The sequence below is a fragment of the Cryptosporangium sp. NPDC051539 genome, assembly GCF_044454545.1.
Classification (GTDB): domain Bacteria; phylum Actinomycetota; class Actinomycetes; order Mycobacteriales; family Cryptosporangiaceae; genus Cryptosporangium.
Window position 1 is genome coordinate 653,690 of sequence record NZ_JBITDV010000001.1, and the last position, 55,831, is coordinate 709,520.

Below are 55,831 nucleotides of genomic sequence, written 5' to 3' on the forward strand. Positions count from 1 at the left end.
CCGCTGGTCCTGGGCATCCTCGCCGACGGTGACAGCTACGGGTACGCGATCCTGAAGCAGGTCAACGAGCTGTCCGGCGGCGAGATCGAATGGACCGACGGGCTGCTCTACCCGTTGCTGCACCGGCTCGAGCGCGTGGGCCACGTGGAGTCGGCCTGGGAGACACCGCCGGGCGGACGCCGCCGGAAGTACTACCGGATCACCGGACAGGGCCGGGCCGAATTCGCCGAACAGCGTCGGCAGTGGGCCACGGTCGTCGAAACGCTCCGCGGGGTGTGGGAGATCAATCCGCTCCCCCGGCCCGCCTGGGGGGCAGGACTGTGACCGTGAGCAACGACAGCGAACTCGAGGAGCAGATCGCCGGGTGGCGTGCGTACGTCGAGCGCCGTCCGTCGATCCACGGCGGCGACGCCGACGAGCTCGAAGACCACCTCCGCAGCCGGATCAGCGAGCTCACCGACGCCGGCCTGACCGACGACGAGGCGTTCCTGATCGCGGTGAAGCGGATGGGCACGCTCGACGACGTGTCCCTGGAGTTCGCCCGTGAGCACTCCGAGCGGCTCTGGAAACAGCTCGTGCTGCCGTCCGAGCCGGACGCACCGACCGCTGCGCGGACCCGGCGCGAGCTCCCGGTCGCCGTGCTGTGCGCGGTGATCGCCGCACTGGCGGTGAAACTACCGGCGCTGTTCGGGCTCGGCCTCGACGGCGACGAGGGCTTCTACGCCCGCAACCTGAGCCTGTTCGTGCTCGTGCCGCTGGCCGGGTACTTCGCCTGGCAGCGCCGGGTCGGCCCCCGGGTGATCGCGGTGCTGGCCGGGCTGTTCGTGCTGGCGGCGGTCTTCGCGAACGCCTATCCGCTGGACAACGACTCGCAGAGTGTCGTGCTGACCGGAATCCACCTGCCGCTCGCGCTCTGGCTCGTCGTCGGCGTGGCGTACGTCGGCGGCGACTGGCTGTCGGGGCAGCGGCGGATGGACTTCATCCGGTTCACCGGCGAGTGGGCGATCTACTACGTGCTGCTGGCCCTCGGCGGCGGCGTGCTCACCGCGATCACCGTCAACGTGTTCTCGGCGATCGGCGTCGACGCGGACGAGTTCGTCGGGTCCTGGCTGGTGCCCTGCGGTGCGGCCGGGGCGGTCCTGGTGGCGGCCTGGCTGGTCGAGTCCAAGCAGAGCGTCATCGAGAACATGGCGCCGGTGCTGACCCGGGTGTTCACGCCACTGTTCGCGATCGCGCTGCTGGTGTTCCTGGTGGCGTTCGTGGTGTCCGGGCACGGCCTCGACGTCGACCGGGACGTCCTGATCCTGTTCAACGTGCTGCTCGTCCTGGTGCTGGGCCTGCTGCTCTACGCGATCTCGGCCCGCGACCCGCTGGCCAAGGCCGGTCTGTTCGACCGGGTCCAGCTGGGCCTGGTGATCAGTGCGCTGCTGATCGACGCGCTGGTGCTGGTCGCGATCACCGGCCGGATCACCGAGTTCGGCTTCACCCCGAACAAGACCGCGGCGCTGGGTGAGAACCTCATCCTGCTGGCCAACCTAGCCTGGTCGGCCTGGCTGTTCGTCGGTTTCGTCGGGCGCCGGGCGCCGTTCGCGCGGCTGGAACGGTGGCAGACGTCGTACCTGGCCGTCTTCGCGGTCTGGGCGTGGATCGTCGTGGTGGCGTTCCCGCCGATCTTCGGCTTCCGCTAGCGGGGCCGTCGGTCCGATTCGCGGGTGCCCGAGGGGTCAGCGGTCGTAGACCGAGCGGATGACCCTCGCCGGGTTGCCGACGGCCACGGCGCCGGCCGGGACGTCACGCGTGACGACCGCGCCGGCGCCGATGACCGCGTCGTCGCCGATCGAGACCCCGGGGCAGACGACCACGCCGCCACCGAGCCACACCGTGTTGCCGAGGGTGATCGCCTCGCCGGACTGCCAGCCCTCCCGCCGGACCGCCGGGTCCATCGGGTGAGTGGCGGTCAGCAACTGGACGCCGGGACCGATCTGACAGTCGTCGCCGATCGTGATCGGCGCGTTGTCGAGCGCGGTGAGCCCGAAGTTGGCGAACGTCCGTGAACCGATGTGAACGTTCCAGCCGTAATCGCAGTAGAACGGCGGACGGACGTAGACGTCGTCGCCCAGGCTGCCGAGGAGGTCACGGAGCACGAGCGTCGCACCCGCGAGGTCTTGCGGATCGAAGTCGTTGTACTTCTTCATCAGACCCATTGCCCGCAGCAGGTCGCCCCGTACGTCACCGTCGGTTCGGAAGAGGTCACCCGCAAGCATCCGCTCGCGCTGCGAGGGCTCCGAATCGATCGTCATGCGCAAGAACCTAGCGCACACAGTGGACGCTAGTGTTTCGCGAGTGTGGCGACCGACATCACAGGTAGCGATCACGGGGACGGTTTACCGATGTCACTCGATCAACCCGGCACACTGGCGCGGTCGGCCTCCTCCGGCGACTCGACGGAGCCACCCGAAAGGCCAGGTGACGGCGCCGGCGAGCCGCAACGACCCCGGCGTCGGCGGGGGCTGATCGGGCTGGCGATCGTCGTCGTGGCGGGTTTGGTGGCGGGTCTCGGCGGCAGCTGGGCGGCCTACGCCCGGACGGATCTGCCCCGGATCCCGGAGCCGGGTCAGACCACCCGGGTCCAGTACTCGGACGGATCGACGTTCGCCACGTTCGCCGTCGAGAACCGGACGCCGGTGCCCCTGCGTTCGGTGCCGCAGGCGGTGCGCAACGCGGTCCTCGCCGCGCAGGATCCGGACTTCTACGACGACGGCACCGCACTGGGCGCACTCGTCCGCGCGGCCGGCGAACTGGCGTCCGGCCCGGGTGATCACGCGTCGATCACCGAGCAGTACGTGCGCGAGGCGCCGCCCTACGGCGACGGCCGCACCGGCCGGGCCCGCTCGGTGATCGCCGCGCACAAGCTCCGTCACGCCTGGGGTGCGGACCGCGTCCTGAAGGCCTACCTGAACACGACGTACTTCGGCCGCGGCGCGTGGGGCGTGCAGGCCGCCTCACAGGCGTACTTCCACGTCGACGTGACGAAGCTGGGCGTCGCCCAGGGTGCGGTGCTGGCGGCGCTGATCAGCGACCCGACGCACGCCGATCCGGCGAAGGACGAGGCGGGCGCGAAGCGCGCGTGGAACTCCGTCCTCGACGCGATGCGGAAACACGGCTACCTCAGCGGAGCCGACCGGAGCGGGATGGCGTACCCCGTCACGAAGGAGCGGGCCACGCCGGCCGGCGCCTGGCGGACCGGCTCGACCGGCGTGCTCGGCAGCCGCATCGAGCAGGAGCTGACGAAGATCGGGCTCAGCGAGCAGGACATCAACACCGGCGGGTACGTCGTGCACACGACGATCAACCCGGCACTGCAGACCGCGCTGAGGACCGCCACCCGCCAGGCACTGACGGGCGCCCCCGAGCTGGAGTCGTCGGCCGTCGCGATCGACCCGTCGACCGGCGCGGTGCGGGCCTACTACGGCGGGGATCGCGGTTACGGCAACGCCGACCTCGCGTCGTCCGGGGCTCCGCATCCGGCCGGCCCGTCGTTCGAGCCGTTCGTGGTGGCGGCGGCGGTCACCGACGGTTACCGCACCGATTCGATGGACGCCGCGGTACGGCAGTCGTCCGCGACGGTCTTCTCCCGCCTGGCGGCGGCCGTCGGGCCGCAGCGCGTGGCGGTGACCGCGCAGAAGGCCGGGTTCCGGACCCTGGACGGCCGGCCGCTCACCCCGGCCGCCACGAACGGGTTCGACGCGACGATCGGACTCGGCCGGTTTTCGGTGACGACGGTCGACCAGGCGTCGGCGTACGCGACGATCGCGGCGTACGGCGTCCACCGTGAGCCCTACTTCGTCGACACGGTGACGGCCCCGGACGGCAGCGTGGTCTGGGATCACCGGTCGCACCCGGACGCGGGAGACACCCCCTGGACGAAGGACGTCGGCCGGGACGTCTCGTCGGTCCTGCAGAAGGCCTACCAGGCCGACCCGGCGGTGCGGATCGACCGCCCGGCCGCGGTCAAGGCCGGGGGCCGGCGTGACGGAGGGACGTCCGACGCGTGGCTCGGCGGATACACGCCGCAGCTGGCGACCGCGATCTGGGTCGGTTCCGCGGACCGCACCGGGGTTCCGCCGGCCGAGCGTGCCGCGGGAGGGATCGACGTACGCGGGGCCGGGGTGCCGGGCACGATCTGGCGCCGGTTCATGCCGGCCGCGCTGCGAGGCACGCCGGTGCAGCAGTTCCTGCCCCCGACGCACGCGGGCACCAAGGACGCCCCGGGGTAGCCAGTCAGCGGCGGGGGCGGCGGTCGACGATGCGGCGCATCTTGCCGACCGAGCGCTCGACGCCCCCGGGCTCGAGCACCTCCACGTCCACCGAGACGCCGATCCGGTTCTTGATCAGCCGTTCGAGCTCGAGGCCGGCGTCGCCTGCCGGCGCGGAGTCGCGGCGCTCGACGCGCACGGTCATCGCGTCCAGCTGGTCGTGGCGGTCGAGAACGCACTGGAAGTGCGGGCTGAGCGGGGCGATTCCCAGGATCAGTTCCTCGACCTGGGTCGGGAACAGGTTCACCCCGCGCAGGATGATCATGTCGTCGGTGCGGCCGGTGATCTTCTCGATGCGCCGCATCGAGCGCGCGGTGCCGGGCAGCAGACGGGTCAGGTCGCGCGTGCGGTAGCGGACGATCGGCATCGCCTGCTTCGTCAGCGAAGTGAGGACGAGCTCGCCCTCCTCGCCGTCCGGGAGCACCATGCCGGAGATCGGGTCGATGACCTCGGGATAGAAGTGGTCCTCCCAGAGGTGCAGCCCGTCCTTCGTCTCGACGCACTCGCCCGCGACGCCGGGACCGATGATCTCCGACAGCCCGTAGATGTCGACCGCGTGCATGTCGAGGCGCTGCTCCATCTCGCGGCGCATGTCGTTGGTCCACGGCTCGGCGCCGAAGATGCCGGCCTTGAGGCCGGTGGTGCGGGGATCGAGGCCCTGGCGCTCCATCTCGTCGACGAGCGCGAGCATGTACGAGGGCGTGACCGTGATGAGGTCGGGCCGGAAGTCGCGGATCAGCTGGACCTGGCGCTCGGTCATGCCGCCGGAGACCGGGACGACCGTGCAGCCGAGTCTCTCGGCGCCCGCGTGGACGCCCAGGCCGCCGGTGAACAGTCCGTAGCCGTACGCGTTGTGCAGGATCATGCCGGTGCGTCCACCGGCGGCGCGGATGCTGCGCGCGACGACCGTCGCCCAGACGTCCAGATCGTCACGGGTGTAGCCGACGACGGTCGGCCGGCCGGTCGTGCCGGACGAGGCGTGGACGCGGACGACCTCCTCGCGGGGGACCGCGAACATGCCGAACGGGTAGTTCTGCCGGAGGTCTTCCTTGGTGGTGAACGGGAGGAGGGCGAGGTCGTCGAGCGTTTTGATGTCGTCCGGGTGGATGCCCTGGAACTTCTCCCGGTAGTGGGGGACGTTCTCGTACGCGTGCCGGAGGCTCCAGCGGAGGCGCTGGGTCTGCAGGGCGCGGAGCTCGTCGAGCGACGCGGTCTCGATCGGCTCCAGATCGCCGGGGCGCGGGCTCAGGTCCTCCACGGTTCCTCCTTGCACTCGGGTGCTTTCGAGGCTTCCACCTGCGGCGACTCCCGACTTGACCGTTCGCGCAGACCTCTTGACCGGACGTCCACACCTGGCATCGTGTGACGTGAGGCACAGGACGAAGGAGTCCGGATGGGCATCGCGCTGCGGCAAGAACCGGCTGTCGGCTTCGACGAGTGGCAGCACGCGATCAGCGACACGTTCGTGCCGTTACGAGCGTGTCGTCCGGCCGACGGTTTCCGCGGTGGCGTGACGGCGGCCTCGCTCGGATCGGTGGTGCTCGCCGAGGTGCGCGCGTCCGGGACGACGGTGGAGCGCACGCCCCGGCTGATCCGGGAGTCCGATCCCGAGCTCTACAAGTTCGGTCTGCAGCTGTCCGGGAGCTGCGTGCTGGAGCAGGATTCCCGCTCGGCGCACCTCGACCCCGGCGACCTGGCGGTGTACGACACGTCGAGGCCGTACCGGATCGCGTGCGGGCCCGGCTTCGCGATGGTCGTCGCGATGTTTCCGCGGTACCTGGTGCAACTGCCGGAGAGGCGGATGGCCGAGCTGACCGCGGTGCGGATGAGCGGCCGCTCCGGGCTCGGTGCGCTGGTCGGGCCGTTGCTCCGCGGGGTCTCGTCCGATCTCGGCGGCGTGGCGTCGACGCATCTGGGTGACGCGATCATCGACCTGGCGACGGCGGCACTGGCCGAGCAGATGGCGCTGCCGTCGCCGGCCGGATCGCCGGATCCGCACCGGGCGCTGATCACCCAGGTGCGGGCGTACATCGACCAGAACCTGCAGGACGGGTCGTTGTGCACGCAGCGGATCGCGGAGGTCCATTTCGTGTCGCCACGGCTGCTGCAGAAGGTGTTCGAGGCCGAGGGGACGTCGATTTCGGCGTTGATCCGGGGGCGGCGGCTGGAGCGCTGCCGCCGCGACCTGGTGGATCCGTTCCTGGTGGACGTGCCGCTGGCGGTGATCGGGCACCGGTGGGGGTTCCGGGACGCGGCGCATTTCTCGCGGTTGTTCCGGTCGGCGTTCGGGGCGTCGCCGCGGGCGTACCGGAAGGCGAACGCGGCGTGACCCGGCCTCGCCGCCGGGTCGGGGTCGTGGGCCCGGCCCGGGGGCGTGGGGGCCGCCCGGGAGGGGTCAGCGGCCGACGAAGGGTGGCTCCTGCTTGGCGAGGAACGCGTCTACGGCGGCTCGGTGGTCTGCGGTCAGGCCCAGGGCCGATTGCTCCTTGGCCTCGGCGGTGAGCGCGGCCTCCAGCGGACCGGCGAAAAGGCGCTTGGTGGCGGCGTACGCGGCGGTCGGGCCGGTCGCGAGTTCGGTGACCAGCGCGCGGGCGGTCTCGGCCACGTCGGGGCCGGTGACCACCGTGCCGGAGACTCCCCAGGCCAGTGCGTCGGCGGGCGTGAAGGGGGTGCCTCGAAGGACCAACTCGCGCGCACGGGAGGTGCCGATCGCCGCGGCGAGTGTGGCGCTCAGGCCCGAGTCGCAGGTCAGGCCGATCGCGCTGAACGCCGTGGCGAGCGTGGCGTTCGCGGCGAAGATCCGGAGGTCGCACGCCAGGGCGAGCGCGAGCCCGGCACCGACGCAGGTGCCGTTGACCGCGGCCACGACCGGTTTGTCCATCGTGGCCAGTAGCCGCACGATCGGTGCGTAGTCTCGCTCGACCGTGTCGAACGCGTGTGCCGGATCAGCGCGCAGAGCCCGGGCGTGCTCCGCCAGGTCTTGCCCGACGCAGAACGCGTCTCCGGCGCCGGTCAGCAATACCGCCCGCACTCCGGCGTCGGCCGCCGCGCCGTCCAGGGCAGCCCGCAGCGCCGTCTTGGTGGAGGCATCCAGCGCGTTCCGCCGCCGGGGCCGGTTCAGCGTGACGACGGCCGCCGCCCCGACCCGCTCGACGAGAACCGGCTCACCGCCGGGCTCACCGGACCGAGCCTGCCCGCCACCCGGCAGGCCGGCGCCACCCGACCGGTACACGTCAGGCGCCTTCCGGCCAGGTCTTCGCGACCAGCGTCAGAACGTCGTACGTCGCCACCGGCGCACCGTCTTGATTCGTCACCACGGCGTCCCACCGCACCTCACCGTAGTCGGCGGTGTTCCGCGGAGAGATGTCCTTGACGGTCAGCGTCACCGCGATCGTGTCGCCGGCCCTCACCGGCGTGAGGAACCGCAGACCGTCGACGCCGAAGTTCGCCAGCACCGGCCCGGGCGACGGCTCGACGAACAGCCCGGCGGCCAGCGAGACCACCAGGTAGCCGTGCGCGACGATCCCGCCGAACAACGGGTTCTTCGCTGCTGCCTCGGCGTCCGTGTGCGCATAGAACGTGTCACCGGTGAACTCGGCGAAGTGCTCGATGTCCGGGAGCGAAACCGTCCGCGACGCGGACCGGATCGTGTCGCCGATGCGCAGTTCGGCGAGGCTCTTGCGGAACGGGTGGACGTCGTCGTCGTGTTGTGCGGCGCCCGTGGTCCAGCGGCCGGTGATCGCGGTGAGCAGGTCGGGGGACGCCTGCACCGCCGTGCGCTGCATGTGGTGCACGACCGCCCGGATGCCGCCGAGTTCCTCGCCGCCACCGGCGCGCCCGGGGCCACCGTGCACGAGCGTGGGCAGCGGAGAGCCGTGCCCGGTGGATTCGCCGGCGTCGTCGCGGTCGAGGACCAGCACGCGGCCGTGCCAGGGCGCGAGCCCGAGTACGACGTCGCGGGCGACCTGCGGGTCGTGGGTGATCACCGAGGCGGCGAGGCTGCCCTTGCCCCGGGCCGCCAGCGCGATGGCCTGGTTCGTGCCCGCGTACGTGAGCACGGTGCTGACCGGGCCGAACGGCTCGACGTCGTGGGGCTCGGCGGCACCGGAGCGGGCCCGCAACACCAGCGGGTTCAGGAACGCGCCGCGCTCAGGAGCCGCGTCCGGGTCGCCGACCACGACGTCTGCGGACGCGCGCAGCGCTTCGACCGCCTTGCGGACCTCGTCGCGCTGGCCGAGGCTCGCGAGCGGGCCCATCCGGACGCCGGGGTCGCGCGGATCGCCGACCGTGATGCGGCTCAGCCGGGCGGCCAGCGCCTCGGTGACGGCATCGGCCCGGTTCTCGGGGACGAGTACGCGCCGGATCGCCGTGCATTTCTGACCGGCCTTCACCGTCATCTCGGTGACGACGCCCTTGACGAACAGGTCGAACTCGGGGTCGTCGGGCGTGACGTCGGGGCCGAGGATCGAACAGTTCAGCGAGTCGGCCTCGACGCCGAGCACCACTCCCCCGTCGACCACGTTCGGGTGGCGGCGAAGGATGCCCGCGGTGTGCGCCGAGCCGGTGAACGCCACCGAATCCTGCACGGTGAGTTCGTCGAGCAGGCTGCCCGCGCTGCCCGCGATCAGCTGCAGTGACCCCTCGGGCAGGAGACCGGACTCGAGGACGCGCCGCACGGCCAGCGCGGTGAGGTACGCGGTCTGGCTCGCCGGCTTGACGATCGTCGGCAGCCCGGCCAGGAACGCGGGGGCGAGCTTCTCGAGCATGCCCCAGACCGGGAAGTTGAACGCGTTGATCTGCACCGCGACGCCCGGCCGCGACGTGTAGACGTGCTGGCCCACGAACGTGCCGCGCTTGCCGAGCCGCTCGGCCGCGCCGTCGAGCACGATCGTGTCGTTCGGGAGCTCACGGGTGCCCTTGCTCGCGTAGCTGAACAGCGTCCCGATGCCGCCGTCGACGTCGACCGCGGTATCGCGGGTGGTCGCCCCGGTGTGCAGGGAGAGGGCGTAGAGCTCGTCCTTCTGCGCGGTCAGGTGCTTGGCCACGGCCTTGAGCAGCGCCGCGCGCTGGTGGAACGTCAGCGCGCGGACGGCGGGCCCACCGACCTCGCGGGCGTGACGCACCATCTCGGCGACGTCCAGGCCCCGGCTCGAGATGCGGGCGACCTCTTCGCCGGTGGCCGCGTCGAGCAGCGGCTCTCCCTCGTCGGCGGCCCGGAACCACACTCCGGCGCCGTAGCTCTCGAGCAGCGGGCTCATTCGGTCTCCTCACGAAGCGGCTGCGGACGGGCGGTTGCGCGACGCGACTGGCTCGTGTCACGGTATTACAGACCGATCGTTAAGTAAATGCCGGAGGGGCCATGTCAGACGCCGCGCTCCAGGAGAAGTTCGACGCCGTCCTCGCGCACCACGACCGCATCGAACCGCGTGACTGGATGCCCGAGGGCTACCGCAAGACACTCGTGCGGCAGATCGCGCAGCACGCGCACTCGGAGATCATCGGCATGCAGCCCGAGGGCAACTGGATCGGTCGTGCGCCGTCGCTGCGTCGCAAGGCGATTCTGCTGGCGAAGGTTCAGGACGAAGCCGGCCACGGCCTCTACCTCTACTCCGCGTGCGAGACGCTCGGGGTCTCCCGCGACGAACTCGTGGACATGTTGCTGACCGGCAGGCAGAAGTACTCCTCGATCTTCAACTACCCGACGTTGTCCTATGCCGACGTCGGGACGATCGGCTGGCTGGTCGACGGCGCCGCGATCTGCAACCAGGTGCCGCTGTGCCGCACGTCGTACGGCCCGTACGGGCGGGCGATGATCCGCATCTGCAAGGAAGAGTCGTTCCACCAGCGGCAGGGCTACGAGCTGCTGCGCACGATGATGAGCGGCACCGACGCACAGCGCGAGATGGTGCAGGAATCGGTCGACCGGTTCTGGTGGCCGTCGTTGATGATGTTCGGCCCGCCCGACGTCAGTTCGCCCAACAGTGAGCAGTCGATGGCCTGGGGCATCAAGCGCAACTCGAACGACGAGCTGCGGCAGAAGTTCGTCGACATGACCGTGCCGCAGGCCGACGCACTCGGCGTCACGATGCCCGATCCGCAGTTGCGCTGGAACACCGAACGCGGGCACTACGACTTCGGGCAGCCCGACTGGGACGAGCTCACCGCGGTGATCCGCGGCAACGGGCCCTGCAACACCCAGCGTCTGGCCCACCGCCGGGCCGCGCACGACGACGGGGCCTGGGTCCGGGACGCCGCGAGCGCGTTCGCCGCCCGGGCCGCCGCCTCGTGAGCGCCGATCGGCGGAACTGGCCGCTGTACGAGGTGTTCGTCCGGGGCAAGCGCGGGTTGAACCACGTGCACGTGGGGTCGCTGCACGCGCCCGACGACACGATGGCGCTCCGGCACGCGCGTGACGTGTACACCCGCCGCAACGAGGGGGTCAGCGTCTGGGTCGTCCGCGCCGACGCGATCACCGCGTCCAGCCCGGACGAGAAAGATCCGCTGTTCGCGCCGAGCGGCGACAAGGTCTACCGCCACCCCACGTTCTACGAGATCCCCGCCGACGTTCCCCACATGTGAGGAGGCACCCCGATGAACGACAGCGTCTACGACGGCCTTCTGGACGGTGACTCCTCCCAGTGGGCATTCGGGACCGACTTCGAAGACCCGCTGGCCGGCGTCGACACGACGGTCCCGCCCGGGGTCGACCCCACCGGGCTCGCCGGCTACTGCCTGATGCTTGCCGACGACGCCCTGATCGCGTCCCAGCGGCTGTCGGAGTGGTGCAGCCGCGCGCCGGAGCTCGAGGAAGACATCGCGCTCGCGAACATGGCGCTCGACCTGCTCGGCCAGGCCCGCCTGTTGCTCGCCCGTGCCGCGGCGGCCGACCCGGGTGTGGTGCCCGCACTTCCCGAGGGCTCGCCGGTCCCTCCGGAGGACGCGCTCGCGTTCTTCCGGGACGCCGGGCAGTTCCGCAACGTGCGGCTGGCCGAGGTGCCGAACGGAGACTTCGCGCACGTCGTCGTCCGCATCCTGCTGTTCTCGAGCGCGCGGCTGGCGGTGTTCCAGCGGCTGCGGGGCAGCCGTGACGCGGTGCTGGCGGCGGTGGTGGCCAAGGGCGTCAAGGAGCTGACGTACCACCGCGACTGGGCCGGGCGGTGGTTCCTCACGCTCGCGCGGGGCACCGAGGAGTCGGCGCGGCGGCTGCACGCGGCGCTCGACGAGCTCTGGCCGCTCCAACCCGAGCTGGTGGCGTCGCTGCCTGCGGTCACCGGCGCGCTCGGCGTCGACGGTGACGGGCTCCGGGCCGAGGTCGACGTCGTCCTCGATCAGGTCTTCGCGGTCAGCGGTGTCGAGCGCCCGACGCGTGCGCCGCTCGCCGGCGTCGGTGGCCGCACCGGCCGGGACGGCCTCCACACCGAGGCGCTCAGCCGTTTGCTGGCCGAGATGCAGGTGGTGGCGCGGGCCCATCCGACGGGGCGCTGGTGACCGCCCCGGTGCGGCCCGCCGCACCCCCGGACCCGCCCGCCGCGCCCGCCGCGCCCGACGGCGGCGGCGCGGCTGACCGGGCGCGGGCGATCGCGGCGACCGTGCGGGACCCGGAGATGCCGATGCTCACGCTGGCGGATCTCGGGGTGCTGCGGGCGGTCCGGATCGAGGGTGACGTGGTCGTCGCGTCGATCACTCCGACGTACTCGGGCTGCCCGGCGATGGCGACGATGCGCGACGACCTGGTGCACCGCCTGACCGACGCCGGGTTCGAGCGAGTCGAGGTCGAAGTCGTGCTCGAACCGGCCTGGTCCAGCGACTGGATCTCCGCGCGCGGCCGGTCCGCACTCGCCGCGGCCGGCGTCTCCCCGCCCGGCTCGGCCGGACCGGCGAGCCCCGGCGCGCCGATTCCGCTCTCGCTCGGCCCGATCCGGCGCGCGCTGCACTGCCCCCGCTGCGGCTCGGCCGACACCCGGCTCGTCTCCGAGTTCGGCGCCACCGCCTGCAAGGCGCTCTACCGCTGCACGGCGTGCCTGGAGCCGTTCGAACACGTGAAGGAGATCTGATGGCCGCCACCACCGCCGGCACGGCTGCCTCGTCCGCGCGCGGGGCGGCTCGCCGCTCGGGAGGCTTCCACCGGTTGACGGTCTCGGACGTCGAGCGGCTGTGTGACGACGCCGTGGCGGTCTCGTTCGCGGTCCCGGCCGAGCTCCGGGACGCGTACTCGTTCCGGGCCGGTCAGTCGCTGACGCTCCGGCGGACGATCGAGGGCCGGGAGGAGCGCCGCTCGTACTCGATCTGCGCGGCGGTCGGTGAGGCGCCCCGGATCGGCGTCCGCGAGATTCCCGCCGGTCTGTTCTCGTCCTGGCTGGTCCACGACGTGCGCCCCGGCACGGCGATCGAGGTCCAGACCCCGACCGGCGCCTGGCACGCCGATCCGTCCCTCGGTGAACGCCACCTCTGCATCGCGGCCGGCTCCGGCATCACGCCACTGCTCTCGGTCGCGACGACCGTCCTCACGAACCCCGCGGCGCACGTGTCGCTGCTCTACGGCAACCGCACCAGCCGCACGGTGATGTTCGCCGACGAGCTCGGCGACCTGAAGAACCGCTACGGCCCCCGCTTCCAGGTGGCCCACGTCCTCTCCCGCGAACCCCGCGACGTCGAACTGTTCTCCGGCCGCCTCGACCGCGACCGGCTGCGCCGGATCCTCACCGACGTGGTACCGGTCGAGACCTACGACCACGTCTGGCTCTGCGGCCCGCTCGCCCTGGTCGAGGACGCGCGGGCCGTGCTGGCCGAGTGCGGTGTCCCGCCGCGGAGCGTCCACGTGGAGCTTTTTTATGTGGACGCGCCACCGCCGCGACCCCGGCGGACGACGGACGCGGTGGGCGTGACGACCGCTCTCACGACGGTGCTCGACGGCCTGCGGACGACCGCCGCGGTGCCGCGCGGCACCTCGATCCTGGAGGGGGCGCAAACGACCCGCGGCGATCTGCCGTTCGCCTGCAAGGGCGGGGTGTGCGGGACGTGCCGGGCGCGGGTCCGCGAGGGTGAGACCGACATGCGCCGCAACTACGCGCTCGAACCGGCCGAGGTGGCGGCCGGGTTCGTGCTCACGTGTCAGACGTTTCCGGTCAGCGCGGCGGTCACGGCGGACTTCGATGCCTGACCCCGAGGTGTTGCTGGTCGAGGAGGGCGCCGATCGGGTCGTCTGGCGGCTCAACCGGCCCGAGCGGCGCAACGCGATCGACCAGGAGCTGGCGTCGGCCCTGCACGAGGCCTGCGCGGACGCCGAGCGGGATCCGCGCGTCGTGCTGATCGTCGGCGCCGGGGGCACGTTCGCGGCCGGGGCCGACATCGGCCAGTTGCGGGATCGACGCCGTGACGACGCGCTCCGGGGCATCAACTCGACGCTGTTCGACCGGATCCACCGGCTGCCGATGCCGACGATCGCGCTGATCGACGGCTACGCGCTCGGCGGCGGAGCGGAACTCGCGTACGCGTGCGACTTCCGGATCGGGACGCCGTCGGCACGGATCGGGAACCCGGAGACGGGGCTGGGCATCCTGGCCGCCGCCGGGGCGGCCTGGCGGTTGGCGGCCCTGGTCGGTGAACCACTCGCGAAAGAGATCCTGCTGGCCGGACGGATCCTCACCGCCGACGAGGCTCGAGCCGTGCGGTTGCTGAACGAGCTGGTGGAACCGTCCGACCTGGAGGCGGCCGGAGACCGGCTCGCGGATCGGATCACCGCGAACGCGCCGCTCGCGACGCGGCTGACGAAGGCGGTGTTCGCGGCTCCTCCGGGCGCGCATCCGTTCGTCGACGACCTGGCGCAGGCGGTGCTGTTCGAGACCGACGAGAAGCGGACGCGGATGACCGCGTTCCTCGAACGGAAGGATCGGACGCGATGAGCGTGCCCGCCCCACCCGCCGGTCACCTGGGGCGCACGACCGGGGACAGGATCTCCACGTGGTGAGCGTCGCGGGCGAGCCCCGGGCGGATCGCGCCACCGGGTCACCGGACGAGATCGCGCGGCGGAGTGCGGACGTGATGCTGGCCGCGGACGCCGCGAGCCGGGGCCTCGGGATGGTGCTGGAGCGGGTCGGACCGGGCACCGCGGAGGTGTCGATGCTGGTCCGGCCGGACATGACGAACGGCTGGGAGCTGTGTCACGGCGGTCTGATCGCGACGCTGGCCGACAGCGCGTTCGCGGTGGCGTGCAACTCGTACGGCGAGGTGACGGTGGCGGCCGGGTTCGACGTGACGTTCCTGGAGTCCGGGCGGGCCGGCGACGAGCTGCTGGCGCGGGCGCAGGAGCGGGCCCGCCGCGGCCGCTCGGGAATCTACGACGTCACGGTGTTCCGGCGCGGCCCGGACGGCGAGCCCGGCGACGTGGTCGCCGAGTTCCGCGGCCGCAGCCGCTCGCTCGGCCGCCCGATCCCCGGTCTCGCGTGAAGTCGTGAGGACGGAGACGGCGGTGCGCGCGAGGCCGTCTCCGCGGCGCGGTGCCGGGTCGGGCTGCTGAGCAGCGGGGTGCTCCGCAGCCCGGGGTCCGCCGCACGTTCGCGGGCCGGTGCTAGAGGCGGGCCACGGCTGCGGCCGGGTTCTCGATCGCGTCGGCGACGCGGCGGAGGAACCCGGCCGCGGTCGCGCCGTCGCAGACGCGGTGGTCGAAGACGAGGCTGAGAGTCGCGATCCGGCGGGGAACGACCGCGCCGTCGACGATCCACGGGCGAGCGAGAATGCGGCCGATCGCGAGCATCCCCACCTGCGGCGGGACGAGGATCGGCGTGCTGCCGTCGACGTCGAAGGCGCCGTAGTTGTTCAGCGTGAACGTCCCGTTCGCGGGAGTGGCGATCCCGTCCCGGGCGGCGTCGGTGAGGCGGCGGATCTCGGTGTCGAGGCCGGTCGTGGTGAGGGTTTCCGCGTTCGGGATCGTCGGGACGACCAGGCCGCGGCTGCCCTGGACCGCGAGGCCGAGGCCGACGTGCGGCTGGTGGACGATTTCGCGACGGTCGGCGTCGAACTGGGCGTTGAAGACCGGGAAGTCGCGGAGCGCGGCGACCGTGAAGCGAGCGAGGTAGGCGATGAGCCCCGGGCCGGGGCGCAGGCCGTCGCGGAGTGCGACGAGCGGGGTCGCGTCGACGTCGGCCCAGAGCGTGACTTCCGGGATCTCGCGCCGGCTCCGCTCGTACACCGCCGCGGCCGCTGCCGCCCGAGCCGTCAGAGGAACCCGCGCTGCGGCGCCGGCTTCCGGAGGTCCGGCACCCTCGCCGTCCTGGCGCGCGCCGCCCGCGGGGCCTCCGGATCCGTTCGGCGCCGGGACGCGGCCGTTGGGGGCCGTGCGGCGGGGAGCGGGGGGACCCGGGTTCGCGGCGGCGCGTTCGACGTCCGTGCGCAGGATCAGGCCACCGTGCCCGGTGCCTCGGACGTCCCGGACGTCCACGCCCCATTCGCGGGCCAGCCTCCGCACGAGCGGCGACACCACCCGCAGCCCCGCGCCGGCCCCTGCCCCCTCGGCCCCGACGCCCGGCGCCCCGGCCCCACTGCCCGGAGCCGCGGCCGGCTCGCCCGGCGCCGCGGCGCCGCGGCGCGGCCCCGGCGACGTCGACCGGGGACGGCGGTGACGACGCGGTCCGGACGACGCCCCGGTTCCGTAGCCGATCAAGACCGCCCCCGATCCGGCCCGCTCCTCTTCCCGGTACACCTCCCCCACCGCGGACCCACCCCCGTCAGGCAAACCCCCGCCCGCCCCGGACGCATCCGCCTGCGGCTCGCCCGCGGAGGGGGCCGGCCCGCCGACGGCCGACGGCCCGTCCGCGGGCACCTCGGCCACCGACAACAGCGGCCGCCCGACGCCCAGCGTCTCGCCGACCGCCGCGTATACCTCGGTCACCACACCCGCGAACGGCGTCGGCAGCTCCACCGTCGCCTTCGCGGTCTCCACCTCGACCACCGCCTGGTCGACGCCCACCGCCTCCCCCGGCGCCACCAGCCACCGCACGACCTCGGCCTCGGTCAGGCCCTCTCCGAGGTCCGGCAGCAGGAACGTCTGCGCGGCGGCGGTCACAGCCCCTCCCACTGCAGGTCGTCGACCGCGTCCAGCACCCGGTCGACGCTCGGCAGATGGAACTTCTCGTACGCCGGGGGCGGGAACGGTATGTCCAATCCGGTCACCCGCCGCACCGGGGCCGCCAGTGCCGGGAAGCATCGTTCGGTCACCCGGGCGGCGATCTCCGCCGCGACGCTCGCGAACCCCGCGGCCTCGGCGACGACCACGGCCCGGCCGGTCCGCGCGACCGACGCGCACACGGTCTCGTCGTCGAACGGCACCAGCGTCCGCAGGTCGACGACCTCCAGCGACCGCCCTTCGGCCGCCGCCACCTCCGCGGCCGAGAGCGCCACCGGCACCGAGGGCCCGTACGCGATCAGCGTCGCGTCCGTTCCCTCGCGGCGGACCACGGCCCGCCCCACCGGCGGCACCTCGAGAGCGGAATCGATCTCCTCCGTCGTCCAGTAGAGCTTCTTGGGCTCGAGGAAGACGACGGGGTCCGACCGTCGCAACGCGAGGCGGAGCAGTCCGTACGCGTCGGCGACCGACGACGGGGTGAAGACCTCCAGCCCCGGAGTGTGGGCGTAGTACGCCTCGGACGAGTCGCAGTGGTGTTCGACCCCGCCGATCCCGCCGCCGTACGGGATGCGCAGCACGATCGGCAGCGTGACCGCGCCCGACGTGCGGTTCCGCATCTTGGCGACGTGGCTGATGATCTGCTCGAACGCGGGATAGGCGAACGCGTCGAACTGCATCTCGACGACCGGCCGGAAGCCGTTCATCGCCATGCCGACCGCCATCCCGACGATCCCGGACTCGGCCAGCGGCGTGTCGAAGCACCGCGACTCGCCGAACTCCGCGGCGAGCCCGTCGGTCACCCGGAAGACCCCGCCGAGGCGGCCGACGTCCTCGCCGAACATCACGACGCTCTCGTCGGACGTCATCGCGTCCCGCAGCGCGCGGTTCACGGCACCGGCCATCGTGAGTTTCTCCATCAGACGTCGACCTCCCGGCTCAGCTCGTCCCGCACGAGTGCGGCCTGCTCCCTCAGCTGCGGTGTCGGTTCCGCGAAGACGTGGGCGAACATCAGCGACGCGTCCGGCTTCGGGGCGGTCGAGGCGCGCACCGCCGCGGCCACCCGTTCGGCCTCGGTGTCGAACGCGACCTGCGCCGCGTCGTCCAGCGACCCCGCGGCCCGCAGGTACGCCGCGAGCCGGGTCAGCGGGTCGCGGGACACCCACGCGTCCACCTCGGCCGCCGACCGGTAGCGACCGTCGTCGTCCGCGTTCGTGTGGGCCTGCATGCGGTAGGTGTGCGCTTCGACGAGCTGCGGCCCCTCACCGGCCCGCGCCCGCGCGACCGCGGAACCCAGCACGGCGAGCAGCGCGGCGGCGTCGTTGCCGTCGACCCGCTCGCCCGGCATCCCGAACCCGATGCCCTTGTGCGCCAGCGACGGCGCCGCGGTCTGACGGGCCAGCGGCACCGAGATCGCGTACTCGTTGTTCTGCACCAGGAACACCACCGGCGCGGCGAAGACCGCGGCGAAGTTCAGCGCCTCGGCGAAGTCGCCCTCGCTGGTGGCGCCGTCGCCGCACAGCGCGAGCACCACGGTCGGCTCGTGGCGCAACCGCGCCGCGTGGGCCACGCCGACCGCGTGCAGCAGCTGCGTGGCCAGCGGCGTCGCCTGCGGCGCCACCCGGTGGCGGTAGGGGTCGTAGCCGCAGTGCCAGTCGCCGCGGAAGAGCGCCAGCGCCTCGACCGGGTCGACCCCGCGGGCGACGACCGCAACCGCGTCGCGGTAGGTCGGAAACAGCCAATCGCCGGTGTCGAGCACCTGCGCGGCGGCGATCTGGCAGGCCTCCTGCCCGGCCGAGGACGGGTAGACCGCCAACCGCCCCTGCCGGACCAGCGCGTACGCCTGCTCGTTGAACCTCCGTCCGAGGACGAGCGCACCATAGGCGCGCACCAGGTCCACTGCTTCCGGCATGCGGACGCGTTCCCGCTCGACCGCCTTTCCGTGGACGTCGATCAGCTGGACGGGTTCGGCCGAAGGCAACAAGTGAGCGGGATCACGTGTCATGAATAGATGCTCTACTCGGAGCCATTCGCACGGGGAAGTGGCGCTCGATGCGAGAAAATGTCGTCCCGTGTCGCGTTCTGGAGCACCGAACGTCCAGGAGCCGGGCGTATGGGAAGGGGGCGGGAGACACATGGCCATCCGCGTGGACGACGTCGACCGGCAGATTCTGGCGGAACTGACCGCCGACGGGCGGCTGTCGATGCGCTCGCTCGCGGAGCGGGTGCACGTCTCGCGGGCGAACGCGTACGCACGGGTCGACCGCCTGCGCGAGGCCGGGGTGATCCGGGGATTCCGTGCGGACGTCGACCCGGGCGCGCTCGGGCTGGGGACCACCGCGTACGTGACGCTGAACCTCACCCAGCACCACTGGCGGACGCTGCGGGCGCGGTTGCAGGCGTTGCCGGGCGTCGTGCACATCGGGCTGGTCGGCGGCGAGTTCGACGTGATCCTGCTGGTCCGGACCCGGGACAACGAGGAGTTGCGGCGGCTGGTGTTCGAGCAGATCCAGAACATCGAGGGCGTGCTGACCACCCGGACGCTGCTGGTCTTCGAGGAGCCGGAACCACTCAGCGGGGATGAATAGGGATCAACAGGGTATATACCGTTCATCAAGTCTTCGGCGGCGACCTTCGCCGTCCGGCGAGGAGGTGGCACGTGACGGACCCGCCCGGCCCTCCGCCGCACCACCCGGGCCAGCCTGACTACGGCGACCGGTCCTGGCACCACGGTCCTCCCGGCCAGCCCACGCCGGACCCGGATCATCCGGGCACGGGCCCGTCGGTGTACGGGCCCTCGGTCTACGGGACGCACGGGCAGACGGGCCCTTCCGGCGCCGGTCCGGCCGGATTCGGGGGGCACGGGCCAGAGGGCGGCGCGGACGCCGGCCGGCCGGAACGCAGCCGGCGCCTCCGGCGATCCGGGGGCGCGGCGCCCGGGCTGGTGACCACGCCGTCCATACCGGTGCTGGTGGGCGCTCGGCGGGACACGGCCGTGGTGGCGCTGGCCGCGGCCACCGCGTTGCTGATCGCACTGGCGGTCGCGTTGAGCCTGCTGCTGTACCGGGCCCGGACCGGCGACGACGCGCTGGCGTCGGCCCGCACGACGCCGACGCCGCACCCGGCCGCGCAATCCGTGCAGCCCGGGGACGAGCCGCCGGCAGCGGCCGCGGTCGAGCCCGAGGCGTCGGCGCAGGCGCAGGAGACCGCCGCGGAACACGCGAGCGCCGAGGCGACCACCGACCCGGACGCCGCCGCGGCGGCGACCGAGCACGCGGCGGCGACGGCCAGCGCCGAGGCGACCACCGAAGCGTCGGCCGAGGCGACCACCGAGGCGGGCCACGTCACCTCCACCGACCACCTCGACGAACTGGCGTTGACCGGGACGGACGCGCCGTGGGTGGCCAGTGCCGGGCTGGCGCTGACACTGTCCGGGTTCGTGCTCGTCCGGACGTTCCGGCGACGGTTCCCGCTGTTCGCGGCAGACGTGCCGCCGACGCTCGACGAGATCGTCGCGTTCATCCGGCGCCGCGAGCCCGAGCCCGTCGAGTCGGCGCGGCGGCTCACGCCGGCCGACCAGTCCGTGCGGCTGACCCGGGTGGCGTCCCGGGCCGCGCGCGGTGCGCCGCGGGGTTAGGTGAACGCGCTGCCGGTGCTGCCGTCGGTGTCGGGGCTGATGACGGCGGCGACGCACCGGTAGACGCGGGAGCCCTCGGCGTAGGCGCGTTCGCTCGGCGGGAGGACGTCCACCGACCACTCCGCGGCCGGCACGCGCTTGGACCCGGCGCTGCGCCGGGAGGCGAGCAGGACGTCGGTGGAGCAGAGGGCCTTGACGTCCGGGTGTTCGCCCAGGGTGGTCTGGCTCGAGGTGAGCGCGTCCCGCGGGAGCGGCGCGATCGCGAACGTCTCCCAGCGGTGGACGTCCTCGCAGGGCTGGCGCTCGATCGTGACCTGGCCGACGATCACGACCATGCCCGACCAGCACTCGGGTTCGACGACGCAGCGGCCGGCGTGCGCGGACGCCGCACAGTTGTCGGTGGTGGTCTTGACGCCGTAGTCGACGCCGCCCGACTTCGTGCCGGAGTCGGCGCCGGGGTCCGCACCGGTTCGCGCCGCGGGCGCGTTCCCGGTGACGGTGCTGCCGGTGTCCTTGTCGCCGTTCCGCTCCAGGACGAAGAATCCCGCGCCGACCAGTGCCACGAGCACCAGCGCGGCCACCGCCCCGACCAGCACCCCCTGCACCCCGATCCCGCGATTCCTCCCGGAGGCCGAGGCCTCCGGGAAGCCTCCGCCCGGCGACCCGGCGCCGTACGGCTGCGGCCCGGCATGGTGCGGCGGCGACCCGGCGTGGTGCGGCTGCGGCGGCCCGGCGTGGTGCGACGGCGACCCGGCGTGGTAGGGCGGCGCGCTCGCGTGGGCGCGGCCCGACGCCTCGGCGAGCGGCTCCCCCGGCGGCCGGCCACCCGGGAAGCTCGGAGGCGACTGCCCCGGCGACGGCCCGCTCACCTGCGCCCGCCCCGGAGCGCCGGACACCGGAACGCCCCGCCCCGGAACGCCCGGCCCCGGAACGCTCGGCGGCCCGGCCGGGTACGCCTCCGGGCGGAACGGGTAGCTCGACGTCGGGGCGCCGGTGGCCAGCGCTGCCCCGCTCGACGTCACCGGCGCCTGGGCCAGCGCCGAATGCATGGCGTCACCGTCGGGAAACCGCTCCGACGGATCCGGCGCCATCGCCTGGCTGATGACCGCCATCAGCGGCGGCGGCACCCAGGGCAGCACCGGCAGCGGCTCGTCGTGCATCCGGACGATCGCCGCCAGGCTCGGCGAGCCGGTGTCCGGAAACCTCGGCGGCCGGCCGTTCAGCAGCGCGTACAGCGTCGCCCCGAACGAGTACACGTCTCCCGACGGCGCCGGCTGGGCCATCGAGAACGCCTCCGGCGGCGCGTACGCGGGCGTCAGCGCCTCCAGCGTGACCGACTGCTCGGCGTCCGCACTGAGGATCGAGGCGAGCCCGAAGTCGGCGAGACCCACCATCCCGTACCGGTTCACCAGGATGTTCGCGGGCTTGATGTCCCGGTGCAGCACCCCGAGCCGATGCGCGGCCCCGAGCGCGTCGGCCAGCCGGACCGCCAGGCCGTACACCTCGCCTGCCGGAAGGCCTCCACGCGACTTCAGCACGTCGTTCAGCGACCCGCCGGTGCACAACTCCATCACCAGGTAGGGGCGTCCGTCGGCCAGCGTCCCGGCGTCGTAGAGCCCGATCACGTGCGGGTGATCCGACAGCCGGCCGGCCGCCGACACCTCACGGTAGAAGCGTCTCTGGTCACGCTCCGTGTTCAACGTCCGGTTGTCGATCTTCACCGCGACGTCACGCCCGACCACGATCTGGTTCGCCAGATACACCGTCGCGCACCCGCCCGAACCGAGGACATCGCGGATCTCGTAGCCGGGAACATCGGGTAACCGGTGCACGGGCGGAAGCGTAGACGACCAGGAATCCGGCGTGACAGCGGCGCCTTCTTGATCGATACCACTACGCGGACGCTTGCGCTACCGTGCACAGCGGAGCGGGAAGTATCGGTGAGGACGAACAGTGCAACTGAGTGACTTGCAGGCCATTACCCACGAAGACCTGCTGATCACCCGGCTGGGGCCACGAAGCGTGGACACCCCGTTACAAGATCTGCTCGGGAATCGTCAGGAGTCGGTGCATTACGTCACCGAGACCGACCGCGTTCTCGTCGACGACACTCTCGGTATCGCGAAGAACCGGGTGCAGTTCACCGCCGACCTCCCGGCGTTCAACCCGGGCGGCCCGCGGGCGAAGCTGTTCTTCGATCCGTCCCAGGTGACCGCCGCGATCGTCACGTGCGGTGGTCTCTGTCCCGGGCTGAACAACGTCATCCGGGCGCTGGTGCTGCACTTGCGGCACGCGTACGGGTGCCGGGACGTCCTCGGGTTCCGGAACGGGTACCAGGGGCTCGCCGACGGATCCGATCCGGTGCGGCTCACCCCCGACCTGGTCCGCGACATCCACAACCGCGGCGGCACGATCCTCGGCACGTCCCGGGGCAACCAGCCCCCGGCGACGATGATCGACACGCTGGTCAAGCACAACGTGAACATGCTGTTCGTGGTCGGCGGCGACGGGACGCTCCGCGGCGCCGCGCGGCTGGCGGCCGAGGCGAACGAGCGGGGCCTGCCGATCGCGGTCGTCGGCGTCCCGAAGACGATCGACAACGACATCCCGTGGATCGACCACAGCTTCGGCTTCCAGACCGCCTACGCGCGGGCCGCCGAGTCGATCACGTCCGCGCACGTCGAGGCCAGTTCCGGCGTCGGCGGGATCGGGCTGGTCAAGCTGATGGGCCGCCATTCCGGGTTCATCGCGGCGCACGCGACGCTGGTGGCGCAGGGCGTCGACTTCACGCTCATCCCGGAAGTTCCGTTCACGCTCGAAGGCCTGCTGGCCGGCGTCCGGAAGAAGCTCGCCGACCAGGGGCACGCGGTCGTGGTCGTGGCGGAAGGCGCGGGTCAAGACCTGCTGCCGGCGACGGCGGCCACCGACGCGTCGGGCAACCGGAAGCTCGGGGACGTCGGCGCGTTCCTGCGGACCGCGCTGACCGAGGGTCTGTCCGACCTGCCGTTCTCGCTGCGGTACATCGACCCGGGGTACGCGATCCGGTCGGTGCCGGCGAACGCGTTCGACGCGGTGTACTGCACGCGGCTGGCCCAGGCGGCGACGCACGCGGCGATGGCCGGGTTCACGTCGATGATGGTCGGGAGTCGTCGCGGACGGTTCATCAACCTGCCGATCAAGCTCGCGACCGCGACGTCGAACCACGTCGACCCGTACGGAGACCTGTGGATGGCCGTGATGGAGACGACCGGTCAGCCGCTGACGCTCTGAGCGATCCCGGCCGCCGGGGGCGGGTCGACGAAGAGGGGCGCCCGGTCGCTGCTCGTCCGGGCCCTCGGCAACCCCTCGGGGCACGGCCACCGCCCGCGGCCCCTACGGCAGGTTGTAGGGCGTGATCACCTGGATCGTGGACGGACGGGGGCGGACCGGGCCGGGCAGGGCGCCGTGGGCCTGGAGCAGGTAGTGGCAGGCCCGGCGCATGTCCTGGCGCAAATCGTGGTGCAGCACCGCGGAGATCCGGCGATCCCGCAGCAACCGCGCATTGTCCGTGTCGAGGTCGTGCGCCACGAACACCGCACACCGCCGGTCTCGCACCGCGAACGCGTCCAGGATCGCCGGGTTGGCACCGCCGACCGAGTACACCGCCACCGCGTCGGCCGTGCGGTCGAGCGCGGACAGCACCAGACCCTGCATCGTCGCGTCCAGACCGTCGGTGTTGTCGACCTCGACGACCTCCCGCCGGCCGATCGCGGCGCGGAAGCCGGCGACCCGCTGCTCCTCGCCGCGGAACCAGCCTCGGCTGAGCGTCACCAGGACCGACCCGGGCCGACCGTGCAGCCACTGGTCGACCAGGTAGGCCGCGGTCTCTCCGGCGGCGCGGTTGTCGATGCCGACGTACGCGATCCGCCCCTCGACGCCCAGGTCGGTGACGAGCGTGAGCACCGGGACACCGTCGCGGACCAGTGCGTCGGCGGCCGCGACGACCTCCGGCGTGTCGGGCGCCTTCAGGACGACACCGTGCGACCCGCGCCGCCGGATGCGCCCGAGCGTCTCGACGAGGTCCGACGCCGGGCCCGACTCGGTGAAGTGGAAACGCGCCCGGATCGCGGCCGGCCGGAGGAACGGTAACTCGGCCTCGAGCGCGGCGCGCACCGCCGAGGAGAACCGCTCCGGCGTCTGCATGACCACGTCGATCAGGAACGTGCGCCCGGCGAGCCGGAGTTGCGTGCGTTGCCGGTGCAGGTCGTCGATCGCGCGGTGCACCTCGCGGGTGGTCTCGGCCCGTACGCCGCCGCGGCCGTTGAGCACCCGGTCGACGGTCGCCTCACTCAGCCCGGCCTGCCGTGCGATCTCGCGGAGGCGGAAGGGGTGGCCCATGGTGACCGTCCGTTGAGGGGTTTTTGACGGGTGGAGGCGCTTGATTATCGCGCCCGGTTTTTTACGCTGAGAGGCATCCCCGAAATTCTTCCGGAAGGGATTTCGCATGCCTGCGGTCCGATCGACCCGGCCTCCGGCCTGGCTGTCCCGCGCGGATTGCCGCGTTCCCGACCTCGCCGCCGTGGTGTCTTCCCGTACTTCTCCGGACGCTTATCCGCTCGCCGATTCCGTGGTCGACGACGTCCTGATCTATGACGGGAGCCAGTTGCCGGACGACCGCCGGGAACTCCTCTGCGAATGGGCCCGGGCGTTTCTGGACGGGCCCGGTCTCGTCGTGATCCGGCGCGCGTTCGCCGATACCGCGGTCGTCGATCGGGTCTCGGCGATGTTCGACGCGATGATCGCGGACCAGCGGGCGGCCGGTACGGCCGGCGGCGACCACTTCGCCAAGCCGGGCGCGAACGACCGGGTGTGGAACGCACTGGAGAAACTCGCACTGCGCGACCCCGAGGCGTTCGCCGAGTACTACGACAACGAGGTGGTGGCGCTGGCCGCGACCGCCTGGCTCGGCCCGGCGTATCAGGTGACGTCGCAGGTCAACGTCGTGAACCCGGGCGGCGCGGCGCAGCGGGGCCACCGGGACTACCACCTGGGCTTCATGTCCGCGGCCCGGGCCGAGCGGTTCCCGGCACTGGTGCACCACCTCTCCCCCACGCTCACGCTGCAGGGTGCAGTCGCGCACGGTGACATGCCGGTGGAGAGTGGCCCGACGATGTACCTGCCGCATTCGCAGAAATATCCGCTCGGATACCTGGCCATGGACGAACCCGCGTTCCAGGAGTATTTCGAGGCGTCCCACGTGCAGTTGTCGCTGTCGAAAGGCGACGCGGTCTTCTTCAATCCGGCGCTCATTCACGCGGCCGGGCACAATCGCTCGGCCGATGTGCGGCGCATGGCGAACCTGCTGCAGATCTCGTCGGCGTTCGGGCGGGCGATGGAGAGCGTCGACCGGACGCGGATGTGTCTCGCGTTGTATCCGGTGCTCGAGCGGCGGCGGAAGTCCGGACTGGACGTGGAAAACGTGCTCGCGGCGTCGGCCGAAGGCTACGCGTTCCCGACCGACCTCGACCGGGACCAGCCGGTCGACGGCCTGGCCCCGCCGAGCCAGGCCGACCTCGTGCGGCGGGCCCTGGACGAGGGCCGCGACCTGGATCATCTGCGGCGGGAACTCGCCGCCCACTCGGCGAGACGGGGCTACTGATGCGACTCGGACTGATCGGACTCGGCCGGATCGGGCGCTTCCACGCCGGAACTCTCCGCGGCCTCCCGGGCGTCGGCTCGCTGGTCGTCACCGACGCCGTGCCTGCCGTCGTCAAGCAGGTGGCCGAACAGCTCGGAGCCGAGGCCGCGGACTCCCCGCACGCGCTGCTGGAGGCTGGGGTCGACGGCGTCGTGATCGCGGCCTCCACCGAGTCGCACCCGTCGCTGCTGACCGCGGCGGTCGAGGCCGGGGTTCCGGTGTTCTGCGAGAAACCGCTGGCCACGACCGCGTTCGACGCCGCCGCCCTGGTACGGCGTCTCGACGGCGCGGCGGTACCGGTCCAGATCGGGTTCCAGCGGCGCTTCGATCCGGGCGTGGCCGCGGTGCACGCGGCGGTCCGGAGCGGGGAACTCGGCTGGCTGCACACCGTCCGGTCGACGACGCTGGATCCGGCACCGCCGCCGCGGGCGTACATCGCGGCCTCCGGCGGGATGTTCCGGGACTGCGGGGTGCACGACTTCGACGTCGTGCGGTGGATCACCGGACGCGAGGTCGTGGAGGTGTACGCGACCGGCAGCAACAAGGGCGAGGCCTGGTTCAGCGAGGTGGGTGACGTCGACACGTCGGCGGTGGTGCTGACGTTCGACGACGGGACGCTCGGGCTGGTGTCGAACACCCGGTACAACGCGCGGGGGTACGACGTCCGGCTGGAGGCGCACGGGTCGGCGGACAGCGTCGCGGCCGGGCTCGACGATCGGCTGCCGTTGCGGTCGGTGGACCCGGGGGTGCGGTTTCCGGCCGGTGAGCCGTATCCGTTCTTCATGGACCGGTTCGCCCGCGCCTACCGGGCCGAGTTCGAGGCGTTCCTGGAGGTCGCGGCCGGTACCCGGCCGTCACGGTGCACGATGGCGGACGCGCTGGCGGCCGACTGGATCGCCGAGGCGTGCGGGTTGTCCCTGCGCGAGCATCGCCCGGTGCGGGTGGACGACGTCCGGATTTAGGGGTTTCCCGGTGGACGCCGGGGCACTCGCGTGCTTCGGCGGCACGACCCGGGCGGCCAGGGCCGGCTGAGTCCGAGGGCGTCTCCCGAAGCCCGCACCCGGCCGGCGGCGGACCGTAGGAGGCGTCCATCTCACCATCGAATCCAGGGGGAACCCGATGGGACGCCAGTACGACGTCAACATCAACTCGGCCGTTGCGGTAGACCACGGCACGCCCTTCGCCATCGACGAGATCCCGGCGAAGGAGGCGTTCGACATCCTCGCCGAGTTCGAGATCGGCAGCTCGATCCGGCAGTTCGACGCCACGTACACCGTGCTGCTGACGGTCGTGAACAACACCCGGGTCGAACAGACCCTCAAGGTCACCGACACCGGGAGCATCGCCGGCACCTCGGGCGCCGACCCGGTGCCGGTTCCGGTGACCGTCGCGGTCGCGGCGAACACCTGGGCCGCCGACCCCGGCGACGACCTGGAGCTGCGCGCGGTGCTGCTCTACAAGGCCGGCGCCGTGACGTACAGCGCCAAGGTCCTGGGCAACTCGTTCCTCGTTGCCTGATCCGAATCCGGGCGGCCCGGCGCTGCGGCGCCGGGCCGCCCGGCTCCGACCTCGGAGGTCGCGATGAGCGGACAGTTCGACGTGAGCATCAAGGCGGTGCGGGCCGTCGACAAGGGAACGAACTTCACGGTCGACGACGTGCCGGCCGGGACCCCGTTCGACGTCACCGCGGACTTCGAGGTCGGCAGCGCGATCCGCGCGTTCACCGCGAGTTACACCGTCCGCACCACGATCCGGAACACCACGACGTACCGGATCGTCGCCCGCGAGACGCTGTACGGCACGGTGGAGGGCAGTCAGGCCACGGACCCGCTCCTTCTCCTGCTCCGGATCCCGGTCCCGGCCGGGTGGACCGCCGAGCCCGGCGACGTGCTGGACGTCCAGGCGGTTCTGATCTACCGGTCCGGAGCCGCCACGAACAGTTCCCACGTCGCCGGCCCGGAATTCCTGGTCGCGTGACCCGGATTCACTCCAGGGTGCCGTCCCTGCTCAGGCGGCGGGCCAGCTCGGCCCGGCTGCGCAAGCCGAGTTTGCGGTAAGCGCGGGTCAGGTGGGCCTCCACCGTTTTGGGCGACAAATACAGCGCGGCCGCCGCTTCGGCGTTCGTGGCACCCCGCGCGACCGTCGTCGCGACCTCGAGCTCCTGCGGCGACAACACCGCCCCCACACCCGGCGACCCCGCGAGCGGGGCGGCCGTGACCGGGCGGGCGCCGGACGCGGCGAGCTCCGCCGCGGCCCGGCGGGCCCACGGCGCCGCGGACAGCGTCCGGAACAGCCGCTCGGCTTCGAGCAACGGCTCCCGGGCCGCGGCCGGACGCCGGAAACGACGGAGCGCCTCGCCGTAGCCGAGCAGCGTGCGGGCCAGTTCGTACGGGGTGTCCTGCTGACGATGGAGCCGCTCGGCGCGCCGGAACTGCTCCTCCGCGTCCCCCGGGATCCCGGCCAGCAGCCCGGCGCACCGCGCTGCCGCCGCGCGCTGCCAGCCCCGTGCGCTGACCGCGGCCGCACCGACCAGTTCCTCCAGCGCCTTCTCGGCCGACGCCCGGTCGCCCGCGCGGAGGTGCGCCTCCACCCGGTCGGCCGCGAACGGCACGACGCTCGGGTTCGTGATGCCGCCGTCGATCGCGCGCGTGTGGGCGGCGTCCAGGTGCGAGACGGCCGTCGCGGCGTCGCCGCGCGCCAGTGCGTCCAGGCCCAGTGCCGCGGACAGGACGACGTCGGCCAGCCCGGCGTCCGCATCGGCGAACGCGGCCTGGGCCTGCTCGACGTGTTCCCGCAAACGGGCCGCGCGGCCGCAGGCCGCCTCGAGGTGGGCGAGGAACGCCGACGCCGCACCGGCGGCGTGCCGCTGCCCCAGGTTCCCGGCCAGCCGTCCGGCCTGCAGTGCGCCCGCTCTGGCCGAGGCCCAGTGGCCGGTCCAGCGGTCGAGCTCGGCCCGGGTCAGCAGCAGGAGCGGCAGCGTGGCGGCCGATTCGGCCCCGGCCGGGCGGTCGAGGACGCGCCGGGCGTCGGCGAACCGCTCGGCGGCCACGCACGAGCGGGCGAGCGTCAGGCGGGTCGCCGGGTCGGGCCGGTTCGGCGAGCGCAGCGCGGCGTCGAGGACGTCGTCGTGCTCGGCGACGTCGAGCGTGAGCGCCACCGGGTGCGTGCGGCGGGCCAGCACCAGCGGGGGCACCGGTTCCGGAGCGAACCGGCCGGTGATCCGGAGTGCGGCCGGGACGTCGGCGTTCAGCGTGGCGGCCAGCACCGCCTCGGTGAGCAGCACCTCGGCGCGCTCGGGATCGACCGGGCGGACCGCGTCGGCGGCCTCGACGAGCGTGCTCCGGGACCGTTCGAGCAGGCCGAGGCAACCGTAGGCCCGGCCGCGGTACAGCTCCAGGTCGGCGCGCAGACGCGGGTCGGCGGGCGTCCGCAGCGCGGTCTGCTCGGCCCAGCGCGCCGCGAGCCAGGCGTCCCCGCCGTCGAGCAGCTCCGCGACCGTCCCGACGAGTTGTCCGGACGAACGCTCGGCGGGCGTCGGCCCGGTACGACTCAGGTAACCGGTGCCATTCGGATCCCCGACGCTGCTCAGATCCCCGGCGCGACTCAGGTACCAGGTGCGCTCCGGCTCCGGCGTGACCGCGGCCAGCGCGCGGAAGACCTCGCGGCGGACGGCCACCGGCGCGGTGTGCAGCAGGACGCTGCGAAGTACCGGGCTGTCCAGTTCGTACCCGGCGTCCGGGGTGAGGCGCAGCAGGCCGGCGCGTTCGGCGTCGCCGAGGTCGGCCAGGTCGAGTCCGGCGTCGGCCAGCGCCGCGTCGAGGAGGTCGAGGCCCGGGTGGCGGCACGCGGCGACCAGCGTGAGGGCACTCCGGGCCTGGGCGTCCAGCGCCGCCAGCCTCTCGGCCCAGGCGGCGCGGAGCCGGTCGCCGACCGGCAGCACCGGCGGGAGCGGCTCCTGACCGGCGCGCTGCGCGGACCGGAGCCCGGCCGCCGCGTCGAGCAGCGCCGCCGGGTTGCCACCTCCGACGTCGAGCAACGCGTCGAGCACCCGTTCGGTCACGTCGTACCCGTGCTGGGCCAGCGCCCGGCGGGCCTCGGCGCGGCCGAGCGGGCCCAGCGTGACGACCGGCCAGCCCGCGCGGCCGGCGTCGAGGCAGGACACGTCCCGGCCCGCCCAGACCACCGTGACGCGTCCGGCCGGGAGGCGGCGCAGCGCGAACAGCAGCGTCCGGATCGACTCGGTGTCGGCGTGGTCGACGTCGTCGATCAGGAGGGTCAGCGGGCCGCGGGCGAGCAGCGCGTGCGTCGCGACGCCGACCGCGTACGGGTTGGGCGCGGTGCCGCTGCTCGCGAGCGCGAACGCGGACTCCAGCGCGGTGCGTTGCGCGTCCGGCAGCGCGGCGAGCGACGTCCGCAGCGGTTGCAGCAGGTCGGCGAGTACGACGAACGGGAGGTCCCGTTCGGACGGCCGCCCGCGGGCGGCCAGGACCGGTCCCCCGGCGGTCGCGGCCACGTGGGCGAGCAGCACGGTCCGGCCGATTCCGGGCGGTCCGGTGACGACGACCGTGCCGCCGGGTGTGCGCAGGAGTTCCAGCTCGGGCTCCCGCCCGACGGGTGCCGGGCGCTCGGTTCTGGTGACGGACATGAATCCCCCGATTCGGCTCCCGGGCCCCCGCGACTCCGCCGCCGCGACTCCGCCGCCGCGACTCCTCCCCCGCGACTCCGAGCCCGCGACTCCGAGCCCGCGACCGAGTGTGTGCGGAGCGGCCGGACCCCGCCGGCCGGCCGCACCGCATCACGAGGCCCCGATAAGTAAGGAGTGCGCGGGAAACCGTCAGATACGTCGGGTGACCGTCAGTGGCAGCCCTGGCCCGGGCGCAGGACCGGCCCGACGCCCGGTACGTGCTGGTGGCGGGCGGCCGCGAGCAGCGACTCGGCGGCCCGGCGCGGGTTCTCGCCGGTGCACGACGACCGGGCCACGATCATCCCGGCGACCAGCGGAGCCGAGAACGACGTCCCGCTCCACCGGGCCATGCCGTCGCGGAACCGCCGCTCCTCGCCGACGTTCGGGTCCTCGGTGCAGACGTACCTGCCCTTCGGGTACGCGTTGACGAGGTCGGCGCCCGGCGCGTAGACGTCCACCCAGAAGCCGTAGTTGCTGAAGTCGGCGCGGGTGTGCCAGTCGGCGGAGAGCGCGCCGACCGCGATCACCCAGTCGTAGGCGCCGGGCCAGTTGACGTCCCGCTTGCCCTCGTTGCCGGCCGGCGTCACGATCGCGACGCCGGGCAGGTGCCGGATCAGCGACTCGTGGAGCGCGTCGAACCCCATCAGCGGCAGGTTGTCCTTCGTGGCGGCGGTGAACTCGAACATGACGACGTCCGGCGAGCGGCCGAGCGCGTCGGCGAGGCCCTGGACGGCGAGGGACTCGAAGACCGCGCCGGAGTCCGCGGCGTCCGGAGCGCCGTACGGGTCGACGTACTTCTGGACGTAGATCTCCGCCTCGGGGGCGGTCACCCGGACGCACCCGGCGACGAACGTGCCGTGCCCGGCGTAGGGGCGGATCGTGGTTCGGTGACCGTTCTGGTCGCGGTGGTACGGATCCTCGTACTCACCCTCCACACCGGTCAGCCAGTCGTGCCGCCGGACCGAGCGTGGGTCGAGGCCCAGATCGGACACCACGACCGACGTTCCGCGGCCGGTGCAGCGGTGGCCGTGCTCGTGGTGGTGGCCGTGCTCGTGGGGGTGACCGTGCTCGCGGTGGCCGGGGCGGTTGCCGACCTCGGGAAACGGGCGATGGGTGCCGCGCGGGACCTCCTCCGGCTCGGTCGCCGGGCACGGGTGCGGTGCGACGTAGAGCACGGCCTCCGGCCGGACCGTGCCCCGGCCGACGACGTGTTCGGTGAGCACGTCGACGACCTTCGGAACGCGGACCAGCGGGACGACCCGACTGTCGGTGACCCGCCGCGGGTCGTCCGCGGCCCAGTCCGGGTGCACGTACTCCAGCCGGACGACGTCCGCGATCACCGGCTTCGGCACGATCCGGGGTTCGACGTCCGAGCGCCGGAGCGCCACCGGCTCCCCGGGTTCCTCGGCCGGGCCGTCCGGGTTGCCGGGGTCGTAGCCGCCTTCCGGGGGCCACTCCCGGTCGTCGAGCACGGCCCGCAGATACGAGCGCAGGGCCGGCACGACGGTCTCGAGGTCCGCGCGGCGCACGAACAGGCTGTGTTCCCGGTACAGGTAGTCCAGCCCGTCCTCCTGCCAGCGCGGCGCCGCCGGGAACGGGGCGGCACCGCGGAGATGGTCGAGCACGAGTCCCACCTGTGCGATCAGCCGCGGATCCTCGGGCATTTCGATCGTCCTTCCGCTTGCGGATGTGCGAGTCGACCTACGATCGGTGAGTGACGGCGTCCGGCGACGGTCCCGCTCGGACGTCCGCGGACGAGCTGCTGGCGCTCGCCCTGGCGCGTCCGAACGAGGCCCTCACCGCCGCGCGGGCGATCCTGGCCACGGACCCCGCCCCCGCACTGGCTGCCGTCGCCCATCAGGCCGCCGGTGTGGTGTTGCGCGACTTCGGCACGATCGCCGACGCGGTGACCGAGTTGCGGGCCGCGGCGCGCTGGGCGCGGATCGCCGGCGACGACGACCGGCGGACCGACGTGCTCGCCAGCCTGGGCGTCGCGCTCGTGATGGCGGGCCGCACCCGCTCCGGCCTGACCACTCTGGAGCGCGCCGTCGACGCCGCCACCGGCACGCTGACCGGCCGCGTGCTGATCCGGCGGGTCTACGTGCTGTGGTCGCTCGGCCGGTACGACGCCGCTCTGGCCGACGCCCGGCGTGCCGTCGGGCTGCTGGCCGGCGGTGACCCGGTCTGGGCCGCCCGCGCCTACCAGCACCGGGCCGCGGTCCGGCTCGCGGTGGGCGACACCGTGCGGGCCGACCGCGACTACGCGCGGTGCGCCCGGCTCTACGCCGACGCACGGCAGGATCTCGAGTACGCGTCCGCCCGCCAGGAGCGCGGTGCCACCGCGTTCGCCCGCGGTGACCTGCCGGCCGCGCTCGCCCATCTCGACGACGCCGAGCGGATCGTCACCGAGCTCGGCGTTTTCGACGCCGGACTCTACGTCACCAAAACGACGGTGCTGCTGGCCGCGGGCCTGCACCGGGACGCGCTGGAGACCGCCGAGGGCGCGCTGGACCGGATCCGGTCGCACCGCGGATCGCCGACGCAACGGTCGGAGCTGCTGCACTGCGCCGCACTCGCGGCGCACGCCGCCGGAAAACCGGTCGCCGCGCGCGAGCACGCGGCCGAGGCGCTGCGCCTGTTCCGGCGTCAGCACCGGCCCTGGTGGCTGGCCCGCACCGAGCTGGTGTTCCTGCAGGCGCAGGACCACGGGTCCGACGGCCTGCTGCGCCGCGCGCGGCGCGTCTGTACCCAGCTGGACGCGCTCGACCCCGAGCAGGCGATCAGCGCTCATCTGCTCACCGCCCGGACCGCGTTCGGCGCGGGCCGACCGGCGCTCGGCCGATCGCACCTGCGTGCGGCCGCGGCCGGCCGGCCCCGCGGTCTGTCGGGCCAGGTCTCGGCCTGCCTCGCGCAGGCGCTGCTCGCCTCCGAGGAGGGGCGCACCCGGGCGATGCTCGGCGCGTGCGCCCGCGGCCTCCGCCGGCTCGATGCGTACTTACGGACGCTCGGCGCGACCGAGCTGCGCGTGCTGGCCACCGCCCAGGGCTCGGAACTGGCCGCGCTCGCGCTGCGGCACGCCGTGGAACGCGGGGACGCCCGGCAGATCCTGCAGTGGAGTGAACGCTGGCGCGCGACCGCGCTCGCCGTCCCCGCGGTGCGGCCGGCCGACGGCGACCGGGACCTCGCGGCGTTGCGCAGCCTGGTCGGCCGGATCGAGGAGCACGCGACACCGGCCGGGACGCGGGGCGCGCTGCAGCGGGAGCGGCACCGCCTGGAGGACGCGATCCGCAAACGGGCGCTGCTGACGCCGGGAACCGCGTCTTCCACGGCCGGGATCCGGCTGCCCGAACTGCTCGGCGAACTCGGCCGCACGACGACGCTGCTCGAGCTCACCGAGCTGGACGGGCAGCTGGTCGCGGTCGTCGTCGGCAACCACCGGCTCCGGCTGCACCGCGTCGGGCCGGCCGTGGAGGCGGCCCGCTCGCTCGCGCACGCGCTGTTCGCGCTGCGCCGGGAGGGCACCGGCCGGGGCGAGCACCGGCTCGACCTCGGCGTGATCGGCGCGCGGCTGGAGGCCGACCTGCTCGGTGACGCGGTGCCGCTGCTGGGCCGGGACGAACCGCTGGTGGTCATCCCGACCGGGAGGCTGCACGCGGTGCCGTGGGGTCTGTTGCCGTCGCTGCGCACCCGGCCGACGAGCGTCATGCCGTCGGCGGCGGCCTGGCTGCGGTCGCGCCGGGCGGTGCCCCCACCGGACGGCGCGGTCGTGCTGGTCGGCGGGCCCAGGCTCTCCACCGGCACCGCGGAGATCGAGGCGCTGGCCCGGCTGTACCCGCGGGCCCGGGTGCTCGCCCACGGCGCAGCGACCGCGGAGAACGTGCGGGCCGCGATCGACGGCGCGCGTCTCGTCCACATCGCCGCGCACGGGACGTTCCGCGCCGACAGCCCGTTGTTCTCGGCGCTCGAACTGGATGACGGCCCGCTGACCGTGTACGACCTGGAGCGGCTGCGCCACGCGCCGCACCGGGTGGTGCTCTCCAGTTGCAACTCCGCGGTCGGGGCCCCGGCCGGAGCGGACGAGCTGGTCGGGGTGGTGACGTCGCTGATCGCGCTCGGCGCGGCCGGCATGGTGGCCAGCGTGGTGCCGGTCGACGACCCGGCGACGGTGCCGTTCATGCTCTCGGTGCACCGGCACCTGAGGGACGGCGCGACGCCGGCGCAGGCTCTCGCGTCCGGACGCGGTGAGCACGCGGGAACGCCGTCCCAGCTCGTCGGCAACGCGTTCGTGGCGATGGGTAGCTGAGGACTCACAGCACCACCCAGTCGGTCAGGATCCGGCCGGACGGCGTGTCGCAGCGCAGCCGGATGCGTCCTTCGGGCAGCGGGGAGAGCACGAACAGGCCTCGCTCGTCGGCGTTCAGCCGGATCAGCGGCCCGCCGTCGCTCTCGACGAAGACCTCGGCCGCGCCCGGCGGGATCAGCTGGCCGAGCACCTGGTCGGACGCCACTTCCAGCTCGACGGACAACCGGGCCGCCTCGAACACCAGCACCCGGACATCACCCGGGCCGGCCCGGGTCGCGCCGACGGCGGGCTGGTCGGCGTCGGAATCGAAGACCAGACCGGCGACGTGGAGCTCGGCGTCGATCGTCCGCCAGGAGAAGAGCTGGTGCGCGTGCAGCGCGACGCGCTGCGCGATCGGACCGGCCTCCCGCACCGCGTCGCCGAGCTCGGCCAGCAGCCTGTCGTCGTCATCCCAGCGTGGCGTCATGCCGATCACCTCCGAGCAGGGCCTGCAACGCCGACGTGCGGCGCAGCCGCTCCAGGGCTCTGGCCCGGGTCGGGCCGATGCTGCCGACCGGGATGCCCGTGCGCCGATGGATCTCGGCGTAGCTCAACGGCGGGTCGACGAGCAGGAGGAGGAGCAGTTCGCGGTGGCGGGGCGACAGCTCGGTCAGCCCGGACAGCAGGGCCTGCCGGCGTTCCAGCCGGTCTCCGGGCGGGTCGGCCGGAACGGCGGACTCCTCTTCCCACAGCGGATCGCCCGGATCGCGCGGGTCGGCCCGCCGCCGCAGTGAGCGCGCCCGCACGGCCTCGCGCTGCGCGGTGACGATCAGCCACATCGGTAACGCCTTCGGCTCCCGGAGGTCGCCGAGGTGCTCCACCGCGCGCAGCCAGACCGTCTGGGCGACGTCCTCGATCTCGGCCGGGGCCACGTGGTGCCGCCGGATCACGCCCACGACGAGCATCCCGTAGAGCTCGACGATCTCCCGCCAGGCGGAGGCGTCACCGCCCATCGCCCGTTCGACTAGGGAACTGGTCCGATCCATTCGCGGGTCCCCTCGCAGATGCCTCCGACTGTAAAGAGGGGCGCGGGCCGGATCAGATACATCGGGGCTTAATCTGTGCCGGTGGCCGACGCCGAGGACGTCCGCAGGCTGGCGCTGGCGCTGCCGCACGTCGAAGAGATCGACAGCGCCGGGTTCGACTTCCGGGTCGGAGGCCGGGGTTTCGTCTGGTCCTATCCGGAGCGCCGGCCGGGGCAGCCGCGCCGGATCCGCACCGACGTCGCGGTGCTGTTCGTCGGCGACGAGGCCGAGAAGCAGGCGCTCCTGCTCGGTGAGCCGGAACTGTTCTTCACCACGCCGGGTTACGACGGGCTGCCGCTGGTGATGGTGCGGCTTCCGGTGGTCGACCGGGCCCGGCTGACCGAGCTGATCAGCGACGCCTGGCAGATGCGCCAGGCGTGATCGCCGCACGTCGGCGGGGGCCGGCCGATAGGGTCCGGCGATGCTGACGCTGTTCGCCGTGGTCGCCGCCGTGGAACTGATCGCCGTCGCGCTGGGCCGGACCGCACTGCAGTGGGTGGCCAAGCCGCTGCTCGCACCGGTGCTGGCGGTGTACCTGGTACGGCGTCAACGCCCCGACCTGGTGCTGGCCGCGCTGGCGTTCGCCACGGCCGGCGACGTGGCCCTGCTGATCGACGCCGAGGTGGCGCTCCTCGTCGGGATGGGCTTCTTCCTCGGCACGCAGATCTGCCTGACGATCGCGTTCGCCCGGTACGCCCGGCCCCGGACGTCCGCGCTGGTGGCGTACGCGCTGGTCTGGGCGGTGGCGAACGCGCTGCTCCGGGGGCCGCTGGGTGACCTGGCCCTGCCCGTGCTCGTCTACAGCCTCGCGCTGAGCGCGATGGCGGCCACCGCGGCCGGCGTCTCCCGTCGCACTGCGGCCGGCGGCGCGCTGTTCCTGGTCTCCGACTTCCTGATCGGCCTCGGCGCGGCCGGGATCGAACTGCCGGGCCAGGACGTGCTGGTGATGGCGACGTACAGCGCCGCCCTGTTCCTGATCGTCACCGGGTGGGTCGGCCGGACGACTGTTCGGACCAGAACGTTCTAGCCGTCAGGTGGCGGGTCGTCCGACCCACGACTCTGCGTGACCGTAGAACCATGAAAACGAGCATCATCCGGACCGCGTCCGGCGTGCCGGTCGAGGTGCGCCCGGCGACCGCGGAAGACCTGACCGTCGTCAACGCACTGCACGAACGCTGCTCGCCCCGGACGCTGGTGAGCAGGTACGCCGCCGGGCGCGACGCGCTGCTCGACCGCGAGTGGCGGCGCATGGTCGACCCGGCCCGGGGACGCACGTACGTGCTCGCGGGCCCGGGCGCGAGTGGCGAGGTGATCGGCTTCGCGACGCTGCTGCGGGTGACCGCGACCGGCCTGGCCGAGGTGTCGCTGCTGCTGCGCGACGACTGGCAGAGCGTCGGGGTCGGGCGGGCGATCGTCCGGTACCTCGTGGCCGCGGCGGCGCAGCTCCGGTTCGCCGGGGTCGTCGCGTGGATCGCACCGGACAACTTCCGGGCCCGGAAGCTGCTGAGCGGCCTGGGCGCGCGTCCGGAGTTCGAGGACGGCGAGGTCCGCTGGGTCGTGCACGTATAGCCGCCGTGTAGCGCCGGTGTGGACACTGGCCGCGTGACGCCACTGCAACCGGGCGACCCGGAGCGGATCGGCTCGTACCGGCTGCTGGCCCGGCTCGGCGCCGGGGGCATGGGGGTCGTGTATCTCGGCTGGTCGTCCGGGGGGCGGGCGGTCGCGGTCAAGGTCGTCCGGGCACAGTTCGCGTCCGACCCCGAGTTCCGGGCGCGGTTCCGGCGCGAGGTGGCCGCCGCGCGGACGGTGTCGGGCGCGTTCACCGCACCGGTGCTGGACGCCGACGCCTCCGCGGACTCGCCGTGGCTGGTGACCGCGTTCCTGCCCGGGGTCTCGCTGCGCGAAGCCGTGGAGGGCGGCGGGGCGCTACCGGCCGCGGCCCTGCCGGTGCTCGCGGCCGGGCTGGCCGAGGCGCTGGCCGACATCCACCGGGCGCGGCTGGTGCACCGCGACCTCAAGCCGGACAACGTGATGCTGACCCCCGACGGGCCGCGGGCGATCGACTTCGGAATCGCGCGGCCCGAGGACGGGACGACGATCACCGAGGTCGGGATGATCATCGGGACACCGGCGTTCATGTCGCCGGAGCAGATCGCGGGCGGGGTGACCGGTCCGGCCAGCGACGTTTTCTCGTTCGGCGCGGTGCTGTCGTACGCGGCGACCGGGGCGCTGCCGTTCGGGAGCGGCGGCACGGTGGCGACGCTGTACCGGGTGCTCGACGTCGAGACCGATCTGAGCGGGATCTCGTCGCCGCGGCTGCGGGAGGTGGTGGCCGCGTGCCTGCGGCGCGAAGCGGCCGACCGCCCGTCCGCGGAGGAGGTCCTCGACCTGCTGAGCCCGGAGCAGACGGCGGACGCCCACTGGCTGCCGGAGCCGCTCCTGCGCGCGATCGAGGCCCGGGTGGCGCAGGCGCAGACCTGGACCGGCGACGCCGACACGGTCACGTTCGATCCCGGCGCCGCCCCGCCGACCGAACGCGGTGTGCGCTTCACCGCCCCGCCGACCGGTCCCCGCCCGCCGGCCAGTCCCCGCCCGCCGGCCGCCGGCTCGCCCGGCGTCCGCGGGACGGTTCTGAGCCGGCGGGCGCTGCTGCTCGGAGGCGGGGTCCTGACCGCGGGCGCGGCCGCGTTCGCCGGGCAGCGGTTCCTCGGCCGGGCGCGGCGGCGGCCGGACCCGGCGGCCGGGCCCCGGCCGTCGCCGGTGACCCCGGCCTCGGCAGCGCCTCCCCCGAAGGGAGTCGTCCGCTGGACCACGAAGGTGGCCGACTACTTCCCGGAAGCCCTCTACACGGTCGGGGACGTCGTCCTGGCGAAGACCCAGGACGATCAGCTGATCGCGCTGGACGCGGCCACCGGACGCCGGCGCTGGAAGCACACCGTGACCGGGACCGGGACGGTCGCCGGCGGCGTGGTGTTCGAGGACCAGAGCGCCAACCCCGCGCTGGCCCGGATCGATGCGCGCACCGGCGCCCGCCGGTGGTCGTACCGGGAGGACATCTTCGAGGCGACGTCCGGTCAGGTCGCGGTCGGCGGGTCCGTCGTCGTCTACGGCTGGGAGCGGCTCCGCGCGCTGGATCTCGCCACCGGACGCTCCCGCTGGGCCGCCGGGGTCAACGGCGAGCGGGGCCTGGTCACCGACGGACCGATGCTCGTCGCGGCCGGCGAGACCCGGCTGACCGGCCTCGACCTGCGGACCGGCACGGTCCGGTGGCGCCATCCGATCGACTACCCGCTCTACGTCTCGGCCGCCCGCGGCCTGGTCTTCACCGTCGACAGCCGGCGGGTGCTGCACGCGATCACGATCCGTACCGGCGCGACCGCCTGGCTGAAGCCGGCGTTCGCCGGCACCTGCGCCCCGGTGCCGCACGGTGACGTCGTCTACGCGGCCGGCGGCCGGGGTGAGGTGTTCGCGTTCCGCGTCGCGACCGGTGAGATCCTCTGGTCGCGGTTCCTGGACCAGGACAGCTTCCTGGAACTCGCCGACGGCACGCTCTACGCGGCCGGGACGGGCAACGCGGTGTACGCGCTGGACGCGTCCGACGGGACGCTGCTCTGGACCTACGCCGCCCAGGTGTCGGCACAACCGGGGGTCTTCCTCCCGGGCATGACGGCCGGGAACGGTCAGCTCGTGGTCGGGCTCAAGAGCGGAGACGTGCGGGCGCTGGCCGGAAGCCGCCGTGCGGGGGCTTGAGCCCGACGACCCGCGGGCGGTCGGGCGGTACCGGATCTTGGCCCGGCTCGGCTCGGGCGGAATGGCGATTGTGTACTTCGGACGGTCCCCGGGCTACCGGGCGGTGGCGGTCAAGCGGATGCACCCCCGGCTCGCCGGAAATCCGGAGTACCGCGAGCGGTTCGTCCGCGAGGTCGAGGCCCTGCGGCGGGTTGGCGGGCAGTACTGCCCGAGCGTTCTCGGCGCGGAGGCGGAGGCGGACGTGCCGTGGCTCGCCACCGAGTTCGTACCGTCGGTGTCGCTGCGCGACGCGGTCGCCGGGCACGGCGCATTGCCCGCGGCCTCGGTGCGGCTGCTGGCGGCCGGGCTCGCGGAGGCGCTGGCGTCGATTCATCGTGCGGGCCTGGCGCATCTGGACCTGAAGCCGGCGAACGTGCTGCTGGCCGCGGACGGGCCGCGGGTGATCGACTTCGGGATCGCGACCGCGCTCGGAGGCGGCCCGGCGGTGCGGGCCGGCTCCCGCGGGTTCATGGCCCCGGAACAGGTGGCGGGTGGTCCCGTCGGTCCGGAGAGCGACGTCTTCGCGCTCGGCGCGACGCTGGTCGCCGCGTCCGCCGGCTCCCCACCGCCGGACCTCCGGCCGTTGATCGCCGACTGCCTGCGCCCGGATCCGGCGGCGCGTCCGTCCGTGCGCCGGCTGACCGATGCTTTCGCGGACGCTACGCCGAGCGGGCCGTGGCTCCCGGACGCCGTCCGCCGGGAGATCGAGGAGCGGGCGGAGGAAGCCGACTCACCGCCGGAACCGGCCGGGCCGGCCGACGCGGCGCCGGCCGGCGTCGCGGGTACGCGCTGGGGGCGGCGGCGGGTGTTGGGCTGGGCCGGGCTGGCGGCCGGAGCGGTCGCGCTGGGTGGGGTGCCGCTCGGCTTCTCCGCCCTCCGCTCGGGAGGCGAACCGCGCGCCGGGACGGTCGCGGCGAGTCCCTCGCACTCGGCGACGCCGGCGCGAACCCCGTCGGCCGGCCCCGGCCTGCGCACGGTCGAGTTCATCGCGTTCGGCCACACCACCGTGCGGTCGCTCACGACCGCGGTCAACGGCCGGTCGCTGACCGTCCGCGCCGTGACGCTGCCGTACCGCCGCACGCTTCAGCTCGAGCCCTGGCCCGGTGAGGGCTCCTGGCGGATCGAGTTCCACTGCGGTCCCGGGATGATCCAGTGCGTCGTGCTCGTCGACGGCCTGCAGGTCGCCGGAGCCGGCAGCTCCAGCACCGGCGACGACATCAACGAGACCTACCACGGAGCACTGTGAGCGGCCCGGTTCCCGTATAGTGGGAAATCCGTCCCGTTTAGTGGGAATCCGGTCTAGCGTCGGGGCATGCCCTACGTCCACGGGCACGCCGAGAGCGTGCTCCGCTCCCACCGGACCCGAACCGCCGAGAACTCGGCCGGATACCTGCTTCCCCACCTCCGGCCGGGCCTGCAGCTGCTCGACATCGGCAGCGGCCCCGGCACGATCACCGTGGGCCTCGCGGAACGGGTCGCGCCCGGCCGCGTGACCGCGGTCGAGGTCACCGAGCAGGCCCTGGCGCTCACCCGCGAGGCGGCCGGCGACCTCCCGATGCGCTTCCTGGTCGGGGACGTCCACCGGCTGGATCTGCCGTCGGACGAGTTCGACGTCGTCCACGCCCACCAGGTGCTCCAGCACGTCGCCGACCCGGTGGCCGCGCTGCGCGAGATGATCCGCGTGAGTAAGCCCGGCGGCGTGGTGGCCGTCCGCGACGGGGACTACCGCGGTTTCGCCTGGTATCCCGAGCTGCCCGGACTCGACCACTGGCGGACGCTCTACCGGGCCGCCGCACGCGCCAACGGCGGCGAGCCGGACGCGGGCCGGCACCTGCTGGCCTGGGCGCACGCCGCCGGCGCGACCGACGTCACCGTGACGTCGTCGACCTGGTGTTACGCCGATCCGGCGTCCCGCGCGGCCTGGGGCGGCATGTGGGCCGACCGGATCAGCGGCTCCGCGATCACCCGCCAGGTCCTCTCCGACGGCCTCGCGACCCGGGAGGAGCTCGACGCGATCTCCGGCGCCTGGCGGGAGTGGGCCGCTCATCCCGACGGCTGGATCAGCATCCTGCACTCCGAGGTCCTGATCCGCGTCCCCTAGGGTCGTGGCGTGCTGGATCGCTGGGTACCCGGTCTCCGCGCCGTGCGGTCCTACCGGGTGGCGTGGCTCCCTCGCGATCTCACGGCCGGTCTCGTGCTGGCCACGCTCCTCGTGCCGCAGGGCATGGCCTACGCGACGCTGGCCGGCCTGCCCCCGATCACCGGCCTCTACACGACGGTGTTCTGCCTGCTCGCGTACGCGGTCTTCGGCCCCTCCCGGGTCCTGGTGCTGGGGCCGGACTCCTCGCTCGGCCCGATGATCGCCGCGGTGCTCGTCGGTCTCCTGGGCGCGAACGGCGACCCGGCCCGGGCGGTCGCGCTCGCGTCCGGGCTCGCCCTGCTCACCGGGCTGATGCTCACGATCGCGGGCGTCGCGAAGCTCGGCTTCCTGGCCGACCTGCTCTCCCGGCCCACCCAGATCGGCTACCTCAACGGCCTGGCGCTGACGATCCTCGTCAGCCAGCTGCCGAAGCTGTTCGGCTTCTCGGTGGACGGCGGCAGCCTCACCGCCGAGTTCGTCGCGTTCGTCCGCGGGGTCGGCACGCGGACCGAACCGATCGCGCTGCTGGTGGGCGTGGCCGGGCTCGCGGTGATCCTGGTGCTGCAGCGGGTCCTGCCCCGCGTCCCCGGCGTCCTGGTGGCGGTGGTCGGGGCGATCGCCGCGGTGAAGGTCTTCGACCTCGGCGCCCACGGCGTCCGGCTGATCGGGCCGCTGCCGGGCGGCTTTCCCTCGCCGCAGCTCCCGTCGCTGGTCCTCTCGGACGTCGCGCTGCTGGTCGGCGGGGCGTTCGGTATCACGCTGGTGTCGCTGGCCGACACGATCTCGACGGCGTCCGCGTTCGCCGCGCGCCACGGCCGGCAGGTGCGGGGCAACCAGGAGATGGTCGGTATCGGGGCCGCCAACCTGGCGGTCTCGCTGTTCCAGGGCTTTCCGGTGAGCACCAGCGGTTCGCGGACCGCGGTCGCCGAGCGGGCCGGTGCGAAGACTCAGCTGACCGGCGTCGTCGGGGCCGCCACGATCGTCGTGATGCTGGTCGTCGCACCGGGGTTGTTGCGCGATCTGCCCCAGCCGATCCTCGCCGCGGTGGTACTCGCCGCCTCACTCTCGCTGGCCGACCTGCCCGGACTGGTGCGGCTCTGGCGGCAGCGCCGGATCGAGTTCGCGCTGGCGCTGGCCGCGTTCGTCGGCGTGGCGCTCTTCGACGTCCTGGCCGGCATCGCGACCGCGGTGGCGCTGTCGGTGGCCAACGTGTTCCGCCGGGTCTGGTGGCCGTACCAGACCGAGCTCGGACTCGTCGACGGCCTCGACGGGTACCACGACGTCACCGTCCACCCGGACGCCGCCCGGCTGCCCGGGCTGGTGCTGTACCGGTTCGACGCCCCGCTGATCTTCGCGAACGCGCGGACGTTCCGCCACGAGGTCCGCGCGCTCGCCGGCACCGGCCCGACCTGGATCGTCGTCGCCGCGGAACCGATCACCGACATCGACACGACCGCCGCCGACATGCTGGAAGACCTCGACCAGGAGCTCGGCGCGCAGGGCATCACGCTGGTGTTCGCCGAGCTGAAGAACCCGGTCCGGACGAAGCTGAACCACTACGCGCTGGCCCACCCGCTCGACCCGGCGCACTTCTTCCACACGCTCCGCGAGGCCGTCGAGGCCTTCCGGGCCCGTACCGGCGCGGAGTGGGAACACCGGTGACGGCGAACCGGGCGCCGGCCGGCCTCAGCGACGGGCCCACCTCGCGGTCAGTTCCGGCGTCGTGGTCAGCACACCGACGTTGAGCGCGAGTTGCGCCAGCGCCGCCTCGTGCATCCCGGTGTCGTACGCGGCGACCGCGTCGGTGGGCAGCAGCACCGGCCACCCGAGCTGGAACGCGTCGGTCGCGGTCGCCGCCACGCAGCATTCGGTGGTCAGCCCGGCGACCGCGACCCAGTCGATCCCGGTCGCCCGCAGGTGCGCCTCCAGCCCGGTGCCGAGGAACCCGCTGTACCCGCGCTTGGCCACCCGCGTCTCGCCGGCCGCCGGCGCCAGGCCGTACCAGTCCGCGCCCGGCGTCCCGAGCAGGCAGGGTTCGTCCGGTCCGTACGACGCGTCCGGATCGCCGGTGCGCAACCACAGGCTGGCCCGCCACGGCGCCCCCGGGTCGGTGCCGAGACCGACCCAGATCACCGGCACGCCGGCCGCGCGGGCGGCGTCCACCAGCGAAGCGGTAGTGGTGACGGCCGACGCGACCGCGGCGGACGCGGCCGGGGTGAGGCCGTAACCGGCCAGGAACGCCGGGTCTCCGAACGAGCGTTGCACGTCGACGACCAGCAGCGCCGGACGTCCACCGTCCAGCGCCGCCAGTTGCCGTCCGCGGAGGTCGGTCATCCGTCCAGCTTGCGCAATTCCGGCAGCACGGTCTCGCCGAACCGCAGGATGTCTTCGTCGTACTCCGGGAAGATCAGCATCAGCCCGTCGAGTTCGGCTTCGCCGACGATCTGCCGGATGTGCTCGACCACCGTCGCGGTCGAACCGCTCACGTACGGCGACTGGAACGCGGCCTCGCCGTTCGCCCCCTCGGCCCAGGCGCGCGCCCGCTCCGGCGGGAAACCCCAGGACGCCTGCATCGCGGCCAGCGCCTCGCGGTCGAGACCCACACCCCACTGCCGGACCTTCTCCGCCGCACCGGCATCGGTCTCGTCCTGCACGATCATCAGCATCGAGTACGTCTTCACGTCCCGCCCGGCGTCCGCCGCCTTCCGGTGGACGTCGCGGGAGAAGTCGCGCATCTCCTCCAGCGTGTTCGCGGACAGGAACGCGCCGTCGGCGTAGGTGGCCTGGAACGCGCGACCGGCGGGTGACTGACCGGCGCTGATGATCGTGGGCCGGACCGCGGGGTGCGGGCGCGACTCGGCGCCGGTCAACGTGTAGAACTCGCCGTCGAGCGTGACGACGTCCTCCGACCAGAGGCGCAGCACCGCGTCGGTCCACTCGGCGGTCATCCGGTAACGGTCTTCTTTGGACAGGTCGTTCCACAGTCCGAATTGGGTGAACTCGGCGGCGTAGGCCCCGTTGACGATGTTCATCCCGGCCCGGCCGCCGGAGATCTGCTGCAGGGTCGTGAACATCTTGGCCGCGACGCCAGGGTGGTGGACGTTGGCGTGGACCGTCGCCCAGATCTTGACCCGCTCGGTCGCCTCGGCCAGTGCCGACATCATCGTCATCGACTCGAGGCTCTCGCCCCAGTGGTCGGTGCTGCCACCGAAGCCACGCCACTTCGCCATCGTCATGATGAAGTCCAGGCCGATGGTCTCGGCGTGCAGCGCGGCGCGTTTGTTGTACGCGTACGTCGCCTCCGGGTGCGGCGCGGTGGTGGAGAGCATCCAGCCGCCGCTGCCGATCGGGAGGAAAATTCCGTATTCCTTGGTAGACACGGTTCTCATCCAACCGCGCGTCTCCTCGGTACGGCGCGGCGCCCCGGGGTGGGGACGCCGCGCCGGATCAGCCGCTGATCAGTCGTCGCACGATGATGCCGCAGGCCATGCACGGCGTGCCGCAGATCGGTGAGGCCGTACCGGAGTCCACCGGATCCATCGCGCGAACTTCCCGCGGGCCCGCGTCCGACGACACGGATTTTCTGGGCAGTTTTGGGTTATTTGTGGCGGTATTATCCTTGCTGGACCCGGCTGGGGGAATCACCGGGTCGCTCCGACCCACGAGGGGAAATCCATGCCAGGTCGAACGCTGAAGACGGCCAGACGACTCGGGCTCGCTGCCCTCGGGGTACTCGGGCTGTTGTTGTCGACTGTGGAGCCGGTGACCGCGCACGTGCGCGCGGACGATCCGCCACCCGGTCAGTTCGGGATGACGGTCGAGTCGGTCAACGGCACCGGGTGTCCGTTCGGTACCGCGACCGTGACCCCGAACGGCGACAAGACCGCGTTCACGGTCGCGTACAGCAACTACAGCGCTCAGGCCGGCGGCGGTGTCCCGGCTCTGCAGGCCCGGGCGTCCTGCCTGCTCACGGTCAGCGTCAGTGTTCCCCAGGGCTTCACGTTCGGCATCAACCGGACGACGTTCCGCGGCTTCGCCGACCTCGCGCCGGGCGCCACCGGCACGCTGAGCACGCAGTACTGGTTCGTCGGGCAGGCCCAGACCGGCCAGATCCGGCGCGACTACTCCGGGCCGTTCACCGACAACTGGCAGGCCACCGACGAGATCCCGCTGGCCACCATGCAGTGGATGCCGTGCCGGGCCAACTACCCGCTGAACATCAACTCCCAGCTGCTGGTGCGTGCGGGCAGCCAGAACCCGAAGACCACGAGCGTCATGACGATGGACGCCACCGACAGCGAGATCACGACCCTCTACAACATCGCCTGGCGGCGCTGCGGCTGAGTGCCGCACCGGTCGTCCGGCGGGACGGGCCATCCGCCCGAGCCGCCGGACGACCCCCGCACCGCAGGACGGGAAGGAACGATCATGCTCCGAGACAAGCCGGTTCCGCTCGTCGCGCTGGCCGCCCCGCTCCTGGCCGGTGCACTGACGTTTCCCGGCACCGCGGACGGCGCCGTGCCACCGCCGGCCGGTCGGTTCGTGGTGCAGTCGATCAACGGCACCGGGTGCCACGCCGCCGACACCCAGGTCAGGCCACACGGCCTGACCGGGCTCGACGTCGGTTTCGACGCGCTGGCGGCCCGCCAGGGCGGCGGCGCCTCGGCTCTCGACCGGAGGCGGCAGTGCCTGGTGACGATCCAGGCCGTGGTCGGACGCGGCTGGTCGTTCGGGATCGACAGCATCCTGCTGCGGGGCCAGGCGTCGCTGCCGGCCGGGGCGACCGGTACCGCGATCGCGCAGTCCTGGTTCGCCGGTCAGACGAACACCGGGGCCGTCGACCGCAGGCTGACCGGACCGTTCACCGGGCGCTGGGAGCTGCGCGGCCCGGTGCGGCCGGCGTCGGTCGCCTGGATGCCGTGCAGCGCCAGCTATCCGCTGAACCTGCAGGTCGAGGCACGTGTCGCCGGAGCCCGCCCGGGCCGGGTGACCCTCGACACCGGCACCGCCGAGCCGTCCGCGTCGTATCACTTCGCCTGGCGGCGCTGCTAGCCGCCGCCGGGACGGTGGTTGCCGCCTGAAACCGACGGCCCGCGCACCGGCCTTGCGACAATGAGCTGCACGGACGACCCCGAAGCTCTGGAAGGACCGCCCGTGGCCGGTGGACTCGTAGCCCTGCTGGACGACGTGGCCGTGCTGGCCCGCACCGCCGCCGCGTCCCTCGACGACGTCGGCGCGGCCGCGGCGAAGGCCGGCACCAAGGCCGCCGGGGTGGTGATCGACGACGCGGCGGTCACACCCCAGTACGTCCGGAGCCTCGCGGCCGAGCGCGAACTGCCGATCATCAAGCGGATCGCACTGGGGTCGCTGCGCAACAAGTTCCTCATCATCCTGCCGACCGTGCTGGTGCTCTCGCAGTTCCTGCCCGTGCTGCTCACGCCGATCCTCATGCTCGGTGGCGCCTACCTGTGCTTCGAGGGCGCGGAGAAGGTCTGGGCCAAGGTCGCCGGGCACGCCCACCACGAGGAGGGCGCCAAGGACGAGAAGGCGCTGGTCTCCGGGGCGGTGCGCACCGACCTGATCCTCTCCGCCGAGATCATGGTCATCGCGCTGAACGAAGTGATCGACGAGGGCTTCTGGCAGCGGCTGGTGATCCTCGCGGTCGTCGCGCTGGTGATGACCGTCGTCGTCTACGGCGCGGTCGCGCTGATCGTGCGGATGGACGACGCCGGTCTCCGGCTGTCCGGATCGTCCGGGGCCTTGGTGCCGCTCGGGCGCGGGCTGGTGAAAGCGATGCCGGTCGTCCTCACCGTGCTGACGGTGGTCGGCACGGCCGCGATGCTGTGGGTGGGCGGGCACATCCTGCTGGTCGGCACGGACGAGCTCGGGCTGCACGTCCTGTACGAGGCCGTCCACCACGTCGAGGAGGCCGCCCACGACGCCACCGGGGCACTCGGCGGCGTCGTCGGCTGGCTCGTCAACACGCTGTTCAGCGCGGTCCTCGGCCTGATCGTCGGCGCGCTGGTCGTCGTCGTGGTGACGCTGATCGCCCGCCTCCGGAAGGCGTCGTGACCGACGCGGGGGTGGCCACCGCGATCTCGCGCTGGTGCGTCGCCGCGGTCGGGCCGGTCTTCGCGTACTGCGCGTCCATTTGCTTGCGCGCGTCCGCGGTGGACTCGAAGGACGCGCCGCCGGACGCCATGCACCGACGCCAGGCGTCCACCGCGGAGCGGTACCGGGCCTTCCGCTCGACCTGCTTCCCGATGGCCCGGTTGACGATCTGCGGCACGGAGAAGACTTTGACCTGGGTCTCCAGGTCGCCGTAGAGCGTCGTCCGCGCGGCCGGCTCGCATCCGCTGGTCGGATAGCCGATCTCGCGTCCGTCCGACAGCGTCATCGCGGCCTGCTCGGTGCGGCGCAGCGCCTTCAGGTAGGCGGCCCGCCCGGCCTCGGGCAGGTGGGCCAGGTAGTAGTCGTTGGTTCTCGGGTCGGCGCCCGGGTTTCCCGACTGACCCGTGTGGGACGGGCCCGGAGCGCCCGGTGGCGCGGGCTGCGGGTCCCGGCGGGCCGGTCACCGATCCGGCGGGCAGGCCCTACGCTCGGAGGGACCAGCCGCCGGAGGAGGAACAGCCCGACGATGCCGATCCAGGTCGACCACGACGAACGGCGACGCCTGATCGCCGGCGCGCTCTGGACGCTCGCGCGCAGCAGGGGCCTCGGCCGCGCCAGCCTGCGCGACGTCGCCGCCGAGGCCGGGATGTCCCTGGGCCAGCTCCAGCACTACTTCCCGACCCGCGAAGCCCTGATCGACTACGCGGTCGAGCTGGTCGGAGCGCAGACCAAGGCCCGGCTCAAGACCGCGCTGGCCGCGCTCGGTCCGGGCCCGCACCCGCGGGACGTCCTGCGGGTGCTGCTCCTCGAGATGTTTCCGGTGGACGAGGTCAGCAGCCAGGTGAACTCCGCCCGGCTGCTCGACGCCCTGCAGGCCGACCAGGTCCGCGTCCAGCTCCGCGAGGAGATGCTCGTCGTGCACACGACGGTCGAGGACGTACTGCGCGGGAGCGTCGCCGCCGGTCTGGCCGGGCCGGGCCTCGACGTGCCGGTCGAAGCCACCCGGATCGTGGCGCTCACCGGCCTGGCCTCGCTGCTCGAGATCGGCGTCTACACGCGCGACCAGGTGGAGGCGGTCATCGACCACCATCTCGCGGAGCTGTTCCCCCGGAAATAAGTCGCTTGACCTAAGTCATCCGACTTGGAACGCTTCCCCCATGAACCTCACCACCCCGCTCGGCACGCTGCGCGGCGATCGGGACGGGCAGCTCGCCGTCTTCCGCGGGATCCCCTACGCCGAACCCCCGGTCGGCCGGCTGCACCTGCGAGCCCCGGTTCCGGCGCCCGGCTGGGACGGCGTCCGCGACGCGGTCGAGTTCGGCCCGCCGCCGCCGCAGTCCGCGCCCTGGGGCAGCGAACCGACGGACGACCCGAACTGGCTGACGCTCAACGTCTGGACCCCCGATCCGGGGGCGGGCGGGCTCCCGGTCCTGGTCTGGATCCACGGCGGCGCCTATCTCATCGGCCACTCGGGCGATCCGCTCTTCGACGGCGCCGCCCTCGCCCGGGAGGGCCTGGTCGTCGTGACGCTGAACTACCGGCTGGGCGTCGAGGGGTTCGTCGAGGTGGACGGGGCGCCGAGCAACCGCGGGCTGCTCGACCAACTGCTGGCGCTGCGCTGGGTCCGGGACAACATCGCCGCGTTCGGCGGCGACCCGGACCGCGTCACGGTGTCCGGCGAGTCGGCCGGCGGTGGTTCGGTCGCGGCGCTGCTGGCGGCCCCGTCCGCCCGCGGGCTGTTCGGCCGCGCGATCGCCGCCAGTCCCCCGGCCGGATTCCTGACCCGCGAGCTGGCCGTGGCCCTGAGCCGGGCGCTGCGCGACCGGATCGGCTCCGGTCCGCTGACCGAGGTCGCCCCGGCCGAGCTGGCCGCCGCCTACGGCGCGTTCGGCGCCGAGCTGCCGCACCGGCCCGACGGCTGGGGTCCGGCCGGCCGGTTGGCCGCGCTCGGCCCGGTCGTCGACGGCGACCTGGTCGAGGACGTGCCCTGGCGGACGCTCGCGGACGGCCGCGCCCGCGACGTCGATCTGCTGGTGACGCACACCCGCGACGAGGGACGCCTGTTCGTCTCGATCAACCGGCAGCTGGGCGTCGAACCACCGGACGACCTCACCGTGCTGGCGCCACCCGCGGTGGTCGACGGGTACCGCCGGGCGTGGCCGTCCGAGCAGGTGCACGAGACGCTCTACTCCGACGTGCTGGTCCGCATGCCGGCCGCGCACCTGGCCGAGGCCCACGCCGGCTCGGGCGGCCGGACGTTCCTGGGTGAGGTGACGGTCGAGTCGCCCGCTCTCGGCGCCTGCCACGGCATCGACGTGCCGCTGGTGTTCGGCACGTACGGCGCCCCGTCCGCGCAACTGCTGCTGGGCGGCGCACCGCCGGACGAGATCCGGGCGGCCGGCGACCGCCTCCGCCGGGCTTGGACCGACTTCGCGCGCCACGGCGACCCGGGCTGGCCCACGTTCGGCGCCCGCGGTGGCCCGACGCGGCTGCTCGGCGTCGACCGGCCTGCCGTCGTCCCCTACCCCGAGGAACGGTCGAGGGCGCTGTGGACCCTCGACCACCTCGGCCCGTTCGGCCTCGGGCCGCGTTGACCTCCGGCCGGCATCGTCGCCCCGGCCGTCGACGCGAGGATCAGCGCAGCGTCGCACCCGCGTCGACGGGGAGGGCGATCCCGGTGATGTAGCGGCTGTCGTCGGAGGCCAGGAACGCCACCACCTTGCTGATGTCGATCGCCTCGACCCAGTCGACCGGCAGCAACCCGGTCGCCCGCGACGCCGCCGCGAACTGCTCCTTGGTCGGATTCTCCTCGTCCGGCACGAACAGGTGGTACATGACGTCGTTCTGGATCATGTCGGTGTCGACCTGCGTCGGGTTCACCGTGTTCACCCGGATGCCGTACGGCGCGAGCTCGGTCGCGAGCGTCCGCATCAGCCCGACCACGCCGTGCTTGGCCGACACGTAGTGCGCCACGTTGGCGTAGGACTTCAGCCCGGCGACCGAGCTGGTCAGGATCAGCGAACCGCCGCGCCCACCGGCCAGGAGGTGCGGGATCGCGACCTTGCAGGTGCGCCAGACGCCGGACAGGTTGACGTCGATCATCTCGCGCCAGGACTGCTCGCTCAGCTCGCCGGCCGGGGAGTCGACCAGCGACCCGGACGACAGGATCCCGGCGTTGGCCGAGACGATGTCGAGCCGGCCGAGCTCGGCGACCCCCTCGTCGACGGCAGCCCGCAGGCTCCCGGTGTCGCGGACGTCGGCCACGCGGGCGACGATCCGCCGGTCCAGCGCCTCGACCTGGCGCACGGTCTCGGCCAGGTCCTCGGGCGTCGCCAGCGGGTACTCGACCGACTCCAGCGGCGCGCAGAGGTCTACCGCGATGATGTCGGCGCCCTCGGCCGCCAGCGTGACCGCGTGGCTGCGGCCCTGCCCCCGGGCGGCGCCGGTGATGAACGCGACTTTGCCGTCGAGTCTCATTTCGCCAGCACCCCCGCGTCGACCGGCAGACCGACGCCGGTGATGAAGCGCGCCTGGTCGGAGGCCAGGAACACCAGTGCGTCGCTGACGTCGCCGGGCTCCACCCAGGGGGTGGCGAGCAGCATGCCCTCCTGCGACGCGACCGCGAACTGCTCCTTCGTGGGGTTCTCCACGTCGGGCAGGAACAGCTGGTAGATCAGCGGGTTCATGATCATCGGCGTGTCCACCTGGGTGGGGTTCACCGCGTTGACCCGGATGTTGTGCCCGGCCAGCTCCTGGGCGAGGGTCTTGGTGAGGCCCATCAGCGCGTGCTTGGCCGAGACGTAGTGCGCGATGCCGCCGTACGGCCGCAGACCGGCGACCGAACTCGTGATCACGATCGCGCCGCCACCGGCCGCGATCAGGTGCGGCGCGGCCACCTTGCAGGTGAGCCAGACCCCGGTCAGGTTGACGTCGATGAGGTCCTGCCACATCCCGTCTTCCATCTCCCAGGTCGGGATGCCTCCGCTGTGGATCCCGGCGTTGGCCGAGACGATGTCCAGCCGCCCGAGCTCGGCCACCGCGGCACCCACGGCCGCGGCCAGCCCGGAGGAGTCCCGGACATCGGCCACGACCCGGACGGCCCGGCGGTCCTGGGCCTCGACGAGCCGGACCGTCTCGTCCAGATCCTCCGGCGTCGCCATCGGGTAGGGCACGGTGTCGATCTGCCGGCAGATGTCGACGGCGACGACGTCCGCGCCCTCGGCGGCCAGCCGGACCGCGTGGCTGCGTCCCTGGCCCCTGGCGGCGCCGGTGATCAACGCGACCTTGCCTTCGAACGGTCTGTGGGCGTGCGTCATCGCCACTCCTTCCGGTGGGTGAATCAGAGAACGGGCGTGCCGCCCCGCCCGACGACCATCCAGAGCGACACCGAGTCGCGGTCGGCCGGATTGTGCAGCCGGTGCGGGGTCATCGAGGCGAAGCTGATCGAATCGCCCGCGTTGAGCTGGTAGTGGTTGAAACCCACCTGGACCTCGAGTGTCCCCGAGATCACGTAGCCGTACTCGTGGCCGCGGTGGTGGATCATGTTGTCGACCGGGCAGGACTCGCCACCCGGCGCGTACACCACGTGCAGGAAGTCGTTGTCGGGGTCGTGGTCGGCGGTCAGGCGGCCCCAGACCGCGTTGCCCATCCGTAACTCGTGACGGCGATCGGAGCGCTGCACCGGCGAACCGGGCTCGTAGTTGGCGGCCGCTTCGCCGAACGGGCGCAGCATCCCGCGCTGGACCAGGGCGAGGCGCTCGTCGGGCACCGGCACCGCCTCGGCCAGCACCGGGACCGCCTGGCCGATCGGCATCAGGTCGTCGAGCGGGACGCCGAGCTCGCTGGCGATCGAGTACAGCGTGCCGACCGACGGCTTGGTCCGCCCCAGCTCCACTTGCGAGATGAAGCTCGGGGACACGTCGACGCGCCGCGCCATCTCGCGCACGGAGATGCCGGCCGCCTGCCGTGCCCGGCGCAGTTGCTGACCTACGCCTTCCAGCGGAGACTCCGCCGGAACCTCTGAGTCGCTGCCCACCCCGTAGTCCTTCCTACCCGGCCCCGAAGTGTGCTCCGTGACCCCGACACTTTTACACCCAGCGGCCTAGGGCAGGAGCCAGCCGCCATCCACGGTGAACGCGGAGCCGTGGATGAAGTCGGCCTCGTCGCTGGCCAGGAATAGTGCCATGTGGGCGATCTCCTCGGGCTTGCCCCAGCGTCCGGCCGGGGTGCCGGCGATCGCTTCGTCGACGTGCGGGTTGCGGCCCTCGGGCGTCATCAGGTGGTCGGTCATGCCGGTGTGGATCGCGCCGGGGCAGATCGCGTTGGCGCGCACGCCGCGCTTGCCGTAGTCGAACGCGAGCTGCTTGGTCAGGCCGAGCACGGCGTGCTTGGACGCGGTGTAGGCCGCGCCACCGCCGCCGGCCACGAACGACGAGATCGACGCCGTGTTGATGATGCAGCCCTTGCCCTGGGCGAGCATCGGGCCCAGCGCCGCGCGGGAGAAGAAGAACGGCCCGTTGAGGTTGATGCCGAGGGTCCGGTTCCAGAGCTCGTCGGACGTTTCGTCGGCCGGCGTGTAGTCGTCGAGCACGCCGGCGTTGTTGCAGAGGATGTCGAGCCGGCCGAACCGCGCGACGGTCTCGGCGACGACGCGCTCCACGTCGGCCTTGTTGGACACGTCGGCGGTCTGGGCGACGCTCCGGCCGTCGTCGAGGAGCTTCACGGTCTCCTGCGCGGCGTCGGCCCTGACGTCCACCGCGACGACGGTGGCGCCGTTCGCGCTGAACTCGCCTGCCATCGCGCGGCCCATGCCGGAACCCGCTCCGGTGATGACGGCGATGCGTCCGTCGAGCTTCATGTCGTCTCCTAACGATCCGCAGCCAGCGAGCGGGCTGCGCGGATGATGTCGTGCTCGGTCGGGATCCAGGTGCGTTCGAGGCTCGGCGCGTAGGGGGCCGGCGTGGACGGCGCGCCGACCCGGACGACCGGGGCGTCGAGCGACCAGAAGCCCTCGTCGACCGCGAGCGCGGCCAGTTCGGCGCCGACGCCGAACTCGGCCACCGCCTCGTGGACGATCAGCAGGCGGTTCGTCTTGGCCAGCGACGCCAGGACCGTCTCGCGGTCCAGCGGCACGATCGTCCGCAGGTCGATCACCTCGGCGTCGATGCCCTCGGTGGCCAGTTGCTCGGCCGCGGCCGACGCCAGCTGCGCCATCCGCGACCACGACACGATCGTGAGGTGCTCCCCCGGCCGGACGATCCGCGCCCGGCCCAGCGGCACCCGGTGCTCCGGCGACGGCATCGGCCCTTTGCGCTCGTAGAGCAGCCGGTTCTCGATGAACACGACCGGGTTGTCGTCCTCGATCGCCGTGCGCAGCAGCCCGTAGGCGTCGTCGGGTGAACTCGGCATCACGACGGTCATTCCGGGCAGGTGCGCGAGCAACGTCTCCAGGCTCTGCGAGTGCTGGCTGCCGGACGAGCGTCCGGATCCGAACTGCGTCCGCACCACCATCGGGACGGTGACCGCGCCGCCGGTCATGAACGGCAGCTTCGCCGCCTGGTTCATCAGCTGGTCCAGGCAGACGCCGAGGAAGTCCAGATACATCAGCTCGACGACGGGCCGCAGGCCGGCCATCGCGGCGCCGACGCCCAGCCCCATGATCGCGGTCTCGGCGATCGGGGTGTCGAGCACCCGCCCCGGCCATTTCCCGGCCAGGCCGCGGGTCAGCCCGAAGACGTTCCCGCCGGCCACGTCGATGCCGGCCAGGAACACCGCGGGGTCGTCGGCCAGCGCGTCGTCGAGCGCCTGGCGCAGGACGCGGGAGGTCGAGACGTCCCGGTCGCCGATCGATCCGGCCGGTCGCTCGTCGAACGTCCGGTGCGCGACGATCACGTAGTCGCGGGCGGACGCCGGGTCCGGCTCCGGCGAATCGGTCGCGAACTTCTCCGCCGCGGCCACCGTCCGCTCCACGTCGTCGTCGACCTCGTCGAGGTCGGCGGCGCCGAGCGCGGCCAGCCGCTGACGGGTGACGACGAGCGGGTCGGACGCGTCCTGCTCACCGGCGCGGTACTTCTGCGGATCGCCCTCGTAGTGGCCGCGGACCCGCAGGGTGACGGCTTCGACCAGCTGCGGACCCCCACCGGAGCGCAGCTGGTCGAAGACGTCGGACATCGTGGCCTCGACGGCCTCGACGTCGTTTCCGTCGACACGCCGGAACGGCATGCCGTAAGCGCCCGCGCGGGCGGCGATCGGCACCGGGTGCTGGTCGTCGGTCCGGGAGAACTCCGAGTACCCGTTGTTCTCGCAGACGAACACGACCGGGAGCCGCCAGAGCGCGGCCAGGTTCAGCGACTCGTGGAACGCGCCGGTGGCGACCGCGCCGTCGCCGAAGAACGCGATCGCGATCGTGCCGTCACCCCGCTGCCGCAGCGCGTGCGCGGCCCCGGTGGCGATCGGCAGACCGGCGCCGACGATGCCGTTCGCGCCGAATATCCCCAGCGCCGGGTCGGCGACGTGCATCGAACCGCCGCGGCCTCGGTTGGCGCCGGTCTCCTTGCCCATCAGCTCGGCGAACATCCGGGCCGGGTCGAGTCCCTTGGCCAGGACGTGCCCGTGCCCGCGGTGGGTGGAGGTGATGACGTCCTCGCGGCGGGCCCGGAACAGCGTCCCGACCGCGACCGCCTCCTGGCCGACCGAGGTGTGCACGAATCCGGGGATCAGGCCCTGGGCGTAGAGCGTCCCGATGCGCTCCTCCATGCGGCGGATCAGGCGCATCCGGCGGTACGCGTCGAGCAGTTCGTCGCGGTTCATCGACGCTCACCGCGTCCGGCGGCCAGCTCGGTGGCGGCCTCGCCGCGGAGCCGGAACTTCTGGATCTTGCCGCTGGGCGTGCGGGGTAACCGGTCGACGACCAGCAGGTACTCCGGGAGCTTGTGCTTGGCGATGTCGTGCGTCAGCAGGTACGCGCTCAGCTGCGGCAGCGTCGGCGCGGTC

53 protein-coding genes (2 of these 53 cut by a window edge) are annotated in these 55,831 nt (G+C 73.0%); 32 read left to right on the plus strand and 21 right to left on the minus strand.

Annotation, left to right across the window (positions count from 1 at the left end; all coding sequences use genetic code 11):
* Positions 1–324, plus strand: partial view of a PadR family transcriptional regulator gene (locus ACIBZJ_RS03115; protein WP_395924880.1) — the 3' portion only. Its footprint begins 39 nt before the window's first position; the window shows 324 of its 363 coding nt (coding positions 40–363); the start codon falls outside the window, past its left edge; it ends in the stop codon at positions 322–324.
* A complete protein-coding gene (locus ACIBZJ_RS03120) occupies positions 321–1,688 on the plus strand; it encodes a permease prefix domain 1-containing protein (protein ID WP_395924882.1) in 1,368 nt (455 codons plus the stop codon). Before ACIBZJ_RS03115 ends, ACIBZJ_RS03120 begins: the two co-directional genes overlap by 4 nt.
* A 36-nt stretch (positions 1,689–1,724) precedes the next feature.
* On the opposite strand, the gene ACIBZJ_RS03125 is transcribed toward ACIBZJ_RS03120, so the two are convergent.
* On the minus strand, positions 1,725–2,300 hold the full coding sequence (locus tag ACIBZJ_RS03125) for a sugar O-acetyltransferase (RefSeq protein ID WP_395924884.1): 576 nt from the start codon (positions 2,298–2,300) through the stop codon (positions 1,725–1,727).
* Between the two features lie 90 nt (positions 2,301–2,390).
* Here ACIBZJ_RS03125 and ACIBZJ_RS03130 point away from each other — a divergent pair, with 90 nt between their 5' ends.
* Positions 2,391–4,277, plus strand: a complete 1,887-nt coding sequence (locus ACIBZJ_RS03130) for a transglycosylase domain-containing protein (protein WP_395924886.1) — start codon at positions 2,391–2,393, stop codon at positions 4,275–4,277.
* 4 nt (positions 4,278–4,281) lie between these two features.
* On the opposite strand, the gene paaK is transcribed toward ACIBZJ_RS03130, so the two are convergent.
* Positions 4,282–5,574 carry a phenylacetate--CoA ligase PaaK gene (gene paaK, locus ACIBZJ_RS03135; RefSeq protein ID WP_395924888.1) on the minus strand — a complete coding sequence of 431 codons (1,293 nt, stop codon included), beginning with the start codon at positions 5,572–5,574 and terminating at the stop codon, positions 4,282–4,284.
* Between the two features lie 135 nt (positions 5,575–5,709).
* On the opposite strand from paaK, the gene ACIBZJ_RS03140 reads away from it, so the two are divergent.
* Complete coding sequence (locus ACIBZJ_RS03140) at positions 5,710–6,645, plus strand: helix-turn-helix domain-containing protein (RefSeq protein WP_395924890.1); 936 nt, start codon at positions 5,710–5,712, stop codon at positions 6,643–6,645.
* Between the two features lie 66 nt (positions 6,646–6,711).
* On the opposite strand, the gene ACIBZJ_RS03145 is transcribed toward ACIBZJ_RS03140, so the two are convergent.
* Positions 6,712–7,548, minus strand: a complete 837-nt coding sequence (locus tag ACIBZJ_RS03145; protein WP_395924892.1) for an enoyl-CoA hydratase/isomerase family protein — start codon at positions 7,546–7,548, stop codon at positions 6,712–6,714.
* Position 7,549: 1 nt separating this feature from the next.
* Positions 7,550–9,574, minus strand: coding sequence for a phenylacetic acid degradation bifunctional protein PaaZ (paaZ, locus tag ACIBZJ_RS03150; RefSeq protein WP_395924894.1), 2,025 nt, complete (start codon positions 9,572–9,574; stop codon positions 7,550–7,552).
* Positions 9,575–9,675: 101 nt separating this feature from the next.
* On the opposite strand from paaZ, the gene paaA reads away from it, so the two are divergent.
* The 7 genes from paaA to paaI all read left to right on the plus strand — a co-directional run bounded on the left by paaA (position 9,676) and on the right by paaI (position 14,762).
* Entirely contained in the window at positions 9,676–10,605 is a 930-nt protein-coding gene (gene paaA, locus ACIBZJ_RS03155; RefSeq protein ID WP_395924896.1) for a 1,2-phenylacetyl-CoA epoxidase subunit PaaA, read from the plus strand.
* Positions 10,602–10,895 carry a 1,2-phenylacetyl-CoA epoxidase subunit PaaB gene (gene paaB / locus ACIBZJ_RS03160; RefSeq protein WP_395924898.1) on the plus strand — a complete coding sequence of 98 codons (294 nt, stop codon included), beginning with the start codon at positions 10,602–10,604 and terminating at the stop codon, positions 10,893–10,895. Before paaA ends, paaB begins: the two co-directional genes overlap by 4 nt.
* Positions 10,896–10,907: 12 nt before the next feature.
* Complete coding sequence (gene paaC / locus ACIBZJ_RS03165; protein WP_395924900.1) at positions 10,908–11,804, plus strand: 1,2-phenylacetyl-CoA epoxidase subunit PaaC; 897 nt, start codon at positions 10,908–10,910, stop codon at positions 11,802–11,804.
* Positions 11,805–11,893: 89 nt separating this feature from the next.
* A complete protein-coding gene (paaD, locus tag ACIBZJ_RS03170) occupies positions 11,894–12,370 on the plus strand; it encodes a 1,2-phenylacetyl-CoA epoxidase subunit PaaD (protein ID WP_395925994.1) in 477 nt (158 codons plus the stop codon).
* Positions 12,370–13,476 carry a 1,2-phenylacetyl-CoA epoxidase subunit PaaE gene (paaE, locus tag ACIBZJ_RS03175; protein ID WP_395924902.1) on the plus strand — a complete coding sequence of 369 codons (1,107 nt, stop codon included), beginning with the start codon at positions 12,370–12,372 and terminating at the stop codon, positions 13,474–13,476. Before paaD ends, paaE begins: the two co-directional genes overlap by 1 nt.
* Positions 13,469–14,218, plus strand: coding sequence for an enoyl-CoA hydratase/isomerase family protein (locus ACIBZJ_RS03180; protein ID WP_395924904.1), 750 nt, complete (start codon positions 13,469–13,471; stop codon positions 14,216–14,218). Before paaE ends, ACIBZJ_RS03180 begins: the two co-directional genes overlap by 8 nt.
* 139 nt (positions 14,219–14,357) lie before the next feature.
* Positions 14,358–14,762 carry a hydroxyphenylacetyl-CoA thioesterase PaaI gene (gene paaI / locus ACIBZJ_RS03185; RefSeq protein ID WP_395925996.1) on the plus strand — a complete coding sequence of 135 codons (405 nt, stop codon included), beginning with the start codon at positions 14,358–14,360 and terminating at the stop codon, positions 14,760–14,762.
* A gap of 121 nt (positions 14,763–14,883) precedes the next feature.
* Here the strand turns inward: paaI and ACIBZJ_RS03190 are convergent, their stop codons facing one another.
* Genes ACIBZJ_RS03190 through ACIBZJ_RS03200 form a run of 3 tightly spaced genes read right to left on the minus strand, consistent with a single transcriptional unit; the run spans position 14,884 to position 18,439 of the window.
* On the minus strand, positions 14,884–16,377 hold the full coding sequence (locus tag ACIBZJ_RS03190; RefSeq protein ID WP_395924906.1) for a dihydrolipoamide acetyltransferase family protein: 1,494 nt from the start codon (positions 16,375–16,377) through the stop codon (positions 14,884–14,886).
* Complete coding sequence (locus tag ACIBZJ_RS03195) at positions 16,374–17,354, minus strand: alpha-ketoacid dehydrogenase subunit beta (RefSeq protein ID WP_395924908.1); 981 nt, start codon at positions 17,352–17,354, stop codon at positions 16,374–16,376. The genes ACIBZJ_RS03190 and ACIBZJ_RS03195 overlap by 4 nt, the downstream gene beginning before the upstream one ends.
* Positions 17,354–18,439 (minus strand): thiamine pyrophosphate-dependent enzyme, encoded by a 1,086-nt coding sequence (locus tag ACIBZJ_RS03200; RefSeq protein WP_395924909.1) that lies wholly within the window; start codon positions 18,437–18,439, stop codon positions 17,354–17,356. The genes ACIBZJ_RS03195 and ACIBZJ_RS03200 overlap by 1 nt, the downstream gene beginning before the upstream one ends.
* Before the next feature lie 130 nt (positions 18,440–18,569).
* Between ACIBZJ_RS03200 and ACIBZJ_RS03205 the strand changes: the two genes are divergently transcribed.
* Positions 18,570–19,022, plus strand: coding sequence for an Lrp/AsnC family transcriptional regulator (locus ACIBZJ_RS03205; protein ID WP_395924911.1), 453 nt, complete (start codon positions 18,570–18,572; stop codon positions 19,020–19,022).
* 71 nt (positions 19,023–19,093) lie between these two features.
* Positions 19,094–20,071: a hypothetical protein gene (locus ACIBZJ_RS03210; RefSeq protein ID WP_395924913.1), complete on the plus strand. Its 978-nt coding sequence runs from the start codon at positions 19,094–19,096 to the stop codon at positions 20,069–20,071.
* On the opposite strand, the gene ACIBZJ_RS03215 is transcribed toward ACIBZJ_RS03210, so the two are convergent.
* Entirely contained in the window at positions 20,068–21,903 is a 1,836-nt protein-coding gene (locus ACIBZJ_RS03215) for a protein kinase (RefSeq protein WP_395924915.1), read from the minus strand. The genes ACIBZJ_RS03210 and ACIBZJ_RS03215 overlap by 4 nt on opposite strands.
* 121 nt (positions 21,904–22,024) lie before the next feature.
* Here ACIBZJ_RS03215 and ACIBZJ_RS03220 point away from each other — a divergent pair, with 121 nt between their 5' ends.
* Positions 22,025–23,341, plus strand: a complete 1,317-nt coding sequence (locus ACIBZJ_RS03220; protein ID WP_395924917.1) for an ATP-dependent 6-phosphofructokinase — start codon at positions 22,025–22,027, stop codon at positions 23,339–23,341.
* Between the two features lie 102 nt (positions 23,342–23,443).
* Here the strand turns inward: ACIBZJ_RS03220 and ACIBZJ_RS03225 are convergent, their stop codons facing one another.
* Positions 23,444–24,448: a LacI family DNA-binding transcriptional regulator gene (locus ACIBZJ_RS03225; RefSeq protein ID WP_395924919.1), complete on the minus strand. Its 1,005-nt coding sequence runs from the start codon at positions 24,446–24,448 to the stop codon at positions 23,444–23,446.
* 106 nt (positions 24,449–24,554) lie between these two features.
* Between ACIBZJ_RS03225 and ACIBZJ_RS03230 the strand changes: the two genes are divergently transcribed.
* From ACIBZJ_RS03230 to ACIBZJ_RS03245, 4 genes are all read left to right on the plus strand, one after another.
* Complete coding sequence (locus tag ACIBZJ_RS03230; RefSeq protein WP_395924921.1) at positions 24,555–25,709, plus strand: phytanoyl-CoA dioxygenase family protein; 1,155 nt, start codon at positions 24,555–24,557, stop codon at positions 25,707–25,709.
* Positions 25,709–26,710, plus strand: a complete 1,002-nt coding sequence (locus ACIBZJ_RS03235) for a Gfo/Idh/MocA family oxidoreductase (RefSeq protein WP_395924923.1) — start codon at positions 25,709–25,711, stop codon at positions 26,708–26,710. The genes ACIBZJ_RS03230 and ACIBZJ_RS03235 overlap by 1 nt, the downstream gene beginning before the upstream one ends.
* A 157-nt stretch (positions 26,711–26,867) precedes the next feature.
* Positions 26,868–27,266 carry a hypothetical protein gene (locus ACIBZJ_RS03240; RefSeq protein ID WP_395924925.1) on the plus strand — a complete coding sequence of 133 codons (399 nt, stop codon included), beginning with the start codon at positions 26,868–26,870 and terminating at the stop codon, positions 27,264–27,266.
* A gap of 63 nt (positions 27,267–27,329) precedes the next feature.
* Positions 27,330–27,725 carry a hypothetical protein gene (locus ACIBZJ_RS03245; protein WP_395924926.1) on the plus strand — a complete coding sequence of 132 codons (396 nt, stop codon included), beginning with the start codon at positions 27,330–27,332 and terminating at the stop codon, positions 27,723–27,725.
* Positions 27,726–27,732: 7 nt separating this feature from the next.
* Here the strand turns inward: ACIBZJ_RS03245 and ACIBZJ_RS03250 are convergent, their stop codons facing one another.
* Both ACIBZJ_RS03250 and ACIBZJ_RS03255 read right to left on the minus strand, forming a co-directional pair.
* Positions 27,733–30,393 carry a LuxR C-terminal-related transcriptional regulator gene (locus tag ACIBZJ_RS03250; RefSeq protein ID WP_395924928.1) on the minus strand — a complete coding sequence of 887 codons (2,661 nt, stop codon included), beginning with the start codon at positions 30,391–30,393 and terminating at the stop codon, positions 27,733–27,735.
* A 209-nt stretch (positions 30,394–30,602) separates the two neighbouring features.
* On the minus strand, positions 30,603–32,096 hold the full coding sequence (locus ACIBZJ_RS03255) for a S8 family peptidase (protein ID WP_395924930.1): 1,494 nt from the start codon (positions 32,094–32,096) through the stop codon (positions 30,603–30,605).
* Between the two features lie 50 nt (positions 32,097–32,146).
* Between ACIBZJ_RS03255 and ACIBZJ_RS03260 the strand changes: the two genes are divergently transcribed.
* Positions 32,147–34,735 carry a CHAT domain-containing protein gene (locus ACIBZJ_RS03260; protein WP_395924932.1) on the plus strand — a complete coding sequence of 863 codons (2,589 nt, stop codon included), beginning with the start codon at positions 32,147–32,149 and terminating at the stop codon, positions 34,733–34,735.
* A 4-nt stretch (positions 34,736–34,739) separates the two neighbouring features.
* On the opposite strand, the gene ACIBZJ_RS03265 is transcribed toward ACIBZJ_RS03260, so the two are convergent.
* Entirely contained in the window at positions 34,740–35,201 is a 462-nt protein-coding gene (locus tag ACIBZJ_RS03265; RefSeq protein WP_395924934.1) for a hypothetical protein, read from the minus strand.
* The gene (locus tag ACIBZJ_RS03270; protein ID WP_395924936.1) at positions 35,182–35,760 is read right to left on the minus strand and encodes an RNA polymerase sigma factor; all 579 of its coding nucleotides are present in this window, start codon (positions 35,758–35,760) and stop codon (positions 35,182–35,184) included. Before ACIBZJ_RS03270 ends, ACIBZJ_RS03265 begins: the two co-directional genes overlap by 20 nt.
* A gap of 81 nt (positions 35,761–35,841) precedes the next feature.
* On the opposite strand from ACIBZJ_RS03270, the gene ACIBZJ_RS03275 reads away from it, so the two are divergent.
* The 7 genes from ACIBZJ_RS03275 (at position 35,842) to ACIBZJ_RS03305 (ending at position 43,390) form a co-directional block, all read left to right on the plus strand.
* Positions 35,842–36,180: an MmcQ/YjbR family DNA-binding protein gene (locus ACIBZJ_RS03275; protein WP_395924938.1), complete on the plus strand. Its 339-nt coding sequence runs from the start codon at positions 35,842–35,844 to the stop codon at positions 36,178–36,180.
* A 40-nt stretch (positions 36,181–36,220) separates the two neighbouring features.
* On the plus strand, positions 36,221–36,826 hold the full coding sequence (locus ACIBZJ_RS03280) for a lysoplasmalogenase (protein ID WP_395924940.1): 606 nt from the start codon (positions 36,221–36,223) through the stop codon (positions 36,824–36,826).
* 50 nt (positions 36,827–36,876) lie between these two features.
* Positions 36,877–37,368 carry a GNAT family N-acetyltransferase gene (locus tag ACIBZJ_RS03285; protein ID WP_395924942.1) on the plus strand — a complete coding sequence of 164 codons (492 nt, stop codon included), beginning with the start codon at positions 36,877–36,879 and terminating at the stop codon, positions 37,366–37,368.
* 33 nt (positions 37,369–37,401) lie between these two features.
* Positions 37,402–39,549 carry a PQQ-binding-like beta-propeller repeat protein gene (locus ACIBZJ_RS03290; RefSeq protein WP_395924944.1) on the plus strand — a complete coding sequence of 716 codons (2,148 nt, stop codon included), beginning with the start codon at positions 37,402–37,404 and terminating at the stop codon, positions 39,547–39,549.
* The gene (locus tag ACIBZJ_RS03295) at positions 39,536–40,834 is read left to right on the plus strand and encodes a serine/threonine-protein kinase (RefSeq protein ID WP_395924946.1); all 1,299 of its coding nucleotides are present in this window, start codon (positions 39,536–39,538) and stop codon (positions 40,832–40,834) included. Before ACIBZJ_RS03290 ends, ACIBZJ_RS03295 begins: the two co-directional genes overlap by 14 nt.
* 66 nt (positions 40,835–40,900) lie before the next feature.
* Positions 40,901–41,689, plus strand: a complete 789-nt coding sequence (locus ACIBZJ_RS03300) for a class I SAM-dependent methyltransferase (RefSeq protein ID WP_395924948.1) — start codon at positions 40,901–40,903, stop codon at positions 41,687–41,689.
* Positions 41,690–41,698: 9 nt separating this feature from the next.
* On the plus strand, positions 41,699–43,390 hold the full coding sequence (locus ACIBZJ_RS03305; RefSeq protein WP_395924950.1) for a SulP family inorganic anion transporter: 1,692 nt from the start codon (positions 41,699–41,701) through the stop codon (positions 43,388–43,390).
* 24 nt (positions 43,391–43,414) lie between these two features.
* Here ACIBZJ_RS03305 and ACIBZJ_RS03310 read toward each other — a convergent pair whose 3' ends face one another.
* Together ACIBZJ_RS03310 and ACIBZJ_RS03315 are read right to left on the minus strand one after the other, a co-directional pair.
* Positions 43,415–44,062: a cysteine hydrolase family protein gene (locus ACIBZJ_RS03310; protein WP_395924952.1), complete on the minus strand. Its 648-nt coding sequence runs from the start codon at positions 44,060–44,062 to the stop codon at positions 43,415–43,417.
* Entirely contained in the window at positions 44,059–45,108 is a 1,050-nt protein-coding gene (locus ACIBZJ_RS03315) for an LLM class flavin-dependent oxidoreductase (protein WP_395924954.1), read from the minus strand. Before ACIBZJ_RS03315 ends, ACIBZJ_RS03310 begins: the two co-directional genes overlap by 4 nt.
* A gap of 295 nt (positions 45,109–45,403) precedes the next feature.
* Between ACIBZJ_RS03315 and ACIBZJ_RS03320 the strand changes: the two genes are divergently transcribed.
* The 6 genes from ACIBZJ_RS03320 (at position 45,404) to ACIBZJ_RS03345 (ending at position 50,433) form a co-directional block, all read left to right on the plus strand.
* The gene (locus ACIBZJ_RS03320; RefSeq protein WP_395924956.1) at positions 45,404–46,072 is read left to right on the plus strand and encodes a DUF4360 domain-containing protein; all 669 of its coding nucleotides are present in this window, start codon (positions 45,404–45,406) and stop codon (positions 46,070–46,072) included.
* 84 nt (positions 46,073–46,156) lie between these two features.
* Positions 46,157–46,780: a DUF4360 domain-containing protein gene (locus ACIBZJ_RS03325; RefSeq protein ID WP_395924958.1), complete on the plus strand. Its 624-nt coding sequence runs from the start codon at positions 46,157–46,159 to the stop codon at positions 46,778–46,780.
* Positions 46,781–46,882: 102 nt separating this feature from the next.
* Positions 46,883–47,800, plus strand: coding sequence for a DUF808 domain-containing protein (locus ACIBZJ_RS03330; protein ID WP_395924960.1), 918 nt, complete (start codon positions 46,883–46,885; stop codon positions 47,798–47,800).
* Entirely contained in the window at positions 47,797–48,054 is a 258-nt protein-coding gene (locus tag ACIBZJ_RS03335; RefSeq protein WP_395924962.1) for a hypothetical protein, read from the plus strand. The genes ACIBZJ_RS03330 and ACIBZJ_RS03335 overlap by 4 nt, the downstream gene beginning before the upstream one ends.
* A 311-nt stretch (positions 48,055–48,365) precedes the next feature.
* Positions 48,366–48,956: a TetR/AcrR family transcriptional regulator gene (locus ACIBZJ_RS03340; protein ID WP_395924964.1), complete on the plus strand. Its 591-nt coding sequence runs from the start codon at positions 48,366–48,368 to the stop codon at positions 48,954–48,956.
* Positions 48,957–48,996: 40 nt separating this feature from the next.
* Positions 48,997–50,433, plus strand: coding sequence for a carboxylesterase/lipase family protein (locus tag ACIBZJ_RS03345; RefSeq protein ID WP_395924966.1), 1,437 nt, complete (start codon positions 48,997–48,999; stop codon positions 50,431–50,433).
* A gap of 40 nt (positions 50,434–50,473) precedes the next feature.
* Here the strand turns inward: ACIBZJ_RS03345 and ACIBZJ_RS03350 are convergent, their stop codons facing one another.
* From ACIBZJ_RS03350 to ACIBZJ_RS03375, 6 genes are all read right to left on the minus strand, one after another.
* A complete protein-coding gene (locus ACIBZJ_RS03350) occupies positions 50,474–51,316 on the minus strand; it encodes a mycofactocin-coupled SDR family oxidoreductase (RefSeq protein ID WP_395924968.1) in 843 nt (280 codons plus the stop codon).
* Positions 51,313–52,155 (minus strand): mycofactocin-coupled SDR family oxidoreductase, encoded by an 843-nt coding sequence (locus ACIBZJ_RS03355; RefSeq protein WP_395924969.1) that lies wholly within the window; start codon positions 52,153–52,155, stop codon positions 51,313–51,315. The genes ACIBZJ_RS03350 and ACIBZJ_RS03355 overlap by 4 nt, the downstream gene beginning before the upstream one ends.
* Positions 52,156–52,178: 23 nt before the next feature.
* Positions 52,179–52,874 carry a helix-turn-helix domain-containing protein gene (locus tag ACIBZJ_RS03360; protein WP_395924971.1) on the minus strand — a complete coding sequence of 232 codons (696 nt, stop codon included), beginning with the start codon at positions 52,872–52,874 and terminating at the stop codon, positions 52,179–52,181.
* A gap of 66 nt (positions 52,875–52,940) precedes the next feature.
* Positions 52,941–53,696, minus strand: a complete 756-nt coding sequence (locus ACIBZJ_RS03365) for an SDR family NAD(P)-dependent oxidoreductase (protein WP_395924972.1) — start codon at positions 53,694–53,696, stop codon at positions 52,941–52,943.
* Between the two features lie 8 nt (positions 53,697–53,704).
* On the minus strand, positions 53,705–55,648 hold the full coding sequence (locus tag ACIBZJ_RS03370) for a pyruvate dehydrogenase complex E1 component subunit beta (protein WP_395924973.1): 1,944 nt from the start codon (positions 55,646–55,648) through the stop codon (positions 53,705–53,707).
* Positions 55,645–55,831, minus strand: the 3' end of a protein-coding gene (locus ACIBZJ_RS03375) for an AMP-binding protein (protein WP_395924974.1). It continues 1,355 nt past the right edge of the window; 187 of the gene's 1,542 nt are visible here — the last part of the coding sequence; its start codon lies off the right edge, out of view; its stop codon occupies positions 55,645–55,647. The genes ACIBZJ_RS03370 and ACIBZJ_RS03375 overlap by 4 nt, the downstream gene beginning before the upstream one ends.

Excerpts from the sequence above, each read along its gene's own strand:
- ACIBZJ_RS03125 (WP_395924884.1), bottom strand. The coding sequence starts at position 2,300 with ATGACGATCGATTCGGAGCCCTCGCAGCGCGAGCGGATGCTTGCGGGT.
- ACIBZJ_RS03130 (WP_395924886.1), top strand. The coding sequence starts at position 2,391 with ATGTCACTCGATCAACCCGGCACACTGGCGCGGTCGGCCTCCTCCGGC.
- ACIBZJ_RS03140 (WP_395924890.1), top strand. The coding sequence starts at position 5,710 with ATGGGCATCGCGCTGCGGCAAGAACCGGCTGTCGGCTTCGACGAGTGG.
- paaZ (WP_395924894.1), bottom strand. The coding sequence starts at position 9,574 with ATGAGCCCGCTGCTCGAGAGCTACGGCGCCGGAGTGTGGTTCCGGGCC.
- paaA (WP_395924896.1), top strand. The coding sequence starts at position 9,676 with ATGTCAGACGCCGCGCTCCAGGAGAAGTTCGACGCCGTCCTCGCGCAC.
- paaC (WP_395924900.1), top strand. The coding sequence starts at position 10,908 with ATGAACGACAGCGTCTACGACGGCCTTCTGGACGGTGACTCCTCCCAG.
- paaE (WP_395924902.1), top strand. The coding sequence starts at position 12,370 with ATGGCCGCCACCACCGCCGGCACGGCTGCCTCGTCCGCGCGCGGGGCG.
- ACIBZJ_RS03180 (WP_395924904.1), top strand. The coding sequence starts at position 13,469 with ATGCCTGACCCCGAGGTGTTGCTGGTCGAGGAGGGCGCCGATCGGGTC.
- paaI (WP_395925996.1), top strand. The coding sequence starts at position 14,358 with ATGCTGGCCGCGGACGCCGCGAGCCGGGGCCTCGGGATGGTGCTGGAG.
- ACIBZJ_RS03195 (WP_395924908.1), bottom strand. The coding sequence starts at position 17,354 with ATGGAGAAACTCACGATGGCCGGTGCCGTGAACCGCGCGCTGCGGGAC.
- ACIBZJ_RS03200 (WP_395924909.1), bottom strand. The coding sequence starts at position 18,439 with ATGACACGTGATCCCGCTCACTTGTTGCCTTCGGCCGAACCCGTCCAG.
- ACIBZJ_RS03205 (WP_395924911.1), top strand. The coding sequence starts at position 18,570 with ATGGCCATCCGCGTGGACGACGTCGACCGGCAGATTCTGGCGGAACTG.
- ACIBZJ_RS03225 (WP_395924919.1), bottom strand. The coding sequence starts at position 24,448 with ATGGGCCACCCCTTCCGCCTCCGCGAGATCGCACGGCAGGCCGGGCTG.
- ACIBZJ_RS03230 (WP_395924921.1), top strand. The coding sequence starts at position 24,555 with ATGCCTGCGGTCCGATCGACCCGGCCTCCGGCCTGGCTGTCCCGCGCG.
- ACIBZJ_RS03235 (WP_395924923.1), top strand. The coding sequence starts at position 25,709 with ATGCGACTCGGACTGATCGGACTCGGCCGGATCGGGCGCTTCCACGCC.
- ACIBZJ_RS03240 (WP_395924925.1), top strand. The coding sequence starts at position 26,868 with ATGGGACGCCAGTACGACGTCAACATCAACTCGGCCGTTGCGGTAGAC.
- ACIBZJ_RS03245 (WP_395924926.1), top strand. The coding sequence starts at position 27,330 with ATGAGCGGACAGTTCGACGTGAGCATCAAGGCGGTGCGGGCCGTCGAC.
- ACIBZJ_RS03250 (WP_395924928.1), bottom strand. The coding sequence starts at position 30,393 with ATGTCCGTCACCAGAACCGAGCGCCCGGCACCCGTCGGGCGGGAGCCC.
- ACIBZJ_RS03255 (WP_395924930.1), bottom strand. The coding sequence starts at position 32,096 with ATGCCCGAGGATCCGCGGCTGATCGCACAGGTGGGACTCGTGCTCGAC.
- ACIBZJ_RS03265 (WP_395924934.1), bottom strand. The coding sequence starts at position 35,201 with ATGACGCCACGCTGGGATGACGACGACAGGCTGCTGGCCGAGCTCGGC.
- ACIBZJ_RS03270 (WP_395924936.1), bottom strand. The coding sequence starts at position 35,760 with ATGGATCGGACCAGTTCCCTAGTCGAACGGGCGATGGGCGGTGACGCC.
- ACIBZJ_RS03280 (WP_395924940.1), top strand. The coding sequence starts at position 36,221 with ATGCTGACGCTGTTCGCCGTGGTCGCCGCCGTGGAACTGATCGCCGTC.
- ACIBZJ_RS03285 (WP_395924942.1), top strand. The coding sequence starts at position 36,877 with ATGAAAACGAGCATCATCCGGACCGCGTCCGGCGTGCCGGTCGAGGTG.
- ACIBZJ_RS03300 (WP_395924948.1), top strand. The coding sequence starts at position 40,901 with ATGCCCTACGTCCACGGGCACGCCGAGAGCGTGCTCCGCTCCCACCGG.
- ACIBZJ_RS03310 (WP_395924952.1), bottom strand. The coding sequence starts at position 44,062 with ATGACCGACCTCCGCGGACGGCAACTGGCGGCGCTGGACGGTGGACGT.
- ACIBZJ_RS03320 (WP_395924956.1), top strand. The coding sequence starts at position 45,404 with ATGCCAGGTCGAACGCTGAAGACGGCCAGACGACTCGGGCTCGCTGCC.
- ACIBZJ_RS03325 (WP_395924958.1), top strand. The coding sequence starts at position 46,157 with ATGCTCCGAGACAAGCCGGTTCCGCTCGTCGCGCTGGCCGCCCCGCTC.
- ACIBZJ_RS03340 (WP_395924964.1), top strand. The coding sequence starts at position 48,366 with ATGCCGATCCAGGTCGACCACGACGAACGGCGACGCCTGATCGCCGGC.
- ACIBZJ_RS03345 (WP_395924966.1), top strand. The coding sequence starts at position 48,997 with ATGAACCTCACCACCCCGCTCGGCACGCTGCGCGGCGATCGGGACGGG.
- ACIBZJ_RS03350 (WP_395924968.1), bottom strand. The coding sequence starts at position 51,316 with ATGAGACTCGACGGCAAAGTCGCGTTCATCACCGGCGCCGCCCGGGGG.
- ACIBZJ_RS03355 (WP_395924969.1), bottom strand. The coding sequence starts at position 52,155 with ATGACGCACGCCCACAGACCGTTCGAAGGCAAGGTCGCGTTGATCACC.
- ACIBZJ_RS03365 (WP_395924972.1), bottom strand. The coding sequence starts at position 53,696 with ATGAAGCTCGACGGACGCATCGCCGTCATCACCGGAGCGGGTTCCGGC.
- ACIBZJ_RS03370 (WP_395924973.1), bottom strand. The coding sequence starts at position 55,648 with ATGAACCGCGACGAACTGCTCGACGCGTACCGCCGGATGCGCCTGATC.